General features: G+C 74.1%; 47 protein-coding genes, 2 pseudogenes and 1 riboswitch (2 of these 50 running past the window's edge). Of the genes and pseudogenes, 34 read left to right on the forward strand and 15 right to left on the reverse strand.

From position 1 onward, the window contains the following. On the reverse strand, window positions 1–269 hold the 5' end (the start) of the coding sequence (locus ACQP2H_RS07620) for a hypothetical protein (protein WP_433231808.1). The gene continues 712 nt to the left of window position 1, outside the view; the window shows 269 of its 981 coding nt (coding positions 1–269); its start codon is at window positions 267–269; its stop codon lies beyond the left edge, outside the window. A 179-nt stretch (window positions 270–448) separates the two neighbouring features. Beyond that, a complete protein-coding gene (locus ACQP2H_RS07625) occupies window positions 449–1333 on the reverse strand; it encodes a helix-turn-helix domain-containing protein (protein WP_219468503.1) in 885 nt (294 codons plus the stop codon). 185 nt (window positions 1334–1518) lie between these two features. On the opposite strand from ACQP2H_RS07625, the gene ACQP2H_RS07630 reads away from it, so the two are divergent. After that, the gene (locus ACQP2H_RS07630; RefSeq protein WP_219468506.1) at window positions 1519–2754 is read left to right on the forward strand and encodes a S1 family peptidase; all 1236 of its coding nucleotides are present in this window, start codon (window positions 1519–1521) and stop codon (window positions 2752–2754) included. 177 nt (window positions 2755–2931) lie between these two features. Here the strand turns inward: ACQP2H_RS07630 and ACQP2H_RS07635 are convergent, their stop codons facing one another. Both ACQP2H_RS07635 and ACQP2H_RS07640 read right to left on the reverse strand, forming a co-directional pair. Next, window positions 2932–4536: a YbjN domain-containing protein gene (locus ACQP2H_RS07635; RefSeq protein WP_433231812.1), complete on the reverse strand. Its 1605-nt coding sequence runs from the start codon at window positions 4534–4536 to the stop codon at window positions 2932–2934. Then, complete coding sequence (locus ACQP2H_RS07640; RefSeq protein ID WP_357534482.1) at window positions 4533–5009, reverse strand: YbjN domain-containing protein; 477 nt, start codon at window positions 5007–5009, stop codon at window positions 4533–4535. Before ACQP2H_RS07640 ends, ACQP2H_RS07635 begins: the two co-directional genes overlap by 4 nt. A gap of 113 nt (window positions 5010–5122) precedes the next feature. Between ACQP2H_RS07640 and ACQP2H_RS07645 the strand changes: the two genes are divergently transcribed. Further along, entirely contained in the window at window positions 5123–7594 is a 2472-nt protein-coding gene (locus tag ACQP2H_RS07645; RefSeq protein ID WP_433231815.1) for a DNA translocase FtsK 4TM domain-containing protein, read from the forward strand. A 171-nt stretch (window positions 7595–7765) separates the two neighbouring features. On the opposite strand, the gene ACQP2H_RS07650 is transcribed toward ACQP2H_RS07645, so the two are convergent. Then, window positions 7766–8011, reverse strand: a complete 246-nt coding sequence (locus tag ACQP2H_RS07650) for a hypothetical protein (RefSeq protein ID WP_208569332.1) — start codon at window positions 8009–8011, stop codon at window positions 7766–7768. A gap of 159 nt (window positions 8012–8170) precedes the next feature. On the opposite strand from ACQP2H_RS07650, the gene ACQP2H_RS07655 reads away from it, so the two are divergent. After that, on the forward strand, window positions 8171–8698 hold the full coding sequence (locus ACQP2H_RS07655; protein WP_219468516.1) for a DinB family protein: 528 nt from the start codon (window positions 8171–8173) through the stop codon (window positions 8696–8698). An 85-nt stretch (window positions 8699–8783) separates the two neighbouring features. Here ACQP2H_RS07655 and ACQP2H_RS07660 read toward each other — a convergent pair whose 3' ends face one another. Then, entirely contained in the window at window positions 8784–9098 is a 315-nt protein-coding gene (locus tag ACQP2H_RS07660; protein WP_219468518.1) for a DMT family transporter, read from the reverse strand. 54 nt (window positions 9099–9152) lie between these two features. Further along, a riboswitch (guanidine-III (ykkC-III) riboswitch) is annotated at window positions 9153–9216 on the reverse strand. A gap of 127 nt (window positions 9217–9343) precedes the next feature. On the opposite strand from ACQP2H_RS07660, the gene ACQP2H_RS07665 reads away from it, so the two are divergent. The 11 genes from ACQP2H_RS07665 (at window position 9344) to pspM (ending at window position 23270) form a co-directional block, all read left to right on the forward strand. After that, complete coding sequence (locus tag ACQP2H_RS07665) at window positions 9344–10267, forward strand: ornithine cyclodeaminase family protein (RefSeq protein ID WP_363820472.1); 924 nt, start codon at window positions 9344–9346, stop codon at window positions 10265–10267. Between the two features lie 182 nt (window positions 10268–10449). Next, entirely contained in the window at window positions 10450–11991 is a 1542-nt protein-coding gene (rimO, locus tag ACQP2H_RS07670; protein WP_255597929.1) for a 30S ribosomal protein S12 methylthiotransferase RimO, read from the forward strand. Window positions 11992–12068: 77 nt separating this feature from the next. Continuing rightward, the gene (gene pgsA, locus ACQP2H_RS07675; protein ID WP_219470779.1) at window positions 12069–12656 is read left to right on the forward strand and encodes a CDP-diacylglycerol--glycerol-3-phosphate 3-phosphatidyltransferase; all 588 of its coding nucleotides are present in this window, start codon (window positions 12069–12071) and stop codon (window positions 12654–12656) included. Between the two features lie 258 nt (window positions 12657–12914). Then, a complete protein-coding gene (locus tag ACQP2H_RS07680; protein WP_219468523.1) occupies window positions 12915–16106 on the forward strand; it encodes a hypothetical protein in 3192 nt (1063 codons plus the stop codon). 366 nt (window positions 16107–16472) lie between these two features. Then, window positions 16473–16934, forward strand: coding sequence for a hypothetical protein (locus ACQP2H_RS07685; protein WP_219468526.1), 462 nt, complete (start codon window positions 16473–16475; stop codon window positions 16932–16934). A 45-nt stretch (window positions 16935–16979) separates the two neighbouring features. Next, the gene (locus ACQP2H_RS07690; protein WP_433231822.1) at window positions 16980–19154 is read left to right on the forward strand and encodes a GAF domain-containing sensor histidine kinase; all 2175 of its coding nucleotides are present in this window, start codon (window positions 16980–16982) and stop codon (window positions 19152–19154) included. Continuing rightward, window positions 19151–19816 carry a response regulator gene (locus tag ACQP2H_RS07695; RefSeq protein ID WP_219468528.1) on the forward strand — a complete coding sequence of 222 codons (666 nt, stop codon included), beginning with the start codon at window positions 19151–19153 and terminating at the stop codon, window positions 19814–19816. The genes ACQP2H_RS07690 and ACQP2H_RS07695 overlap by 4 nt, the downstream gene beginning before the upstream one ends. A 409-nt stretch (window positions 19817–20225) precedes the next feature. After that, on the forward strand, window positions 20226–20801 hold the full coding sequence (locus tag ACQP2H_RS07700; protein WP_219468530.1) for a CinA family protein: 576 nt from the start codon (window positions 20226–20228) through the stop codon (window positions 20799–20801). A gap of 165 nt (window positions 20802–20966) precedes the next feature. Next, window positions 20967–21401, forward strand: coding sequence for a helix-turn-helix domain-containing protein (locus tag ACQP2H_RS07705; protein WP_208569339.1), 435 nt, complete (start codon window positions 20967–20969; stop codon window positions 21399–21401). 184 nt (window positions 21402–21585) lie between these two features. Continuing rightward, window positions 21586–22458, forward strand: a complete 873-nt coding sequence (locus ACQP2H_RS07710; protein WP_208569340.1) for a PspA/IM30 family protein — start codon at window positions 21586–21588, stop codon at window positions 22456–22458. 23 nt (window positions 22459–22481) lie between these two features. After that, window positions 22482–23270 carry a phage shock envelope stress response protein PspM gene (gene pspM, locus ACQP2H_RS07715; protein ID WP_219468538.1) on the forward strand — a complete coding sequence of 263 codons (789 nt, stop codon included), beginning with the start codon at window positions 22482–22484 and terminating at the stop codon, window positions 23268–23270. A 156-nt stretch (window positions 23271–23426) separates the two neighbouring features. Here the strand turns inward: pspM and ACQP2H_RS07720 are convergent, their stop codons facing one another. Then, window positions 23427–27023, reverse strand: coding sequence for a hypothetical protein (locus ACQP2H_RS07720; protein WP_363823485.1), 3597 nt, complete (start codon window positions 27021–27023; stop codon window positions 23427–23429). A gap of 189 nt (window positions 27024–27212) precedes the next feature. Further along, entirely contained in the window at window positions 27213–28034 is an 822-nt protein-coding gene (locus tag ACQP2H_RS07725; RefSeq protein ID WP_219468545.1) for a zinc finger domain-containing protein, read from the reverse strand. 109 nt (window positions 28035–28143) lie between these two features. On the opposite strand from ACQP2H_RS07725, the gene ACQP2H_RS07730 reads away from it, so the two are divergent. Beyond that, window positions 28144–29466, forward strand: a complete 1323-nt coding sequence (locus ACQP2H_RS07730) for a hypothetical protein (RefSeq protein WP_433231829.1) — start codon at window positions 28144–28146, stop codon at window positions 29464–29466. A gap of 56 nt (window positions 29467–29522) precedes the next feature. On the opposite strand, the gene ACQP2H_RS07735 is transcribed toward ACQP2H_RS07730, so the two are convergent. Beyond that, window positions 29523–29783 carry a CPCC family cysteine-rich protein gene (locus tag ACQP2H_RS07735; protein WP_307799628.1) on the reverse strand — a complete coding sequence of 87 codons (261 nt, stop codon included), beginning with the start codon at window positions 29781–29783 and terminating at the stop codon, window positions 29523–29525. A gap of 24 nt (window positions 29784–29807) precedes the next feature. Further along, a complete protein-coding gene (locus ACQP2H_RS07740) occupies window positions 29808–30602 on the reverse strand; it encodes an SAM hydrolase/SAM-dependent halogenase family protein (protein ID WP_433231832.1) in 795 nt (264 codons plus the stop codon). A 101-nt stretch (window positions 30603–30703) separates the two neighbouring features. Between ACQP2H_RS07740 and ACQP2H_RS07745 the strand changes: the two genes are divergently transcribed. Then, window positions 30704–31249, forward strand: a complete 546-nt coding sequence (locus ACQP2H_RS07745) for a hypothetical protein (protein WP_208569345.1) — start codon at window positions 30704–30706, stop codon at window positions 31247–31249. Between the two features lie 106 nt (window positions 31250–31355). Here ACQP2H_RS07745 and ACQP2H_RS07750 read toward each other — a convergent pair whose 3' ends face one another. Then, window positions 31356–36023, reverse strand: coding sequence for an ATP-dependent helicase (locus tag ACQP2H_RS07750; protein WP_433231834.1), 4668 nt, complete (start codon window positions 36021–36023; stop codon window positions 31356–31358). A 177-nt stretch (window positions 36024–36200) separates the two neighbouring features. Here ACQP2H_RS07750 and ACQP2H_RS07755 point away from each other — a divergent pair, with 177 nt between their 5' ends. From ACQP2H_RS07755 to ACQP2H_RS07800, 10 genes and pseudogenes are all read left to right on the forward strand, one after another. Next, window positions 36201–36578: a hypothetical protein gene (locus ACQP2H_RS07755; protein WP_208569346.1), complete on the forward strand. Its 378-nt coding sequence runs from the start codon at window positions 36201–36203 to the stop codon at window positions 36576–36578. A 105-nt stretch (window positions 36579–36683) separates the two neighbouring features. Next, a complete protein-coding gene (locus ACQP2H_RS07760; RefSeq protein ID WP_433231837.1) occupies window positions 36684–39518 on the forward strand; it encodes a Na+/H+ antiporter subunit A in 2835 nt (944 codons plus the stop codon). Between the two features lie 26 nt (window positions 39519–39544). Further along, complete coding sequence (locus ACQP2H_RS07765) at window positions 39545–39997, forward strand: Na(+)/H(+) antiporter subunit C (protein ID WP_374197594.1); 453 nt, start codon at window positions 39545–39547, stop codon at window positions 39995–39997. Beyond that, the gene (locus ACQP2H_RS07770) at window positions 39994–41499 is read left to right on the forward strand and encodes a Na+/H+ antiporter subunit D (RefSeq protein WP_219468559.1); all 1506 of its coding nucleotides are present in this window, start codon (window positions 39994–39996) and stop codon (window positions 41497–41499) included. The genes ACQP2H_RS07765 and ACQP2H_RS07770 overlap by 4 nt, the downstream gene beginning before the upstream one ends. After that, on the forward strand, window positions 41496–42059 hold the full coding sequence (locus ACQP2H_RS07775; protein ID WP_219468561.1) for a Na+/H+ antiporter subunit E: 564 nt from the start codon (window positions 41496–41498) through the stop codon (window positions 42057–42059). Before ACQP2H_RS07770 ends, ACQP2H_RS07775 begins: the two co-directional genes overlap by 4 nt. Beyond that, entirely contained in the window at window positions 42056–42319 is a 264-nt protein-coding gene (locus ACQP2H_RS07780; RefSeq protein ID WP_208569351.1) for a monovalent cation/H+ antiporter complex subunit F, read from the forward strand. Before ACQP2H_RS07775 ends, ACQP2H_RS07780 begins: the two co-directional genes overlap by 4 nt. Next, on the forward strand, window positions 42316–42804 hold the full coding sequence (gene mnhG / locus ACQP2H_RS07785) for a monovalent cation/H(+) antiporter subunit G (protein WP_357537805.1): 489 nt from the start codon (window positions 42316–42318) through the stop codon (window positions 42802–42804). Before ACQP2H_RS07780 ends, mnhG begins: the two co-directional genes overlap by 4 nt. A 174-nt stretch (window positions 42805–42978) precedes the next feature. Continuing rightward, window positions 42979–44316 (forward strand): annotated as a pseudogene (locus tag ACQP2H_RS07790) (hemolysin family protein); the annotation flags it as partial. Window positions 44317–44477: 161 nt separating this feature from the next. Next, the gene (locus ACQP2H_RS07795) at window positions 44478–45542 is read left to right on the forward strand and encodes a hemolysin family protein (protein WP_219468565.1); all 1065 of its coding nucleotides are present in this window, start codon (window positions 44478–44480) and stop codon (window positions 45540–45542) included. Window positions 45543–45845: 303 nt separating this feature from the next. Continuing rightward, window positions 45846–46775: a sporulation protein gene (locus tag ACQP2H_RS07800; RefSeq protein WP_219470788.1), complete on the forward strand. Its 930-nt coding sequence runs from the start codon at window positions 45846–45848 to the stop codon at window positions 46773–46775. A 121-nt stretch (window positions 46776–46896) separates the two neighbouring features. On the opposite strand, the gene leuE is transcribed toward ACQP2H_RS07800, so the two are convergent. Together leuE and ACQP2H_RS07810 are read right to left on the reverse strand one after the other, a co-directional pair. After that, on the reverse strand, window positions 46897–47562 hold the full coding sequence (gene leuE / locus ACQP2H_RS07805; RefSeq protein WP_219468570.1) for a leucine efflux protein LeuE: 666 nt from the start codon (window positions 47560–47562) through the stop codon (window positions 46897–46899). Next, window positions 47559–48878, reverse strand: coding sequence for a GNAT family N-acetyltransferase (locus tag ACQP2H_RS07810; RefSeq protein WP_433231844.1), 1320 nt, complete (start codon window positions 48876–48878; stop codon window positions 47559–47561). The genes leuE and ACQP2H_RS07810 overlap by 4 nt, the downstream gene beginning before the upstream one ends. Window positions 48879–48916: 38 nt before the next feature. Between ACQP2H_RS07810 and ACQP2H_RS07815 the strand changes: the two are divergent. Then, window positions 48917–50253: pseudogene (locus tag ACQP2H_RS07815) on the forward strand (aminotransferase class I/II-fold pyridoxal phosphate-dependent enzyme). On the opposite strand, the gene ACQP2H_RS07820 reads toward ACQP2H_RS07815, so the two are convergent. Together ACQP2H_RS07820 and ACQP2H_RS07825 are read right to left on the reverse strand one after the other, a co-directional pair. Then, window positions 50243–50503 (reverse strand): hypothetical protein, encoded by a 261-nt coding sequence (locus ACQP2H_RS07820; protein WP_433231846.1) that lies wholly within the window; start codon window positions 50501–50503, stop codon window positions 50243–50245. The pseudogene ACQP2H_RS07815 and the gene ACQP2H_RS07820 overlap by 11 nt on opposite strands. After that, the gene (locus ACQP2H_RS07825) at window positions 50500–50703 is read right to left on the reverse strand and encodes a hypothetical protein (protein WP_363823465.1); all 204 of its coding nucleotides are present in this window, start codon (window positions 50701–50703) and stop codon (window positions 50500–50502) included. Before ACQP2H_RS07825 ends, ACQP2H_RS07820 begins: the two co-directional genes overlap by 4 nt. 317 nt (window positions 50704–51020) lie before the next feature. On the opposite strand from ACQP2H_RS07825, the gene ACQP2H_RS07830 reads away from it, so the two are divergent. From ACQP2H_RS07830 to rny, 7 genes are all read left to right on the forward strand, one after another. Further along, on the forward strand, window positions 51021–51242 hold the full coding sequence (locus ACQP2H_RS07830) for a helix-turn-helix transcriptional regulator (protein WP_208569358.1): 222 nt from the start codon (window positions 51021–51023) through the stop codon (window positions 51240–51242). An 84-nt stretch (window positions 51243–51326) separates the two neighbouring features. Continuing rightward, entirely contained in the window at window positions 51327–52022 is a 696-nt protein-coding gene (locus tag ACQP2H_RS07835; protein WP_433231850.1) for a UdgX family uracil-DNA binding protein, read from the forward strand. A 120-nt stretch (window positions 52023–52142) separates the two neighbouring features. Next, entirely contained in the window at window positions 52143–53459 is a 1317-nt protein-coding gene (locus ACQP2H_RS07840; RefSeq protein WP_208569361.1) for an MFS transporter, read from the forward strand. A 4-nt stretch (window positions 53460–53463) separates the two neighbouring features. After that, the gene (locus ACQP2H_RS07845) at window positions 53464–53664 is read left to right on the forward strand and encodes a DUF3046 domain-containing protein (protein WP_091249479.1); all 201 of its coding nucleotides are present in this window, start codon (window positions 53464–53466) and stop codon (window positions 53662–53664) included. Between the two features lie 184 nt (window positions 53665–53848). Further along, the gene (gene recA, locus ACQP2H_RS07850; RefSeq protein ID WP_208569362.1) at window positions 53849–54895 is read left to right on the forward strand and encodes a recombinase RecA; all 1047 of its coding nucleotides are present in this window, start codon (window positions 53849–53851) and stop codon (window positions 54893–54895) included. A 14-nt stretch (window positions 54896–54909) separates the two neighbouring features. Then, window positions 54910–55587 (forward strand): regulatory protein RecX, encoded by a 678-nt coding sequence (locus ACQP2H_RS07855; protein ID WP_219468593.1) that lies wholly within the window; start codon window positions 54910–54912, stop codon window positions 55585–55587. A 1000-nt stretch (window positions 55588–56587) separates the two neighbouring features. Further along, window positions 56588–57216, forward strand: the 5' end (the start) of a protein-coding gene (rny, locus tag ACQP2H_RS07860) for a ribonuclease Y (protein WP_357537795.1). The gene runs 1138 nt beyond the window's last position; only the first 629 of its 1767 coding nucleotides appear in the window; the start codon lies at window positions 56588–56590; its stop codon lies off the right edge, out of view.

The raw sequence follows: 57216 nt of genomic DNA on the forward strand, positions 1-57216 counted from the left end.
ACCCGGGTCCGGCCGGCCGGGTCGACGGCGGCGACCTGCCGGGCCGCCGCGAACGTGAGGTAGGCCGTGCCGTCGGGGCCCAGGGTGATGTTCTCCGGCAGTTGCCCCCGCGTCAGGTCGAAGTGGACCGCGATCCGTGCCGCCGGGGCCGACCGGGCCGGGGTGACGGCGGAGGCCGGGACGCCCGCCGACGCCGGGGCCGCCGACGGTACGGCCAGGGCGCCGGCCGCCGCGGCGGCCACCGCGAGGGTGAGGATTCTTCTGCGCATGGTTCGTCCTTCTGGTGAGGGGCCCGGGAGTGGGCCCGGTTTCGGGCGCGGACGGTCCGGCACCTGGTCAGGTGCCCTCGTCTCGCGGTGTCGGCGCAGCGTCGACCGGCCGGCTCACGCCGGCCCGTCGGTGCGGGTGGGGCAGCAGAGCCGCTCTGCTGCCCGGGTGGGGCGCGGGGTCAGCCGGGCGCGGGCAACGGCTGCCGGTCGGCGGCCCGGCCGGTGACCGCCGTGTGCACGAGCAGCGTCATCGCCGCCTGGGACGGGGAACCCGGCGCGGTGGTGGCGACGACCAGCACCTGGTCGTCCTCGGTCCGCAGGGTCTGCTGGGTGACGGCCAGCACGCCCACCACCGGGTGTCGCATCTCGTAGCCGGCGTGGCCGCCGGCCTTGACCCGGTGGTCGGCCCACGCGGCGGCGAACTCGGGGCTGCGTACCGCCAGCTCGCCGACCAGCGCGGCGAGCAACGGGTCCGCCGGGTGCTGCCCGGAGGTCGCCCGCAGGGTCGCCACCACGGCTCGTGCCTTGGCCGGCCAGTCGACGTACAGGTCACGGGTGTGCGCGTCGAGGAAGATCAGCCGCGCCATGTTCGGCCGCCGGTCCGGCCGGTCCACCGCCGCCGGCTCCAGGTGCCCGGCGAAGAGGGCGTGCCCGGCGACGTTCCAGGCCAGCACGTCGAGGCGACGGCCGAGCACCAGCACGGGTACGTCGCCGAGTGCGGCGACCAGTTGCCGCACGGTCGGATCGACCCGCTCCGGCGGCGGCCGGCGGGTGACCGGGCGGCGGCCACCGGCGGCCAGCCCGGACAGGTGGCGGCGTTCGGCGTCGTCGAGGCGCAGGGCCCGGCTGAGCGCGTCCAGCACCTCGGGGGAGGCGTTGGTGGCCAGGCCTTGCTCCAACCGGGCGTAGTAGGAGGCGCTGACCCCGGCCAGCAGGGCGAGCTCCTCCCGGCGCAGCCCCGGGACCCGTCGCCGTCCGCCGTAGGTGACCACCCCGGCTTCCTCGGGGCTTAGCCGGGAGCGGCGCGAGCGGAGAAACTCGCCGAGCTGTCCTGATGCCTGCATGACTCCCAGTATTGGCGGCGGCCACCCGGCCAACCACACCCTGTCAGGGGTAGCCAGGACGCCCGACTGCGTGACGGGATGGACACGGTCCGTCGATAAGTGTGGATCGGCTCATCCGGGCGGTACCCGTTTCCGTACCCCATCGCGGCGGGCGTACCCCGCGTCGGCCGGGAGGAGCATGACGGATGGACCGCAGACGGATGACAGCGATCGGCGTCGTGCTGGCGGCAGCGGGACTGACGGCGGCGGTCACCCTGCCGTCGTTCGCCGGGGACCAGGGCACGCCGAACGCCGGTGGGACCGGCCCGAAGGCCACCGGCGGGGTGGCTCCGGAGGTGGTGGACGCGCTCAGCCGTGACCTGCGGATCAGCCGGGACCAGGCGGTCCGGCGGTTGACCGCCGAGCAGCAGGCCACCGGGCGGTTGGCCCGGCTGCGGGCCGCCCTCGGCAACGACTACGGCGGGGCGTGGCTCAGCGACGACGGCTCCACCCTCAACGTGGCGGTCGCCGACCCGGCGCAGGCGCAGCGGGTCCGGGCCGCCGGTGCGGTGCCCAAGCCGGTGGACCGCGCGGTCACCGAGCTGGACGCGGCCAAGAGCCGGCTCGACTCGGTGGGTCGGCAGGCGTCCCCGGCGATCACCGGCTGGTACGTCGACGTCGCCACCAACTCCGTGGTGGTGCTCGCCCAGCCGGGTGCCGAGTCGCGGGCCCGCCGGTGGGCGGCGGGCAGCGGGGCCCCGGCCGGGGCGGTCCGGATCACCACCTCACGGGAGCAGCCGCGTCCACTGTTCGACCTGGTCGGCGGGGACCCGTTCTTCATCAACGACGTGGGCCGATGCTCGATCGGTTTCTCGGTGGTGGGCGGCTTCGTCACCGCCGGGCACTGTGGGCGGGTCGGCGACCGGACGACCGGCTTCAACCAGGCCCAGCAGGGCGTCTTCGCGGCGTCGTCGTTCCCCGGGGACGACTGGGCGGTCGTGCGCACGAACGGCCAGTGGACCCCGCAGGGGGTGGTGAACGACTTCAACGGCGGCGTGGTGCCGGTCAACGGTTCCACCGAGATGCCGGCCGGCGCGTCGATCTGCCGTTCCGGCTCCACCACGGGGGCCCGCTGCGGTGTCGTCCAGGCCCGCAACGCCACCGTGAACTATCCGGAGGGGACGGTCACCGGGCTGACCCGCACCGACGTGTGCGCCGAACCGGGTGACTCCGGCGGTTCGTGGATCTCCGGCGACCAGGCGCAGGGCGTCACCTCCGGCGGTTCCGGTGACTGCACCGTCGGCGGGGTCACCTTCTTCCAGCCGGTCAACGAGATCCTGGAGCGCAACAACCTGACCCTGGTGACCGCCGACGGCCGGCAGGACGCGCAGCCGCAGACCACCACCCGGATGCGGGCGCGGACCGCCGGGTCGGCGCGCTGACCGCACCACCCGCCGCGCCCCGCCCCCTGCCGCTGTCGACAGGCTGCGCCGGGGCCTCCGGTACCGCGACCCCGACCCCCACCGCCCGGTGGTCGGGGTCGCGCCGCGTCCGGGCCGCCCGGGGCGGCGGCACGGCGCTGGGCTGTTCGGGGGCTGGGCTGTTCGGCGCCGGGCGGGTCAGGGCAGGGCGGCGACGGCCCTGGCGTACGCGACGCCGGTGCTCACCGCCGCGTCGACCAGGATGCCGAGCTGCGTCGGGGCCACCCCGTGCGCCAGGTCGGTGGTGACGTCGCCGGCCAGCACCAGCTCACCGCCGGGCAACTCGTGCACGTACGCCTTCGGCAGCAGCCGGTCGTGGTTCCAGGCGTTGCAGAACTCGTACGCCTCGGCGAGCCGTCCCGCCGCCAGCCGCCGGGCCGCCACCACCCGGGCGTGCAGGATCTCCCCGTGCCCGCCCAACAGGCGGAACTGCACCACCGCCTCGTCCCAGCGACCCACCACCACGCCTGCGGCGTCCACCGCGTACACGTCGCCCCGGACGTCCAGCACGGCGGTGAGCTGCGTCAGGCTCAGCGGGGCGGGCTCCTCGGCCGAGGGCAGGAACGGTTCGTCGTCGGGCTCGTCGACGCCGTCCGGCTCGGGCAGGGGCACCGGGTCACCGGTCGGTCGTCCGGCCAGCCAGGCGGCGATCCGGCCGGCGTGGTGGCCGGTGCCGTTGCGGGCGTCGAAGCTGCCCGCCAACCGGGTCGCCTCGGCGGACAGGTCGGTGCCGAGGGCCGCCACGTCCAGCTCGGCGGCGGGCCGGTCGCCGTGGCCGGGACGGCGTACCCGTCGACCGTCCCGGCCGGCCTCGACGGCGAGCGCGCAGACCAGCGCTCCGGCGGCGGCGAACTCCATCGCCGACAGGTCGTCGTAGGGGTGGTCCAGCCGGGGCAGCTGCTCGGCGAGGATGTCCAGGGCCCGGTCCGGGTGCCCGGCCAACGCGCAGAACCGCAACTGCGCGGCCAGGTACGGCAACGCCGCCCGCTCCCGCCGGTGCCGCCGGTACGCCCGCAGGTGCGCCGTCGCGGCCCGTGCGGTCGCCCCGGTGCGCAGCCACGGCAGCAGCCCCACCGCGAGGGCCCGTTCCGGCTGGTCGGTGCAGTCGACCCCACCGTCGAGCGCGGGGCGCAGCGTGTCCAGTGCGGCCCGGTCGTCGCCCCAACCGGCGAGCAGGTCGGCGCGGCGTACCAGCAGGCAGCCGGGGCAACCGGCCTCCGGGTCCGCCTCGGCGGCCGTCCACCGCTCGTACCACTGGCGGGCGGTCGGCTCGTCGCCGCGGTGGTCGGCGAGCCGGCAGCGCAGCTGGGCGACCACACCCGCGTCCTCGCCGACCCGCCGGGCCAGCGCGTCGAGGAACGACTGCGCCTGGTCCAGCCCGATCCGGGGGGTGCCGATCGCCGCCTCCACCGCCTGCCGCAGGTGCCGCCGCAGCAGCTCCGCGTCGCCGGGCCGGCCGTCGAGCAGGTCGGGGGAGCCGTCGACGGCGGCCAGCAGGCGGCGTACCGGCTCGATGATCCGCCACCGCCCGCCGTGCCGCAGGTAGGCCGCCACCAGCGCGAACCGGGCGTCCAGGGCGGAGTGCGGGTCGCCGAGCGCGTCGGCGCGGGCGGCGATCCGGTCGAGTTCGGCCAACCGGGCCTCGCCGTCGGGCAGATCCGCGGCCCCGGCGAGCGCGGACGCCAGGGTGGGATCGCGGCGGGCGGGTGGCCGGTCCGCCCCGGGGCGGAACCCGGCGGTCATCCGGGCGTCCCCCCGGGCAGCAGGCCGACGGCGGCGGCGAGCCGGCAGCCGGCGGTGATGCCGCAGTCGAGCAACTGGTCGAGCTGGTGCGGGGTGACCCCCCGTTCCAGGTCGGTGACCACCTCACCGCAGACCTGGGCCCGGCCGTCGTCGCCGACGTGCACGAACGCCTTGGGCCAGAGCTGGTCGTGGTTCCACGTGTTGCAGAACGTGTAGAGCGCCGGCACGTGGTCGATGCCGAAGGTAGGTGCCGTCACGGTGCGGATCTGGAGCAGTTCGTCGAGGGTGCCCCGGCGCAGGAACCAGATCAGGCTGTCGTCCCAGCGGCCCACCAGCTCCCCGTCGTCGTCGGTGACCACGGCGTACCCCCGGTGGGCCAGCACGGCGGCGACCAGGTCGGCGGTCAGCGGACGCAGGGCCTGCGGGTGACCCGCCAGCGGGTCCGGACGGTCCGCGAAAGCAGGCGACGCCATCGGGCATCCCTTCTGAGGCGAATAACACGTCTGCGGGCGTGGTACGCGCTGCGACGCGCGGACACGACCCGGAAAAGCGGCGGTCTGCCGGGTAACGCCGTTACGGTGACTCTATGGCGGGCCGTACCTCTCAGGCGAGTCGGCGACGCGGCGCGTCGCCGCGCGGTACCACGAACAGTCGTGCCCGTCAGCCGGCGAAGAAGACCACCCGGGCGACGGCGCGACGGCGCCCGGCCCCCCGGCCCGCTCCGGCGGCCTACCTGGGTCGTGCCGTCGGGGCACTGTGGATGGGTCTGGCGCACGGGGTCGGGTGGGGGTTCCGGGCCGCCGGTCGGCAGGCGGCCTCGGCCCGGGAGCTGGACCCGGAGCACCGCCGTGACGGTGCCGGGCTGCTGCTGTTCGGCCTGGCCATCCTCAGCGCGGTGGCGATCTGGTTCTCCGGCGCAGGCCCGTTCGGTGCGCGCCTGGCCGACACCGTGCGCCTGTTCCTGGGCGCGATCGCGGTGGTGGTGCCGGTGCTGCTGATGATCGGCGCGTGGCGGCTGATGCGTACCCCGGTGGACCCGGAGCACCGGGGGCGTGGCCTGATCGGCTGGGGTTCCATGCTGGTCGCCACGGCGGCGATGCTGCACATCGGACAGAATCCGGTCGACCCGGTGCAGCGCGACTACGCCGGTGGCCTGGTCGGCGCCGGGGTCGGCGACCTGCTGGAGCGGGGGGTCACCGCGTGGGTGGCCATGCCGCTGCTGATCCTGCTGCTCGTCTTCGGCCTGCTGGTGGTCACCGCCACCCCGATCAACAAGATCCCGGAGCGGCTCGGTCTGCTCGCCGGCACGCTGGTCGCCCCGCCCGACGCCCCGGCGGAGGACGAGGAGCAGGAGGTGGCGGTCGCCCCGAAGCCGGCCCGCCGCCGGCCGGCCCGCAAGGCCGCCCCACCGCCGGTAGACCCGGACGACTTCGCCGACGTCGGCCCGGAGGTGGACCTCCAGGAGACGATCGTGCTGCCCCGCCGGCCGGCGAGCCGGGTGCCGGCCAGCCGCAAGCCGGTGGAGCCGCCGGAGCACTCCGCCCCGCCCACCCGGGCCGAGCAGCTCGCGCTGACCGGGCTGGCCGGCGACTATGTGCTGCCGCCGGCCAACATGCTCACCGGTGGCGCGGCCCCGAAGACCCGCAGCAAGGCCAACGACGAGGTGATCGCCGCGCTGACCGGCGTCTTCGACCAGTTCGGGGTGGACGCCGAGGTCACCGGCTTCACCCGGGGCCCGACCGTCACCCGTTACGAGGTCGAGCTGGGCCACGGGGTCAAGGTCGAGCGGATCACCCAGCTTTCCCGCAACATCGCGTACGCGGTGAAGTCGCCCGACGTGCGGATCCTCAGCCCCATCCCGGGCAAGAGCGCGGTCGGGGTGGAGATCCCCAACACCGACCCGGAGAACGTCGCCCTCGGTGACGTGCTGCGCTCCCGGGCCGCCACCAGCGACCACCACCCGATGGTGGTCGCCCTCGGCAAGGACATCGAGGGTGGCTTCGTGGTGGCCAACCTCGCGAAGATGCCGCACATCCTGATCGCGGGGGCCACCGGAGCCGGGAAATCCAGTTGTCTTAATACATTGTTGGTGTCCATTCTGACCCGGGCCACGCCGGACGAGGTGCGGCTGCTGCTGATCGACCCGAAGCGGGTCGAGATGACCGGGTACGAGGGCATCCCGCACCTGGTCACCCCGATCGTGACCAACCCCAAGAAGGCTGCCGACTCGCTGGAGTGGGTCGTCCGCGAGATGGACATGCGCTACGACGACCTGGCCGCCAACGGGGTCCGGCACGTCGACGACTTCAACCGCAAGGTACGCAACGGCGAGATCAAGGCCCCGCCGGGCAGCGAGCGGGAGATGCGGCCGTACCCGTACCTGCTGGTGATCGTGGACGAGCTGGCCGACCTGATGATGGTCGCCCCGCGCGACGTGGAGGACTCGGTCGTCCGGATCACCCAGCTGGCCCGCGCCGCCGGCATCCACCTGGTGCTGGCCACCCAGCGGCCGAGCGTCGACGTGGTGACCGGTCTGATCAAGGCGAACGTGCCGTCCCGGCTGGCGTTCGCCACCTCGTCGCTTGCCGACTCCCGGGTCATCCTCGACCAGCCGGGCGCGGAGAAGCTGCTCGGCCGGGGCGACGGGCTGTTCCTGCCGATGGGCGCGTCCAAGCCGGTCCGCATCCAGGGCGCCTGGGTGACCGAGCGCGAGATCGCCGACGTGGTGAAGTTCTGCAAGGACCAGCGGGAGCCGGAGTTCCGCTCCGACGTGCTGGCCCCGGCGCAGGAGAGCAAGAAGAAGATCGACGAGGACATCGGCGACGACCTGGACCTGCTGGTGCAGGCGGTCGAGCTGGTGGTGACCTCGCAGTTCGGCTCGACCTCGATGCTCCAGCGCAAGCTGCGGGTGGGCTTCGCCAAGGCGGGTCGGCTGATGGACCTGATGGAGACCCGGGGGGTGGTCGGCCCGTCCGAGGGCTCCAAGGCCCGCGACGTGCTGGTCAAGCCGGACGAGTTGGAAGAGGTCCTCGACGGCCTGCGCGGCGACGTGGACTGACCTGCGCGGGGCCGGTCGGTGCGACGGTCCCACCGGTCGGGTCCGCAACGGACCGTGACCGTGAGCGTGCGACGGTTCGTGGGCGTGGACGGACCGTCGCCGTGCGATGGACCGTGGACGTGCGACGGGCCCGCCGGGATGCCGGCGGGCCCGTTCGCGGGAAGGCGTCAGTCAGCTGTTCATCATGGCGCTGACGATCACCAGGCTGAGGATGATGGCCACCACGTTAGCGGCGGCGGCGTACCAGCCCAGCGGCTTGTCGCCGAGCACCGCACCGACGATGCCGAGCACCAGGCCGATGACACCGAAGATGACCGGGGCGATCAGCAACGCGACGACGGCGAAGACGAACGCCAGGATGGTGCAGATGCGGGCGGCGTTGGTACGCGGGCGGGCGGGTGCGTGGGTGTCGGCCATGACGTCCTCCGTGGTCGGGAACATGAGTGCTGTGGTGATCGATCACTACCCACACCGGACGGAAACTACGCACCCGGCGGCGATATCCCACCCGGCCCGCTGTGGTGCCGGCGCGGAAATTCCGGTCGATCCGGCCGGCCGGTGTGGCAGCATCACCCGGTGCCGGCATCCCGTCGTGACCTGTTGCGGTCGCAGTTCGATCTGACCTGGTCCCTGTTCGAGTACCACCTGGAGCGCCTGGAGGCGGCGGACCTGCTCTGGGAACCCGTGCCGTACTGCTGGACGATGCGCCCGGATGCCGACGGCGGATGGACGCCGGACTGGGCGGACGTCGAGCCCGACCCGGTCCCGGTCCCGACGATCGGGTGGATCACCTGGCACATCGGCTGGTGGTGGACGGTCGCTGCCGACCATGCGCGGGGGCGCAGGCCGCGGGAACGTGACGAGATCGGTTGGCCCGGTGACCGGGACCGGACGGTGGCGTGGCTGGGTGACCTCCGTACCGCATGGTTGGCGGTGTTCGACCAGCTCAGCGACGTCGACCTCGATGCGACCGCGTCGTTCCCGTGGCGGGACGACCCCGCGTACACCGTGGCCCACATGATTGCCTGGGTGAACGCCGAGCTGATGAAGAACGTCGCCGAGGTCGGCCAACTCCGGTTGTTGCGGCACGCGAGCCGGCCCTGACCCGTCGGCCGGTCCCGGGGAGCGGGCTCGGCAGCCGGGACCGGCCGTCCACCGGCAGCCGGCCCGGCCGCGGGCGTGGGGCGGCTCAGTGGAAGAGCTTGAGGCCGACCACGCCGGCCACCACCAGCAGCAGGCTGAGCAGTCGGGGCAGGCTCGTCGACTCGCCGAGGGCCACCATGCCGACCAGTGCGGTGCCGACGGCCCCGATGCCGACCCAGACCGCGTAGCCGGTGCCGACGGGGATGTCGCGCAGCGCGTACGCCAGGCCGGCCATGCTGGCGACCAGGGTGACCGCGAAGACGGCCGAGGGCAGTGGCCGGGTGAATCCGGCGCTGCGGTCGAGGGAGACCGCCCACGCGGTCTCCAGGAGTCCGGAGAGCACCAGCACGATCCAGGCCATCGGGCATCACCTCGGGGGTGCGGGTCCCGGACCGGCCGGGACGAGTCGGTTGGTCACGGGGCGTCTTGGCCTGACCGGGTACGCCCACGACTCGTCCGGGGTGGCTGCGGGCCGGTAGGAGCCGCGGCACCGACCTGCCCACGCGGCCACCACGACCGACGCTAGCACCGCCGGCCGGCGGGGTGGGGTGATCCTCCCCACCACACCTTGAGTTGAAGTCAGCTTGAGGTTGCAGCATGGGGAACATGACGCTGCTCTTCGACGACCGGCAGGTCGCCGCCACCCTGGACGCGCCGACCACCGTCGCGGCGATGCGGGACGCCCTGCTGGCCGCCCACGCCGGCCGGCTCGTCGCCCCACCCCGGGCGTCCGCACCGCTGGCCGGCGGGCGGATGGTGCTCACCGCCGGGCAGCTCACCGACGAGTGGTACGGCTTCCGCTCCTACGACACCCTCGGCCACCCGGCCGGCGAGCAGCTGGTGGTGCTGCACGACGCCCGGACGGGGGCGGTCCGGGCCATCGCCGTCGGCGCGGAACTCGGCTCCCGGCGTACCGGCGGGCTGGGCGCGGTGGCGGTCGACGCCCTGGCCCGCCCGGACGCCACCACCCTGGGCGTGATCGGCTCCGGCGGGCAGGCGTGGACGCAGGTGTGGGCGACCGCCGCCGTCCGGCCCCTGCGCGAGGTGACCGTGCACAGCCGCTCGGCGGCCCGCCGCGAGGCGTTCGCCGCCCGGGTCCGCGCCGAACTGGGGATCCCCGCCCGCGCCGTCGGCTCGGCCGCCGAGGCGGTCCGCGACCGGGACGTGGTGGTGCTCGCCACCACCAGCGTCACCCCGGTGCTGGCGGCCACCGACCTCGCCCCGGGCACCCACGTCAACACCGTCGGCTTCAAGCAGGTGCACCGGCACGAGTTCGGCACCGACCTGCTCGACGCCGCCGAGGTGCTGGTCACCGACTCGCCGGCCCAGGCGGCGGCGTACGACCCGCCGATGTTGACCGCCGTCGGGCCGTACCCGGGACGGTTGCGTGACCTGGGGGCGGTGCTGGCCGGGGCGGTCCCCGGCCGGACCGGCGCGGACCAGGTGTCGGTGTTCTGCTCCACCGGCCTGGCCGGCACCGAGGTCGCCCTGCTGGACCGGCTGGTCCGGGTGGGCGCGACGACGGTCTGACCGCCGGTGTGTCGTCTGCGGCGGGCGGGTGCACCATGATCGGATTGCAATTTTGGCGAGTGTTCCCGGCGTGTCGTGCGCATTTTCGTCATTTGATCAACGATGGGCCGGGCGGCGGGGTGAACCGGCCTACACCGCACGCCGCCGTCGGTCGGGCCCGCTCCCGCGCCCGGTACCCTCGGATGGTGTCTGCCACCCCCACGCCTGACAACGCCGGCCCGACGCCCCGCCGCGACCTGGCGCAGCCGTCCGCCGACGGCCGACGGGTCGCCCTGCTGACCCTGGGCTGCGCCCGCAACGAGGTCGACTCGGAGGAGCTGGCCGCCCGGCTGCACGCCGACGGCTGGCAGGTCACCACCGACGGCGAGGGCGCCGACGTGGTGGTCGTCAACACCTGCGGGTTCGTGGAGAAGGCCAAGCAGGACTCGATCCAGACCCTGCTCGCCGCCGCCGACACCGGGGCCAAGGTGGTCGCCGCCGGCTGCATGGCCGAGCGGTACGGCCGGGAGCTGGCCGACAGCCTCCCCGAGGCGCAGGCGGTGCTCAGCTTCGACGACTACCCGGACATCGCCGCCCGGCTCGACTCGGTGCTCGCCGGCGAGGCGATCGGCGCGCACACCCCCCGGGACCGGCGCGAACTGCTGCCGCTCACCCCGGTCGCCCGGCGGGAGTCGGCGGTGTCGCTGCCCGGCCACGGCACCCCCACCCGGGTCGCGCCGGAGACCGACGCGCATACCCCCGCGCACCTGCGGCAGGTGCTGCGCCGCCGGCTCGACACCGGCCCGGTGGCCTCGCTGAAGCTGGCCAGCGGCTGCGACCGACGGTGCGCGTTCTGCGCGATCCCCGCGTTCCGGGGCGCGTTCGTCTCGCGTACCCCCGACGAGCTGCTCGCCGAGGCGGAGTGGCTGGCCAAGACCGGCGTCCGTGAGCTGGTGCTGGTCAGCGAGAACTCGACGTCGTACGGCAAGGACCTGGGTGACCCGCGGGCGCTGGAGAAGCTGCTGCCGCAGCTCGCCGCGATCGACGGCATCGTCCGGGTGCGGGCCAGCTACCTCCAGCCCGCCGAGACCCGTCCCGGCCTGGTCGAGGCGATCGCCACCACCCCCGGCGTGGCCCCCTACTTCGACCTGTCGTTCCAGCACTCCAGCGAGCCGGTGCTGCGCCGGATGCGCCGGTTCGGCTCCACCGACCGGTTCCTGGAGCTGCTGGCCGGCGCCCGTGCCCTCGCCCCCGAGGCGGGTGCGCGGAGCAACTTCATCGTCGGGTTCCCCGGCGAGACCAAGCAGGACGTGGCCGAGCTGGTCCGGTTCCTGACCGACGCGCGGCTCGACGCGATCGGCGTGTTCGACTACAGCGACGAGGACGGCACCGAGGCCGCCGGGCTGCCCGGCAAGCTCTCCGCCGCCACCGTCAAGCGCCGCTACGACCGGCTGGCCGCGCTCGCCGACGAGCTGTGCTCGCAGCGGGCCGAGGAGCGGCTCGGCAGCACGGTCGAGGTGCTTGTCGACACCGTCGACGACGGCGTGGTGGAGGGGCGGGCGGCGCACCAGGCCCCCGAGGTCGACGGCTCGACCACCCTGGTCGCCCCGGTCGGTGGCGGCGTCGACCTGGCCGCGTTGCGCCCCGGTGACCTGGTGCGGGCCACGGTCACCGCGACCGAGGGCGTCGACCTGGTGGCCGTACCGGATGAGATGATCTCGGCGGCGCCCGGCGCGGAACGGTGACGGTGGGCCCGGACGGAGCGGGGGAGCCAGGTGGGGCGGTGCCAGGTGGGCCTCGACGGCCGGAGCGGGGCGCGGCGGTGACCGGGGCGGCGGAGTCCGCGCCGCCGGTGGCCCGGGTGCCGGTGCTCAACGCGGCCAACGGGCTGACCCTGCTGCGGTTGGTGCTGGTGCCCGTCTTCGCCGCGTCGGTGGTCGCCGCCGGGATGACCCACACCGGGTGGCGGATCGCCGCCTGCCTGATCTTCGCGTTCGCCTCGATGACCGACCTGGTGGACGGCTGGATCGCCCGCCGGTTCGGTCTGGTCACCTCGGTCGGCAAGGTGGCCGATCCGATCGCCGACAAGGCGCTCACCGGCGCGGCCCTGGTGCTGCTGTCCGTCTACGACCGGTTGCCCTGGTGGGTGACGGTGCTGATCCTCGTCCGTGAGTTGGGCATCACCGGGCTGCGGTTCTGGGTGATCCGGCACGGCGTGATCGCCGCCAGCCGGGGCGGCAAGCTCAAGACGGCGCTGCAGATCCTGGCCATCGCCTGGTACCTGTGGCCGATGCCGGCCGCCCTGGTCGCCGTCGGCCCCTGGATCATGGCCGCCGCCGTGCTGGTCACCGTGGTCACCGGCTTCGACTACGTCGCCCAGGCCCTGCGCCTGCGCCGTCCCCGCCCCTGACCGGGACTTCCCGGCCCCGCAGCCCGCACCGCGCAGCCCGCGCGTAGCCGGCGTCGATCCCGGGCGGCCCTCCGCGTCGGCTCCCGGCCCCGCGCCGCAATCCCGGGGCGGCGGGACGGCTGTCCCTGCCGCCCGGGACGCCCCGCCCAGCAGAGTCGGCACCGCACCGGCCTCAGTGGCCCGGTGCGGCGTCGGCCCGACCGGGTCGACGCCCGGCGACGGCGGGCGGGGTTGCGCCCGGTGGCGGGAGGAGCAGCGGTGCGGACAGCGACGAGACATGCCCGGGGACGGTCCCCGGGCGGCGGGTGGCGCAGCCGCCGGCTGTGGGCGGCCGGCCTGACGGCGGTGCTGGCGGTCACCATGCACCAGAGTCCGGCCCGCGCCGCCGACCCGGTGCCGTTCGACGAGCAGGCGGTGCACGGGGCGCTGTTCGGGGCCGTCGTGCAACTACGCGACGCCGGGGCCGTCGGCCTGAAGGACGCGCTGCTCACCGCTGAGCTACTCGACTGGCGTACCGGCCAGCCGGGTGCCGATGCGACGCAGGTGGCCGGGCACGTGGCCGCCATTCGGGCGGTCGCCGACGCGGCGGTCAGCGACGCGCGGGCCGAGGACCGGTCCCGGTTCGCGGTGGCGATGGCGGTGCTGGCCCGGCTCGGCGAGTCCACCGGCGCGGTGACCACCGGCCCGGCGGTGCGGGCCTTCCTGGCCAGCACGGTCGGCGCGGAAGGCGCGAACGTGGTGCCGGACGCGTTGAACCTGGTCCGGGGCGGCTACCAGGACGCGGCGTGGAACGCCCGCTCCCGGGACCTGGTCCAGGACACCTGGCGGGAGCTGCACCGGCGGGCCGCCACCGACGACGCGCTGGCCACCGGCTGGGACAGCGCCTTCGCGGGACGGACCGGCACCGGGGTGCGTACCCCGGTCGACGGGTTGCTGGCCGCGCGGATCCACGAGCCGCGCGCCGACGGCAACACCGGCACCCTCGGCTACTACGTGCCGCTGTCCGCGATCCGCGACGTCCGCGGTGACCCGACCGCCTTCAAGGCGCTGGTGCAGGAGCGGGCGTACGCGACGCTGAAGGTGCTCGACGCCGACGGCAACAACCGGATCACCGAGGTGGTCGGCTACGCCAACACGTACCCGCTCAACCAGGACCCGAAGCCGAGCCAGGCGGTGGTCGACGCGGAGAAGGCGAAGACCGAGTCGAACCGCAAGATCTTCGAAGGGCTCGGGTCCACCGTCACGGTGCTGTCCACCCTGGTCGGCTTCGTCGACAAGAAGTTCGGCAAGCAGCTGGAGACCATCGGCAAGGCCGTGGTGACCTCGGTGACCGCGATCAACACGTACGTGACGACGGTGCTCGGGCAGGGGCTGACCATGGCCGCGACGGCGATGGGCACGGCGGTGCTGACCGGCAACCTGCTCGGCGCGGCGGTGAGCCTGATCGGCCTGTTCGCCGGGGGCGGTGACCCGAACGCCGCGATCCAGGCGGAGATCGGCAAGCTGCGCCAGCAGATCGACCGGCTCGCCAAGGGCATCGACAAGCGGTTCGACCGGATCGAGTCGGCGCTCAAGGAGATGTACGCCGGGCTGGTCGCCCAGCTCGACGCGCTCACCAAGGGCCTCGACGAGGTACGCGCCAACCTGGGCCGGATCGCCACCCAGTTGCAGACCATCGAACGCAAGGTCGACTCGATGGCGCTCGCCACCCACGTGGCCCTGGAGAACATCGCCAAGAGCCAGCTCAACCAGGTGATCACCACGTACGTGCACCACAAGGAGATCACCGGGCAGCCGATCCCGGACTACCTGGGCACCTACTACCCGAAGGCCGAGTCGCCGACCTTCACCTTCGCCACCGTCAACGCCTCCGACGAGGGCACCTTCACCGCGCCGGCCGGGACCAGCCTCGCCGACCCGGTCAGCGTGCTCGACACCCACCTGCCCGCCGGTTCGATCAACTACCTCGGCCAGTGGGCGCGTAACCGGGTCGGTGGCACCTGGACCGTCGGCCCGGTCGCCAACGCCGCCGCCTGGACCACCGCCGCCCGGGTCTACAACATCCTGCAACTGGAGAACCCGCAGTTCGCCGCCCAGGTGGCCGCCGGGCGGGGCGACGCCGTCGCCGAGACCGGCCGGACCATCAACGAGCGGGTGCGGCAGTTCAGCCAGCCGACCGCCGACGGCGGCACCAACCCGTTGTTCACCGCGCTGATGGCCGACTACCGCACCGCGGTCGCCGGCTGGAACGCCCAGGTGGAGAACGTGCGCAAGGCGGTGGTCTGGAACGGCAGCGACACCCTGCCGGTGCACGACATGTGGGGCAGCCCGGACCAGGAAATCCCGGCCGCGAACCGGATTCCCGAGGCCGAGTCGATCGGCGGGTGCAGCGCGAGCCGGGTCGGCCGGCCGATCCCGTCGACGGTACGCCGCAGCAACCTGCCCAACGCGTTCCACCTGGCCCGCCACGCCATGCCGCCGGGGCACGCCCCGGAGTTCTCCACCTGCTACGACGCGAACTTCGTCAACGTGGAGGAGCACGAGGGGCCCCGGTTCCAGACCACCACCGGCGACCTCCAGATCACCCTGCGGTCGCGGGTGAAGTGGGCCGGCGGGGACTGGCAGGAGGTGCAGACCGCCACCCGCGTGTTCCCCATCGGCACGTTCTGCTCGTGGGACGTCCGGTCCCCGATCCCGCAGGGCTACTGCTACGACGAGAACAAGTACCTCACCGACCGGTGGGCGGGGACGTACAAGCCGGCGTTCGAGTCGGCGGCGATCCCGGTCGTCGCCACCCAGGCGACGTCCGCCCGCAGCAAGGCCGCCGCGATGCTGTCCGGCCGACAGAAGTACTTCTACCGGGTGATGCGGGCCGGCACCGGGCCGAACCCGCCGAGCAGCGACACCTGGGAGGTGTCCCGGGTGCTCTGGCAGAAGGGCAAGGCGGTCGCGGACGCGCTGCGGCTGTTGCAGGCGTACACCGAGCTGGGCTGGGGCACCGCGCTGGAACTCGACGACAGCCTCGCCGGCTTGCTCTTCGGGGGCAACGGGTTGCCCGCCGACTACAGCCGTCCGCGTAGTGACGCCGACCAGTCGGCCCACCAGCACCTGCGCAACGCGATGGCGCAGGCGGTGGCCAACTACGCCGACTGCGTCCAGACGTTCGACTGGAACCCGTGCGACGGGGAGCGGTCGGGCTTCGACCCGCTGCGTGACCAGGGCCAGTACGGTGCCGGCTGCGTCCAGGCCAGCGTGCCGGACAAGCCGCGTGACCCGCTGAGCGCCTGCCTGGCCAGCGCGGCGTTCGTCCGGGTCGGCCAGCTCGGCCAGCGGTACGACCACTGGTCGTCCCGGGTGCGTTCCGGCGGGCACACCGAGGGGCTGCCGGAGGTGACCGCGGCGACCGACATGACCCGGGCGACCACGGTGAGCATGCATCCGGCGGGCTGACCGCCCACGGACGCCCGACCGGGGAGGGTCCCGCCGGGACCGGGACCCTCCCCGGTCGGGACACCGCCGTGGCCCGATCGCCTCCGCGTCCGCGGCCCACAGATCGTCGGCGACCTTCTGACGACGGGTCGCAGTGCCGGCCCGTCGGGTGCGACGTGGTCGGGTGCCGCCGATCGGTCCCGCCGGCCCGGGACATTCGTCCCGGGCCGGCGGGACGACCCCTGGATGACGATGGTTCGACCGTTCACCGACGACCGCCGGTCCACCCGGCGGTGCCACTGTGGACGGTCGACCACCTACGCTGCGGCGGGGCGGGTGCCGGGAGACCCGCCCCGCCGTCCACGCACCGGCATCCAAGGAGTGATCATGACGCTGAGCGCTGGCGACGACCGACGGATCCTGTTGATCGCCACCAACGACACGTTCTGCCACGTCTACCAGAACCTGGCCGACCTGCTGTCGACCGCCGACCTCGGCGAGAAGCTCGCCGGGGCGGTCGAGTTCTTCGACGTCACCGGCCGACGGCTGCACCCGGTCTTCTCCGCCGACTGGCGGCTGGAGGAGTTGCAGGCCGGCACTGGCCCGGCGGAGCCGGAGGCCGTCCGGAACCGGTTGGCCACGGTGGTCGCGCACGTGACGCAGTACGTCCACGACCACCCGGACGTGCTCGTCCGCTCCCGGATCTCGCTGGAGCGGGCGCTGTCCGAGCTGCCCCGCCTCGACGACCCGGACCTGTCCGAGATCATCGGGGCCCTGCCGGAACACCTCGAACACGACTCCGGCAACTGGCTGCACAACGCCATGCACGCCGCCGGTTGGGCCGACTGACCCACCCGATCCCACCACCGACGACCAACCCCCGGAGGGCCTGCCGTGCCGTCGCCGATCGCCGCGCTGTCCCCGTCCCGCCGGGTCCTGGCCGGGGCGGGCCTGGTCGTCGCCGGGCTCGTCCTGGCCGGGCAGTGGTGGTATCCGCAGCCGGCGGCGCTCGGGCCGGCGGCGCTGACCGGCACGATCGCGGTCGCGTTCACCGCGCTCGGCGGGTTGGTGCTCGCCGGGCTGCCCGGTCACCCGGTGGGCCGGCTGATGCTTGCCGCCGGACTCGTCGCCGGGGCGGCGGTGCTGGCGTTGAGCTGGCCCGCTGTCACCCCGCTGGCCTGGCTGGGGCAGTGGCTCTGGTGGCCGCCGTACGGCCTGATCTTCCTGGCCCTGCTGGTCTTCCCGGACGGCCGGCTGCCGGGCCGGGGATTCCGGCCGGTCGCGGTCGGGCTGGTGGTCACCACGGTGGTGGTGGCTGTGGCGCTGGCGGTGGCCGCCACCAGCGACCCCCGGGGCCTGCTGTTGTCCGCCACGACGGCCGCCGACCCGACCGCGCGGCTGCTGGTCCGGGTCGCCCTGCTGACCGTCGCGGTCGAGTTGCTGCTGGTGGCCGCCGTGCTGGTGGGGCTCGCCCGGCGCTGGCGGCGGGCCGTCGGCGAGGCCCGTCAGCAGTTGGCCTGCCTGCTGGCCGCCGGTGCGCTGTTCCTGCTCGGCTTCCTGCTGGACTGGCTCAACCTCTCCGGCGCGTGGGTGCTGATGGTGATCGCGATCCCGGGCGCGATGACCCTGGCGGTGCTGCGTCACCGGCTCTACGGGCTGGAACAGGTGATCAACCGGACCCTGGTCTGGCTGGTGATGAGCCTGCTGGTGATCGCCGCCTTCGTCGGGGTCGTCGCGCTGCTGCGGGACCTCGTGCTGCGCGGGGACACCTCGAACGCGTCCCTGGTGGCCACCGGCCTGATCGCGGTGACCTTCGAGCCGCTGCGGCACCGGGTGCAGCGTGGGGTGAACCGGCTGCTCTACGGCGACCGCGACGAGCCGTACGCGGTGCTGGCCCGCCTCGGTGACCTGCTGGAGCGGACGGTCCAGCCGGAGGCGGTGCTGCCGCTGCTGACCGGCACCATCGCCCGTTCGCTCCAGGTGCCGTACGTGGCGGTGGAACTCGGCGGGGAGCACGCCGACGACGGGCGGCCCGGCCGGGTGCACGCCGCGCACGGCCAGGCCACCACCGCCCTGGAACGCTTCGACATGGTGACCCACGGGGAGTGGGTGGGGCGGCTGGTGGTGGCCCGCCGGGCAGCCGGTACCCGGTTCACCCCGGTCGAGCGGCGGCTGCTCAGTGACGTCGCGATGCACGCCTCGGTGGCCGCCGCGACCGCCCGGCTGATCCGTGACCTGCGGGACTCCCGGGAGCGCCTGGTGACGGCCCGGGAGGAGGAACGCCGTCGGCTGCGTCGGGACCTGCACGACGGCCTCGGTCCGACCTTCGCCGGCATGTCCATGCAGGTACGCGCGGCCCGAAAACTCGCCACCGCCGACCAGGACCGGCTGACCCGCATCCTCGACGGGCTCGCCGACGACCTGCTCACCTGCACCAGCGAGGTACGCCAACTGGTCGACCAGCTCCGTCCGGCCGCCCTGGACCGGGGGTTGGAGTCGGCGCTGCGGGCCGAGTGCCAGCGCTTCGACGGTCCGACGCTGACGGTCCGGCTGAGTGTCGCCGACGCCCTGCACCGGTTGCCGGCCGCTGTCGAGGTGGCGGCGTACCGGATCGTCGGTGAGGCGCTGGCCAACACGGCCCGGCACGCCGGGGCGACCTGCTGCGACGTGGTGGTGCGCCGGGGCCGGGCGCTGGTCGTCGAGGTGTCCGACGACGGCACCGGCATCGTCGCCCGCCGCCCCGGCGGGGTGGGCCTGGACTCGATCCGGGAACGGGCCGCCGAACTGGGCGGCGACTGCGAGTTCGTCGACCGGTCCCCGCACGGCACCCTGGTCCGGGTCCGCCTCCCCCTCCCACCCCCCGCCCCACCCGCCCCCGCCCCCACCCCACCCGCCCCCGCCCCGCCCACCCCCACCCCGCCTGCCCCCGGTGATCAAGAGGTTTGCGTCAGAATTCGCCCGGAGGATGACGCGAACCTCTTGATCACCGCGAGCGGGCCGGATCCGGAGCGGGGCGGGGCGGGTGGGGGTCGGGGGGAGGAAGGCTCGGCGGGAGGGGGAGGGCAGTGACGGGAGACGGGGCTCGTGGCGGGGCGGTGCGGGTGCTGGTCGTGGACGACCACCCGGTGGTCCGCCGTGGCCTGCGCACCATGCTGGAGGGCGAGACCTGGGTCGACGGCGTCGTGGAGGCGGCCACCTGTGCCGAGGCGGTCAGCATCGCGCTGACCGAGCCGGTGGGGGTGGTCGCGATGGACGTGGCGCTGCCCGACGGCGACGGCGTGGAGGCGACCCGCCGGATCGTGCAGGCCCGACCGGAGACCCGGGTGCTGATGGTGACCATGTCCGACGACGAGGACGTGGTCAGCCGGTCGCTGCGGGCCGGTGCCCGGGGTTACGTGCTCAAGGACACCGACCCGGACGTGATCGTCGACGCGCTGCGTACGGTGGCCGGCGGCGGGCTCGTCCTCGGCCCCCGGATCGGCCCACAGGTGCTGACCAGCCTGCGCCGCCAGCCGGTCGAGCTGCCGCCCCCGTTCGACCGGCTCACCCCCCGGGAACGGGACATCCTGCGCCGGCTGGCCGCCGGTGACACCAACGCCCGGATCGCCCGGCACTTCGGGCTGAGCGAGAAGACGGTCCGCAACCAGCTCTCGGCGGTCTTCGCCAAGCTCGGCGTCGCCGACCGGGTCCAGGCCGCCCTGCTGGCCCGGGACGCCGGCCTCACCGGCTGACCTGCCCGGTCCCGGGTGGCCCGCCGGCCTCACCGGCTGACCTGCCCGGTCCCGGGTGGCCCGCCGGCCTCACCGGCTGACCTGCCCGGTCCCGGGTGGCCCGCCGGCCTCACCGGGTGGCCCGCCGGCCTCACCGGGTGACCCGCCAGGTTCCGGCTGACCCGCCGGCCTCACCGGGTGACCCGCCAGGTTCCGGCTGACCCGCCGGCCCCGGCTGGCCTGCCCACCCCGGCGGACCTGCCCACCCCGGCGGACCCGCCAGCCTCGGCGGACCTGCCCGTCCGGCTGCCCCGCCAGCCCCGGCCGACCCGCCCACCCAGGCGGGCCGTCGGCACCGGCACCGGCACCGGCAGCGATGATCAGGCGGGAGAGCATGAGTAGCGGGATGACCTCGGGGAAGGAGGACGGCATGGGGACCGATGCGAAGCACGAGCAACCGGTGGGCAGCCCTGCGGCGGGTGTGGTGCACAGCCTGCGTGAGCGGCAGCAGACCCTGGCCACCGTCGAGTCCCTGACCGGCGGGCTGCTGGCCGCCGCGATCGTGGACGTCGCCGGAGCCAGCGCCGTCTACCGGGGTGGACTGGTGACGTACGCCACGCAGTTGAAGGCGGAGTTGGCCGACGTACCCGAGGAGTTGCTGGCCGAACGCGGGCCGGTCGATCCGGACGTGGCCATCGCCCTGGCCGAGGGGGGTCGGCGGCGCTGCGCCACCGACTGGGGGTTGGCCACCACCGGGGTGGCCGGTCCCGAGCCGCAGGACGGCAGACCGGTCGGCCTGGTCTATGTCGCGGTGGCCGGCCCGGGTGGCCCGGTGGTCCGTCGGCTGGACCTCGACGGGGGGCGGGAGCACATCCGGGCGGCCACGGTGATCGAGGCGTTACGCCTGGTGGCGGCGCGGATCCACCGGGCCTTCCCGGAAGCCGGGCCGGGCCCGCGCACCGGGCCGACGGCCACCGTCCCCCCGGCCGGCGCGGGTCGTCGCTGACCAGCCTTGTCCAGATCCGACAGCCGGGGTGGGATGTCGCCGGGCCCACCAACGGGTACGGTTGCGGGAAGGCTCCGGCGTACGGCGTCGGCGGCGGCGCGGTCCACCGCGTCCGGCGCGGGCGACCATCCGCCCGGAGAGTGAATCCCGTCAGGGGGAGGTGCGATGGTCCTGCTACGCCGGGTGATCGGTGACGCACTTCGGGCGCGCCGCCAGGGTCAGCACCGCACCCTGCGCGAGGTCTCCACCGCCGCCAACGTCAGCCTCGGTTACCTGTCCGAGATCGAGCGCGGCCAGAAGGAACCCTCAAGCGAGCTGCTCGCCGCCATCTGTGACGCGCTCGGTGCCCGCCTGTCCGAGTTGTTGCGCGAGGTGAGCGACACCGTCGCGCTCGCCGAGCAGTTGCCGGGCGTGCTCATGCCGGTGCAGGACGACCCGGCCGCCGCCGGGAGTGTGCGCAAGGCCACCGGCCGGGGCGTGCGTCAGGTGACCACCGACGGCGCGGTCGCCGTCTCGGTCCGCCAGGACTCCCCGCTGAAGGCCACCCTGCGTAGCTCCCGGGTCCGTCCCAGCGACCGTGACGTGGTCTGCGCCGCCTGACCCCCGTCCGGTCCCGTGGCCGGGGTGGCCGACGCCGCGTAGTGTTGATCGCAGGTCGCCGGAGCACTCCCGCAGCCCGAACGACCCTGTTGGCGTCGGGCTGCGACGATGGGGCGCTCCGTGCGGCCCGTCCGGCCCCGGTGTGGCCGGGGCGCAGCGACGCTACTGAGGGGATACCGCGGAGATGGCGAACCCGTTCGTCAAGGGCTGGAAGTACCTGATGGCGCTCTTCGGTGCCAAGATCGACGAGCACGCCGATCCCAAGGTGCAGATCCAGCAGGCCATCGAGGACGCGCAGCGTCAACACCAGGCGCTGGTCCAGCAGGCGGCGGCGGTGATCGGCAACCAGCGGCAGCTGGAGATGAAGCTCTCCCGGCAGATGACCGAGGTCGAGCGGCTCCAGGGCAACGCCCGGCAGGCACTGGTCCTCGCCGACCAGTCCCGGGCCAAGGGCGACGAGGTCGAGGCCGGTCGCTACGAGCAGTCCGCCCAGGTGCTCGCCACCCAGCTGGTCTCGGCCGAGCAGGCCACCGAGGACCTCAAGACCCTGCACGACCAGGCGCTCGGTGCCGCCGCCCAGGCCCGGCGCGCGGTCGAGAACAACTCCATGATCCTCCAGCAGAAGCTCGCCGAACGGACCAAGCTGCTCAGCCAGCTCGAACAGGCCAAGATGCAGGAGAGCGTGGCCCGTTCGCTGGAGTCGATGTCCTCGATGACCGCGCCGACCAACACCCCCTCGCTGGACGAGGTGCGCGACCGCATCGAGCGCCGCTACGCCAACGCGATGGGCCGTGCCGAGCTGGCCGGCAACTCCGTCGAGGGGCGGATGTTGGAGATCCAGAAGTCGACCCTGGACAGCGCCGGTTCTTCCCGGCTGGAGCAGATCCGGGCCAGCATGGCCGGTGACCAGCTCGGTGGCCGGCAGGAGCAGCCGGCGGTGCAGCAGCAGGCCCAGCCGGCCGCCCCGACGGCCGACCCGGCCGCCGCTGCCCGGCTGGACGAGATCCGGGCCAGCATGGGCCGCGACCGCGGCGTGGGGGACACCACCGCCGGCTGAGCGGCCGGCACGAGGAGGTACGGGTGGCCGACGAGCGAACGCGACACTTCCGTCGACTGGGCCGGCTGCGGCGCTCCGCCCGCCGGTGGAGCGTCCTGGCCGGTGGGCTCACCGGCACGGCGGCGGTGCTGACCCCGTACGCCGGACTGGGGTTGCCCGATGCGGCCTGGGCTGGTGCCGCGGGTAGCGCCGTCGCGCTGGCCGCCTGGCGCTGGATCGACCTGCGGGCGTTCGCCGCCCGCCCGGTCCCACCCGCCCTCGACCCGGCCGAGGCCGCCGCCCGGTCCCGGGCCCGACTGGTCGCCGCCGTCGAACGCCTCCCGGTCGGCCCCGGTGTGCTGGCCGAGGCCCGCCGGTTCCGCTCCCGGTTCGCGTTGCGCGGCACCTCCGCCGCCGAGTCCTGGGCGCGGCTGGACCGGGCCGCGCTCGCCCTGGCCGGGATCGCGCCCCGGCTCACCGGCCTGGCGGAGCCGGCGGTGCTGGAGGCGGCAGCCGCCGACCGGTCGCTGCGGGACCTGGCCGACCGGACGGCCGGCGTGGAACGCGCCCTGCGGCTGGCCCCGCCCGAGGCCCGGCCCCGGCTCGCCGAGGCCCACCGGGCCCTGCGGGACCAGTTGGTCGACGGGGTGACCGCCTACGAGGGGCTGGTCGCCGCCGCCGCCGGTTACGTCGCCGAGGACGCCCAACCGGAGGTCGTCGCCGACCCGGCCGCCGCCCGGCTGATGGAGGCGACCGATCTGTTGCACGGCGTCGCCGCCGCCCTGGCCGAACTACGCACCGTCGGCGAACCCCTGCGCACCCCCACCCGCTGAACCGACCACCGGCTGGGCCGGGGCGTCCGCTGGCCGACCACCGGCTGGGCCCGGCTGCCCGCCCGGGCGGGCAGCCGACCGCAGCGTCCGACCGGCTGGGTCGCCCTGCCCACCCGGCCGGTCCCTCGGGTGGCCCGCCGGAGTCGGCGGTCGTTCTCAGCGGGGGGTGTGGACGGACACCGGGCCGGTCCACGGGGAGTTGCCCACCACGGTGAACGAGCGGACCCGGTAGTGGTAGGTGACGCCCCGGGCCAGACCGGTGTTGGTGAAGCTCCGGCCGGTGACGGTGAAGCTGGCCACCTCCCGGGCGAACTGCGGATCCACCGCGCGCTGCACCACGAACCCCGCCCCCGGCCCCGTCGGCAGGCTCGCCGACCAGGTCAACGACACCGTCGCCGTGTCCGGCGCGGGGACGCCGACCGTCGCGGCGACCCTGGTCGGGGTCTCCGGCACCGCCGGGGTGGTCACCGTCGCCACCGTCGACCACGGTGACGCCGCACCGAGGTAGGTGGTCCGGACCCGGTAGTAGTAGGTGGTGTCCGGGGCGACCGCCGGATCGAGGTGCCGGTCGGTCACCGGCACGGCGGTGGTGCCCGGACCGCTGGTGAAGGTCGGGTTGGTGGCCCGCTGCACGTCGAGGCCGGTGGCGAAGGAACGGTTCACCCACCGCAGCGCCACCCGCAGGGGCGCGGCCGGCGGCACCGTCGCGGCCAGTCCGCTCGGGGCGGGCAGGCGTACCGACGCGGGGCTGCTGTTCGACCAGGCCGAGCAGCCGGCGGCGTTCTCGGCCCGGATCCGGTAGTGGTACGTGACCCCCGGGGTGATGGTGGCGTCGGTGTAGCGGGTCGCCGTACCCGCCACGGTGATGGTGGTCAGCCCGGTGCCGAAGGTGGCGTCGGTGGCCCGTTGCAGCAGGTGGCTGGTGGCGGCCGGCCGGCTGCCGTTGCCCGTCCAGGCCAGCGCGATCGCCGGGAGCGCGGTCGCCGAACCGGGCAACGGCGTCGCGGTCAACCCGGTCGGCGCACGGGGCGAGACCCGCAGCACCAGGGGCCGGCTCATGCCCAGGTCCCGCAACCCCGCTGCGGCGCTGGCCCAGCGGAACTCCCACCCCAGGTCCACCGGATGGTTGACCACCGTCGCCGGACGACCGTCGAACGGGCTGACACCGACGGCGTCGAGGCGTACCCCGGTCGGTCGGGTCGGGTCGAGCAGCCGCCGGCTGTCGGCGACCTTGAACGGCAGCGGCGGCACCTCGGGCCGGAGGGCCACCACCAGGTCCTCGGCCGGGTTGATCCGGACGATCTGTTTCCAGCCCAGCTCACCGCCGTCCGGGGCGCGGACCGTGCCGTCGCCGCCGATGCGGTGGACCACCTGCACGTCGCAGCCGTCGAAGCGGACCGGATGGGTCTGCCGGCCGGTGCCGCTGATCCGCCACAGCTGGATGCCGTCGGCGGGTTCGTCCGCGCCGGCCGTCGGGTCGGCCGCGACGAGGATCTCGGTGGCCGGTTCGGTCGGGCCGAGCGGGAGGGTCACCGGGCCGAGCGGGCTGGCTTTCGGGTGGGGCACCCCGAGCCGGCCGGCGCGTCGGCCGTACTCCGACTCGAAGACCGTCCCGACGGTCTTCATCTGGATCGGCAGGGTGACCGCTGCGGCGGCGCCGGGTGGGGTGAAGGTGGCCGAGGTGGCGTGTGCGGGGGCGACGACCCCTGGGGTCGTGGTGGTGCCGAACGCCCGGTCGTACTCCCGTTGCGGCACGATCGGGGGGCGCTGGCTGGCCGCGTACGCGGCGGGCAGCCGGGCGGCGAGCCGGTCCAGGTCGTACCGGCGGGTCGGGGTGCCGGTCACCCGGAACTGGAGCACGGTACGGGTGTTCGGGCCGTACCCGGGCAGGGTGGTGGGGCCGCCGCCCTCGGCGCGGTGGTCCCCGGCGGCGGTGTGCCGGTCGTAGCGGGGGTCGGCGTCGGGTAGCGGGGCCGGGCAGTCGTTGTAGAGCAGCACCGTCGCCCCGGGCGGCAGGGTGGAGAAGTCGACCAGCACGTCGGCCCGTTCACCGGGGGCGAGCAGCAGCGCGGCCGAGTCCACGTTGAGCACCGTCGGGTCGCGGCGGTCGTAGCGGTAGCCGACCGGGCGGTTGGGCACCACCACCGGGGCGGGGAGCAGCCCGCACTCGTTGCCGATCTGGATCATCGGTGGGCCGGCGGCAGCCGGGTCGGGCACCCCGCCGTCGCGGCCGTCGGTGGGCCAGTCCGCCGGCCGGCCGGGGGTACGCACGGCGTCCACCATCGGCACCTCACCGGCGTCGGCGTCGGCCAGGCTCCCGTCGGCCCGCCACATCGGCCCGTCGGAGCGGGCCCGGTAGAGCTGGAGGTTGAGGGCCCGGTCGGCGCAGCCGTTGACGATCCGGAACCGGTACGCCGTCGGCCGTACCCGCAGGTAGGGGTAGGCGACGCCGTTGACCAGCATGGTGTCCCCGTAGGCCGCGGGCACGGCGCTGGGGTGCGGCACCCCGGGGGCCTGCGGGGGTTCCTGCGGGGCGGCCACCGGATCGTGGTGCGGGTTGTCCACCGGGCCGACCCGGGGCGCGTCCCGGTCGTCGGCGCCGGGCAGCCACGGGCCGTAGTCCCAGCGCCCGGTGGGGTTGCGCCCGCAGTCCCGGTACGGGTCCTGCCGGGGCTGGTAGACGTGCGGGTGCCACAGGTTACCCCGGGTACCCCAGCGGTCCCGGTCCCAGGTGGGGTCCTCGGCGGCGAGCTGGGCGTCGTCGGGGACGAAGGTGCGGTCCTGGATCACCAGGGGGAGCTGGTCGGCGGGGAGCACCCCGTCGGCGACCAGCTCGTCCTCGACCGGGTCGGTGAGCAGATAGAGGGCGAACTGGCCGGACAGGACGGTCAACCGGGACAACCCGAGGGTGTTGTCCTGCAGGCACATCAGCCGGCCGCTCTGCGCGTTCGGGTAGTAGAGCGTGGTGGCCCCCGCCCCGGGGGGCGGCATGTCCGGCACGTGGGTCAGGCCCGGCCCGGTCGGGTACGGGGTGATCTCCCCGGCCGGGGTCACCCACTGCCACGGGTTGCCGGCGCTGATCCAGCCGGTGTGCGCGCCGGACAACTGCAACACGGCCCGGTTCTGCGGGTAGGGCGCCGGCCCCTCCAGCGGCCCCGCCCCGGCCCCCGGGAGGCTGGTGTCCACCGGCAGGAACAGGTCCCCGGCCGGGCCGGTGGGGAGTTGGTTGATGAACTTGATCCGTACCGGGCGGTCCCGCCGCGCCATGATCAACGGCCCGAGGTGGTAGGGCCGCTCCGGCGGGGCGACGGTGTTGTGCCCGTCCGGGTCGGTGCCCAGGTTGAGCTGCCGGTAGCCGCGCAGCCGGGTGGTGGGCAGGTCCCGGTGCAACCGTTGGGTGTACTCGGACAGCCCGATCTCGTAGTAGTCGCAGCCCGGCCAGCTGACCGTGTCCGGGGTGGCGACGGGCAGGTGACCACCCAGCTCGGTGCGTCCGGCGGGGCCGGGCACCGGGAGTGCGTCGACGAACTTGCGCAGCCCGGTGCCGGTGACCGCCCGGCCCTGCGGGTCGGGTACCGGCAGCGGGCTGCCGGCGAAGTTCGGCACCGGCCCGAAGCAGTGCGGCACGGCGGCCGGGTCGAGGCTCGCCGGGGTGGGACCGGCTGCGCCGGTGCGGGCCGCCGGCACGGTGGGCCGGTCGGTGTGGACGACCCGGGTCGTCCAGTGTGGTCGCAGTCTGCGAAACAGGGCCATGGCTCTCCCCGGGCACGGGGACCCGCCGCCCCACACCCCGGCGTGGTGGGCGGTCGCGTCCGGTGGTTACGAACGGTGAGCACTCCACCGCAGCATGCGACGTCGGCGGCCGGATAGGAATTACCCATTCGTCCGTGTCTGCGGGTCGTCCCGCCAGGCGGGAGGTGACCCGGCGTCGGTCGCGCCCGCTCAGCCGGCCGCCGGGGTCGGTGCGGGTGGCGGCTGGCAGGTCGGGCACCAGTAGGTGACCCGTTCGCCCAGCTCCTCCTTGGCGATGGCGGTGCCGCAGCGGCGGCACGGCTGGGCCCGCCGGCCATAGACGTAGCTGGTCTGCCCCCGGCGCAGCGAGCCGGTGGTGCTCTGGGTCCACCGGCCCCGGTTGGCGGCGAGCAACCGCTGGGCCAGGGTCACCGTGCCGGCCAGGTCGGGCACCGCGCCGACCGGCGTCCAGGGGGAGATCCCGCGCAGGAACAGCAGCTCACACTTGTAGAGGTTGCCCACCCCGGCCAGGTTGCGTTGGTCCAGCAGCGCCTCCCCGATGGTCACCTCCGGCGCGGCGGCGAGCCGACGGGCCGCCTCGGCCGGGTCCCAGTCGTCGCCGAGCAGATCGGGGCCGAGGTGCCCGAGCAGGCGCTCCTCGTCGGCGGTGGGCAGCAGGGCCAGCTCGTGCAGGTGGTAACCGACCGCTACCGCCTTCGGGCTGTGCAGCACCACCCGGATCAGGTGCGCAGGCCGGCCCGTCCACCGTTCCCCCGGGGCGTACGCCCGCCAGGCGCCGTCCATCCGCAGGTGGGAGTGGAGCGTCCAGGCGGTGGTCGGGGCCGCCTGTGGGGGTGCGGTCAGCCGGAGCAGCAGGTGTTTGCCCCGGCTGGCCGACTCGCGCACCGTCCAGCCGGACAGGTTGGTGGTGGCGAGCGTCGGCACCCGGAAGTCGCTGCTGGTGAGCCGGGTGTCGGCGAGCGCCCGGTGCAGGACGCGGGCGGTGTTCCAGACGGTGTCTCCTTCGGGCACCCCAGCATTCTCCCTCGTCCGAGCAGAATTCGCATGTATCGCTATTTGTAGCGTGCTTCCTATCGATCTACGAAAAAATGCACTATTGGAGAGTTCTGAGGAGAATATTATGGCTTTCGGCCCTCGTGGTGCCTCATCGTCCCTGTTGGTCGGTCTGCTGACCGTGACCCTGGTCGGCGCGCTCGCCCCGGCCACCGCGTACGCCGCACCACACGTCCCCGGCCGCTCCGCGCCTGACCGGTCGGGTCTGGACCGGTCCGCGCCCGATCCGTCGCGGTCCGGGCGGCAGAGCGGCACGACGACCACCGGTGAGCGATGGTCCGTCGACCTCGCCGTCGTCGGCGGCGACGACGTGAACGTCCGGTTCGGTGCCGGCCGGCTGCGCCTGGCCGACCCCCGCCCGAGCCGACACAACCGGCCCGCCGCCCTCGGTGCGCCGGTCGCCGAGGGGGTGCTGCTCGCCCCCGCGTATACCCTCGCCGGCCCGGCCAACCGGGTCCACGCCGCGCTCACCGCCGAGGCCCCCACCGGCACCGCCGTCGGTGTCCAGGTGCGCGGCTGGCAGCCCACCGGCTGGACCGAGTGGCGGGAGGCCGGCACCGCCCCCGCCACCTTCGACCGGCCGGTCAGTCGGGTCCAGGCCCGGGTGCTGCTCACCACCCGCGACGCGAAGGCCGCCGCCTCGGTACGCGCGGTCCAGCTCACCGCCGACACCGCCGCCGTCCAGAAACCCGCCCCCACCGCCGTACGCAGCTACCGGGTCTTCGCCACCCGGGAGGGCGAGGTCGGCGGGGTGACCGCCAACGGTCGCACCATCCAACCCCGGGACCACTTCGTCGCCCTGCCGTCCCGGCGCGGGCTCTCCCCGCTCGACACCGGCGACTACACCGTGCGGGTCTGCACCACCAGCGGCAGCCGCTGCGAGTACGCGCCGGTGTGGGACGTCGGCCCGTGGAACACCCGGGACGACTACTGGAACCCCGCCGCCGTCCGGGAGAACTGGAAGGACCTGCCGCAGGGCCGCCCCGAGGCACAGGCCGCCTACCAGTACGGCTACCACGGCGGCAAGGACCAGTTCGGCCGTACCGTGCTCAACCCGGCCGGCATCGACCTCGCCGACGGCACCTTCTGGGACGGCCTGCTGCTCACCGACAACGCCTGGGTGGACGTCACCTACCTGTGGACCGGCTCCGGCCCGCGCGGCGTGATCGGCTCCGGGCCGCTGAACGTCCGTACCGGCCCCGGCACCTCGTACCCGACCCGGGGGCTGGCCGCCACGCACGCCAACGTGCCGATCCAGTGCTACGTCAAGGGGCAGACGGTCGCCGGGACGTACCGGACCACCAACCGGTGGAACCGGCTGGCCGGCGGTCAGTACGTCAGCCACGCCTACGTGTCCACCGTGTACGGCGGCACCGTGTCACCCTGCTGACCGGTGCACCGCTGACGGGACCCTCCCCGACCCGGCGGGTCAGGGGGCGGGTCGGCTCAGGGCCGCTCGTCCGGGCGGGGCGGGCGGACCATGTCCTGGTAACGGGGGTGACTCGCGCCGTACACCGCGAAGTTCAGCCGGGCGTGGGTGAGACTCAGCTCACCGTTCGCCCCGCCCCGCACCACGTCGGCATCGGCGTCACCCTGGCCGTCATCGGTCCAGAAACAGACCGGACAGGTGCCCCCACCCGTCCGGGACGCACAACAGGGACAGCCCACCGGAACCCACACTTCACCCACCGCAGCAGCATTCCACACCGGACGTCGGCCAGGGAGCGCAGCTCACCCCCTGATACGCCCCCGCACCGTGACCGTGGCACCCGGGGCCACCCCGAGCAGGTCCACCGCCCGACCCCCGTTGCGGGCCACCGCCACCAGGCCGGCGGAGTCGACGAGCACGACCAGCGAACCGGGTGCCACGTCCCCGAACGTCCGCCCCCGGACCGCCGGTCGACCGTCGACCTGCACCGCTGCGGGCAACGACGCCAGCAGGTCCGCCCCGGCGGCGAGCTGCACGTTGCCGAAGTGGTCCACGCTGAGCACCTCGGCGGTGAACCCGTCGGCCTCCCGGCGCAGCACCGGCGGGGGCAGGATCACCAGGGACGCCGGGTCGACCTGCGGCCCGGCGTCGGCCGGCGGGTCACCGAGAGCCAACCGGGCCGCCACCGGGGCGAAGACGTCCCGGCCGTGGAAGGTGTCCGACACCTCCGCCGCCAGCCACCCCGGCGCGGTCAACTCCACCGCCGAGGTGATCCCACCCAACGCCTGCGCCGCCGCCGGCAGCACCCCGTTGTCCGGCCCGACCAGCAACCCGCCCGGTGTGGCCAGGGCCACCGCCCGCCGGGACGTCCCGACCCCCGGGTCCACCACCGCCACGTGCACCCCGTACGGCAGGTGCGGCACGGCCTGGGCGAGCACCGCGGCACCCCGCCGGACGTCCCCCGGCGGCACCAGGTGGGTCACGTCGATCACCCGGGCGGTCGGGGCGATCCGGCCGATCACCCCGTGGCAGACGGCCACGAACCCGTCGGTGAGCCCGTAGTCGGTGGTCAGTGAGATCCAGGGGGACGGGGCCATGCCCGGCAGGCTAGTGCGGCGGGCCGACTATCACTGACCGGACACCCCGATCGGCCGACCGGCCGGTGCCGTCCCCGCAGCGGGTTCGGCAGACTGCCGGGGTGACGAAACGCCTTCGTATCCTGTCCACGACCGCCACCGTCCTCGTCGCCCTGGCCCTGGCCGGCTGCGGCGACGACCCCGCCGACGAGCGGGACGGCGGGGCGTGGGCCGACGGCCGGTCGAAAGCCCCGGCCACCACCGAGGCCGCCCCGGCGGATGGACCGCCGAAGACCGCGAAGCCGGGCACCACCCCCCGGGAGAGCCCCTCCACCCCGCCGTTCGTGCTGCCGACGAAGAAGACCAGCGCCCCTGCCGCCCGCAAGGTGGTCGACGCGTTCACGGCCGCCGGCCTGAAGGCGCCCGACCCGCGCGACCGGTCCAAGGACTGCGGACCCAACGGTGCGGGGGTCGGCTGCGCCCAGCTGCTCGTCACCGACGCCGTCTCCGTCTACGTCTTCCCCGACGAGGCGAGCGCCACCAACCAGACCGACGTGTGGGGGACCAAGGCGTACCGGTCGGGTGCGGTGGTGCTCAACTACCTGGGCACCCGGACCAGCGCCGCCGAGCAGAAGCGCTACAACGACGTACTGGCCAAACTCGGCTGACTGCCGCAGCCCGGGCCGGTCGACGCCGGTGGGGTCACCCCGACCGGTGTCGCCCGGCCCGGACGACTGCGGCGGGGGCGGCGCGGGCGCGGGGTGACCTGCCCGGTCAGCCGCGCAGGCGCAGGCCACGGGGGGTGGCCCGGAAACCGGCTGCGGCGAGCGCGTCGCGCAGCGGGGACGAATGCACCGCCCCACCGTCGGCCCGCTCCACCGACATCGCCCCCAACGCCCCGGAGTGCACCGCGTCGGCGAGCGCCTTGCCGGCGGCGGCCAACGCGTCGGGCTCGGCGGTGAACGAGAGGATGGTCCGCCCACCCCGTTCGACGTAGAGGGCCAGGTCACCGCCGACCAGCACCACCACCGACCCGGCCTTGCGGCCGGCCCGGTGCCCGGTGCCCGGTGCGGCGTCGTCGCCCGAGTCGACGGCCCGTTCCGGCCAGGGCAGCGCCGCGCCGTACGGGTTGGCCGGGTCGGTGGCGGCGAGCACCACGGTCGGCCCGTCGCCGCGCCCCCGGCCCCGGTCGGTCGGCTCGGCGAGCGCCCGCAGCCGGTCCACCGCACCGGGCACCGCGAACTGCGCCGCGCCCAGCCCCTCGACGAAGTAGCCCCGCCGGGCAGCGCCGCGCTCCTCCAACGCGGCGAGCACCGGATAGACGGCGGCGAACCCGCCGACGACCTGCTCGGCCACCACCGCGCCCCGGGTCACCACCCCGTGCCGGTCGAGCAGCAGATCGGCCAGGGCGGCGGCCCGTCGGGTCGGATCGGTGTCCCGCTCCGGCAGCCGCGACCAGCGCCCGGCCACCGTGGGCGGGCCACCCCGGCTGGGCAGCGCCACCCGACCCGGGCGACGGTAGCGGGTACGCGGGGCGGCCGGGCGGGACCGGTGCGCGCCGCCCGCGCCGAGCGCCGCCCGCAGCGGGGCGAGGGTGTCGTTGGTGAGCTGCCCCGCCCAGACCAGATCCCAGATCACCGCGGTCAGGGCGGTGTCGTCGTCGGAGCCCACCCGGTCGGACAGCGGGCGGAAGAACAACGCCTGCCCGTCGGCGAGCGCGTCCAGCACGGCGGCGTGCAACGGGGTGCCGGCGAAGGTGTCGTCCGGCGGGGGGAGCAGCAGCGGTGCGACGTCCGCGTACGCCAGGGTGATCCAACCGTCGCCGCCGGAGATCGCCCCCGAGCCGGCCCAGACCACCTCACCCCCGGCGCACAGCTCGTCGAGCTGGGCGGGGGAGTAGTCGGCGACCCGGGCGGGCAGCACCAGCCGCTCCCACGCCGACGCCGGCACCGCCGTGCCCTGCAACTGCTCGATCGTGGCGGCCACCGCCTCCACCCCGCGCGCCGACGAGCCGATCTGCTGCCAGCGGGGCAGGAAGCCGGCCAGCACCCGGGGCGGCACCGGTTCGATCTCCCGGCGCAGCGCGGCGAGCGACCGGCGGCGCAGCAGCCGCAGCACCTCGGCGTCGCACCACTGGGTGCCCACGCTGTCCGGGGCGAACTCGCCGGAGACCACCCGCCCGGTCGCGGCGAGCCGACGCAACGTCTGCTCCACCACGAAAACCCCGAGCCCGAAGCGGGCGGCGCAGGTCGCGGCGGCGAACGGCCCGTGGGTGCGGGCGTACCGGGCGACCAGGTCGCCGAGCGGGTCGGCCACCGGCGTCAGGTACGCCTCGGCCACCCCCACCGGCAGTGCCACCCCGAGCGCGTCGCGCAGCCGGGCCGCGTCCTCGATGCCCACCCAGCGGTCCTCGCCGGCGATCCGGACCCGCAGCGCCCGGCGGGCCGCCGCCAACTCCACCGGCCACTCCACCGGCACGCCCCGCTCGGCCAGCTCCGCCTCGGTCAGGTCGCCGAGGACCCGCAGCAGCTCGGCGACGTCCTCGGCGTCGCGGGGTCGACGCTGGTCGGTGCGCCAGCGCAACTGCCGTTCGGTCTCGGCGAGCACCGCCGGGTCGAGCAGCTCGCGCAGGTCCACCCGGCCGAGCAGCTCCCCGAGCAGGGCCGAGTCCAGCGCCAACGCGGCGGCCCGCCGCTCGGCCAGCGGCGCGTCCCCCTCATAGAGGAACGCGCCGACATAGCCGAAGAGCAGCGACCGGGCGAACGGCGAGGGGCGTTCGCTCTCCACCTCGACCAGGCGGACCTTGCGGCTGGCCAGGTCGCGCATCAGCCCGGCCAGGGCGGGCTGGTCGAAGACGTCCTGGAGGCACTCCCGGGCGGCCTCCAGGGTGACCGGGAAGTCGGCGTACTCGCGGGCCACGTCGAGCAGTTGGGCGGCGCGCTGGCGTTGCTGCCACAGCGGCTGCCGGCGGCGCGGGTCACGCCGGGGCAGCAGCAGCGACCGGGCGGCGCACTCGCGGAACCGGGCGGCGAACAGCGCGGAGGTGCCCACCGACTCCTCGACCAGTTGGGCGATCTCGTCGGGCTCGAACACCACCACGTCGGCGCCGGGCGGCTCGTCGGCGGTGTCCGGCAGCCGCACCACGATCCCGTCGTCGGAGGGCATCGCCTGGGCGTCCACGCCGTAGCGTTCGGCCAGCCGGCGGCCGATCGCCAGCGCCCACGGCCCGTTGACCCGGGCCCCGAGCACGCTGTGCACGGCGAGCCGCCAGTCACCCAGCTCGTCGCGGAACCGTTCGACCAGCACCGTGCGGTCGTCGGGCAGCGAGCGGGTGGCGGCCTGCTGCTCACGCAGGTAGGCCATCAGGTTGCCGGCCGCCCAGTCGTCGAGGCCACCGGCCCGCAGGGCGGTCAGGGCGGTGGCGTCGTCCTGGCGCAGCAACGCCCGGATCCGGCTGCCGATGGCCCGGCCCAGCTCGACCGGCCGGCCCAGCTGGTCGCCCTTCCAGAACGGCATCCGGGCCGCCTGGCCGGGTGCGGGGGAGACGAGCACCCGGTCGGGGGTGATCTCCTCGATCCGCCAGGACGAGGAGCCGAGCAGGAAGACGTCGCCGACCCGGGACTCGTAGACCATCTCCTCGTCCAGCTCACCGACCCGGGCGGCGCGCTGCGCACCGGCCAGGAACACCCCGAACAGGCCCCGGTCGGGGATGGTGCCGCCGCTGGTGACGGCGAGGCGCTGGGCCCCCGGCCGCCCGGTGAGCACGTCGGTGGCCCGGTCCCAGACCAGTCGGGGCCGCAGCTCCGCGAAGGCGGTCGACGGGTAGCGGCCGGAGAGCATGTCGAGCACCGCGTGCAGCGCCGAGTCGGGCAGCTCGGCGAAGGGCGCGGCCCGGCGGACCAGCACCGCCAGGTCGCCGAGCGACCAGGGTTCGAGGGCGACCATGGCCACGATCTGCTGGGCGAGCACGTCGAGCGGGTTGCGCAGGTAGTGCAGCTCCTCGATGGCGCCGGTCGCCATCCGCTCCGCGACCACCGTGCACGAGAGCAGGTCGCCCCGGTGTTTGGGGAAGACCACCCCCCGGGACACCGCCCCCACCTGGTGTCCGGCCCGGCCGACCCGTTGCAGGCCGGCCGCGACGCTCGGTGGGGCCTCGATCTGCACCACCAGGTCGACCGCGCCCATGTCGATGCCCAGTTCCAGGCTGGAGGTGGCCACCACGGCGGGCAGCCGGCCGGACTTGAGGGCCTCCTCGATCTGCTTGCGTTCCTCCCGGGAGACGCTGCCGTGGTGGGCCCGGGCGATCACCGCATCGGCCCCGGTCGCCGTGCCCGACTGGGCCATCACCTCGGCCGGCGGTCCGGCGGCGGCGTCGGCCGGCTTCCCGGCGGCCCGGTCATCGGCGGCCGGCGCTCCGACGGTCTGTTCCTCGGCGGCCAGCTCGTTGAGTCGGGCGCAGAGCCGTTCGGCGCTGCGCCGGGAGTTGGTGAACACGATGGTCGAGCGGTGTGCCCGGATCAACGCGAGGACCCGTTCCTCCACGGCGGGCCAGATCGACGCCCGGCGCGGGCCGGGCCCACCCAGGTCGTCCTGGAGGGGTTGCTCGGTCTCGTCGAGCCGGGTCATGTCCTCCACCGGGACCTGGACGCTCACCTCGATCGTCTTGGGGGTGGCCGGCTGCACCACGTCCACCGGGTGGGCACCGCCGAGGAACCGGGCGCACCCGTCGATCGGCCGGACGGTGGCGGACAGGCCGATCCGCTGGGCGGGTCTTTCCAGCAACCCGTCGAGACGTTCCAGGGAGAGCGCCAGGTGGGCGCCGCGTTTGGTGCCGGCGACGGCGTGCACCTCGTCGAGGATGACGGTCTCGACGCCGCGCAACGAATCCCGGGCCGCCGAGGTGAGCAGCAGGAACAGCGACTCGGGGGTGGTGATGAGGATGTCCGGCGGGGTGCGGGCGAAGGCCCGGCGTTCGTCGGCGGGAGTGTCGCCGGTGCGCATCCCGACGGTGATGTCCGGCGGGGTCACACCGAGCCGGGTGGCCGCCTGCCGGATGCCGGCGAGCGGAGCGCGCAGATTGCGCTCGACGTCGACGGCGAGCGCCTTGAGCGGGCTGACGTAGAGCACCCGGCAGCGTCGCCGGGCGTCGGCCGGCGGCGGTGCGTCGGCCAGCCGGTCGAGCGACCAGAGGAACGCCGCGAGCGTCTTACCCGAGCCGGTGGGTGCCACCACCAGGGCGTTGCGGCCGGCGGCCACCGAGGTCCAGGCACCGAGCTGGGCGGCGGTGGGGGCGGCGAAGGCGGCGCTGAACCACTCCCGGGTGGCCGGGGCGAAGCCGGCCGGCACTTCCCGGCCGTCGCCCGCGCCGGCCGGGCCCGCCGGGTTCGCCCTGCCCGCCGTGCCGTCCGGGTCCGCCGTGCCCTCCCTGCCCCGCCTCGTCACGTCCCCATCCTGCCTCGGCGGTGTGACATCTGGCCGGCGCGGATGCTGGACTGTCCGACGCCGCGAGAGAATAGCGAATTAGCCGATTAGTACGTTAAGTCTTACTTAACTGCTTGCTTGCGACCCACAACATAAAGTAACTTCACTCGGACTGCCGCAACGGGTGAGAGGAATCGGATGTTCGTCGAGGAGCGTGGCCCGACGCCCGGCACCGACGTGCTCATCCGCAAGGTCGAAGGGCATCTCACCGCCCTGCGGACCAGCCTGCGCGGCCCCGAGCTGGAGCTGGCCGAGCGCCTCGCCGACAGCCTGCGGGAGCTGGTCGTCTCCACCGCCCAGGCCAGCGCGGCCGACCGGGGTCAGGTGCGCGTCGCCGTGCACTACTTCGTGCTCCGCCGGGAGAGCCGCGGCAAGCTGCTCCCGGTGCGTTCGCTCGCCGTCGCCCAGCGGGTGGTCGACAAGGTCGCCCTCCAGCTCGGTCGCCCCGACCTGCTGGTCGAGCCCCGGCGGGCGCTGACGCCCGCGCTCCCCGGCGGCGAGACTCCGCCCGGCTGACGGGCGATTTCCCGAAAAGCCCCCACCGGGGGCTGAACTGGCGTGTGATCGGTGCGGAACGGGACAATTCGCCCGGTATGCGCCGCCAGTTCGACGGGAGGACGCGTGCTCGTACTGCTGCTCCTGCACCTGGTGGCGGCGCTCCTCGCGCCACTGCTGGTCCGGTGGTGGGGTCCGCGCGCCTGCTATCCGCTCGCGCTGGTGCCCGCCGCCGCGTTCGGCTGGGCGCTGACCCGCACCTCGACGGTCCGCGACGGGGGCGCGGTCGTCGAGACGTACCAGTGGATCGGGCAGCTGGACCTCGACGTGGCGTTGCGGATGACGACGCTGTCCTGGCTGATGACCCTGCTGGTCGGCGCGATCGGCGCGCTGGTGCTGGTCTACTGCGGCCGGTACTTCGCGCCCGGCGCGGTGGGCCTGCCCCGGTTCGTCGCGGTGCTGGTCGCCTTCGCCGGCGCGATGCTCGGCTTGGTCCTCGCCGACGACCTGCTGCTGCTCTACGTCTTCTGGGAACTCACCACCGTCTTCTCCTACCTGCTCATCGGGCACAGCACCGAGCGACGCTCCAGCCGCTGGGCGGCGGCCCAGGCGCTGACCGTCACCACGCTGGGCGGGCTGGCCATGCTGCTCGGCTTCCTGATCCTCGGCGGGCACGCCGGCACCTACCGCTGGTCGGAGATCGCCGCCGCCCCCCTGCCCGGCGGTGCGACGCTGGTCGCCGCCGTGCTGCTGATCCTGACCGGCGCGCTGGCCAAATCGGCGATCGTGCCGTTCAACGGCTGGCTGCCGGTGGCGATGGCCGCGCCCACCCCGGTCAGCGCCTACCTGCACGCGGCGGCGATGGTCAAAGCCGGCGTCTACCTGATCGGCCTGCTTGCCCCCGTGCTCGCCGACACCGGCCCGTGGCGGCCGGTGCTGCTCACCCTCGGCCTGGTCACCATGCTCGCCGGCGGCTGGGCGGCGCTGCGCCAGTGCGACCTGAAACTGCTGCTGGCCTACGGCACGGTCAGCCAACTCGGCCTGCTGACCGTGACGATCGGCACGGGCAGCGCCGACGCCGCGCTCGCCGGGGTGGCGATGCTGCTCGCCCACGCCCTGTTCAAGGCCGCCCTGTTCCTCGTCGTCGGCATCATCGACCACGACGTCGGCACCCGCGACCTGCGGGAACTCTCCGGCCTCGGCCGTCGGGCCCCGGCGCTGGCGGTGGTCGCCACGCTCGCCGCCGCCTCGATGGCGGGCGTGCCGCCGCTGCTCGGCTTCGTCGCCAAGGAGGCGGTCTTCACCGCGCTGGCCACCCGCCCGGTGGTGCTCGCCGGGCTGGTCCTGGGCACCGTGCTCACCGTCGCCTACAGCATCCGCTTCCTCTGGGGTGCCTTCGCCACCCGCCCCGGCACCGCCGAGGCCGCACCGGAACCGATCCCGCTGCCGATGCTCGTCCCACCCGCCCTGCTCGCGGTCGCCGGGCTGGTCGCCGGCCCGACCGCCGCCGCGCTCGACGGCCTGCTCGGCCCGTACGCGGAACTCTTCGGCCCGCCGCACGACACGCTCGCCCTCTGGCACGGCCTGACCCCCGCCCTCGGCCTGTCCGCGCTGGCGCTGGCCGGCGGGGCCGTGCTGCACGCGGTACGCGGCCCGCTCGCCCCGGCGCTGGCCCGCTGGAAGCTGCCGTTCACCGGCAACCAGGGGTACGAATGGGCCACCCACCACTTCGACCGGCTGGCCATCGAGGTCACCGGCGCCACCCAGCGCGGCTCACTGCCGCTGTATCTCGGCACCGTCCTGCTGGCCCTGGTGCTGGTGCCCGGCACCGCCCTGGTCAGCACGAGCCCGTGGCACACCCGGATCGCGCTCTGGGACAGCCCGCTGCAACTGGTGGTCGGGCTGGTGATCGGGGTCGCGGCGGTCTTCGCGGTGAACGCCCGACGACGGCTGACCGCGATGCTGCTGGTCGGGGTGACCGGCTACGGCACCGCGATGCTGTTCGTGCTGCACGGGGCACCCGACCTGGCGCTGACCCAGTTCCTGGTGGAGACCTCCACCATCGCCGTCTTCGTGCTGGTGCTGCGGCGGCTGCCGGAGCGGTTCTCCGCCCGGCCGCTGCGCCGCAGCCGGTGGGCCCGCCGGGTGCTCGGCGTCGCGGTGGGCGTGGTGCTGGCCGGGCTGGCGCTGATCGCCTCCGGGGCCCGCACCGCGGTGCCCATCTCCACCGCGTTCCCGGCGCTCTCCGTCGCCGAGGGGTACGGGCGCAACGTGGTCAACGTGACCCTGGTGGACATCCGGGCCTGGGACACCATGGGTGAGATCTCGGTGCTGGTGGTGACCGCCACCGGGGTGGCCAGCCTGATCTTCGAGCGGTCCCGCACCGGACCGCGCCCCCGCCGGGTCGAACCCGCCTCGCCCCGACACGACGACCGGCCGGTCTGGTTACGTGGCGGGGCGACCCTGCACGCGCGACGCCGGTCCATCGTCTTCGAGGTGGTGACCCGGCTGCTGTTCCACACCATCGTGCTCTTCTCGCTGTTCCTGCTCTTCTCCGGCCACAACGCACCCGGCGGCGGCTTCGCCGGTGGCCTGGTGGCGAGCCTGGCGCTGGCCGTGCGCTACCTGGCCGGCGGCCGGTACGAACTGGCCGAGGCCGCCCCGATCGGGGCGGGCACGGTACTCGGGGCCGGCCTGGCGATCTCCGTCGGTGGTGGCGTGCTGTCCCTGCTGACCACCGGGACCGTGCTGGAGAGCGCCAAGGTCGACCTGCCGCTGCCCGGCCTCGGTGGGCCGTACCTGGTCACCTCGCTCTTCTTCGACATCGGCGTCTATCTGATCGTGGTGGGGCTGATGCTGGACATCCTGCGCAGCCTCGGAGCGGAGATCGACCGGCACGTCGAGGCGGCCGGCAAGTCCGACCGGGGGCTCGTCGTCGACCACGAGGGGGACCGACGGTGAGGGGCGGCGGGGCGGGACCCACGCTGGTGCTGGTGATCGCCGTGGGCCTGCTCACCGCCACCGGGGTGACGCTGCTGCTGGAGCGCAGCCTGACCCGGATCTTGCTCGGGGTGATCCTGTTCGGCAACGGGGTGAACCTGCTCATCCTGGTCGGTGGCCGTTCCGGGGTGGCTCCGGTGGTCGGCACCGGCCCGGAGGACGAGATGAGCGACCCGCTGCCGCAGGCGATGGTGCTCACCGCCATCGTGATCACCTTCGGGCTGACCGCCTTCCTCGCCGCCGTGGCGTACCGCAGCTGGTATCTCGGCGGCAACGACGAGGTGCAGGACGACGTGGAGGACCAGCAGATCGTCGCGCTCGCCGCCCGCAACGAGGTGGCCAACGCCGATCTCGGCGGCGAGGGACCCGGCGACGACCCGGAACAGGTCGACCCCGAGCCGCCCCAGCGGGGGCCACGCCGACCCGGGGGTACGCGATGACCGCGCTCCTACCGTTCCCGGTGGTGGTGCCGCTGCTCGGTGCCGCCCTCACCCTGATCCTGGTCAACCGACCCCGGTTGCAGCGCACCGTCAGCGTGGTCGCGCTCGGCACCAACCTGGTCGTCGCGGTGCTGCTGCTGGTGCGGGCCCACCGGGACGGGCCGGTGGTGACCGAGGTGGGGGGCTGGCCCGCCCCGGTCGGCATCGTGCTGGTCGCCGACCAGCTCGCCGCGCTGATGCTGGTGGTCTCCTCGGCGGTCACGCTCTGCGTGCTGCTCTACTCCATCGGCCAGGGCCGCGCCGAGACCAGCGAGTCGGCGCCGGTGAGCATCTACCACCCGACGTACCTGGTGCTGACCGCCGGGATCACCAACGCGTTCCTCGCCGGTGACCTGTTCAACCTCTTCGTCGGGTTCGAGATCCTGCTCGCGGCGAGCTTCGTGCTGATCACCCTGGGTGGCACCGAGGCCCGGATCCGCACCGGCTCGACGTACGTGGTGGTCAGCATCCTCTCCTCGATGATCTTCCTGGCCGCGGTGGGCCTGGTGTACGCGGCCACCGGCACCCTCAACCTGGCGCAGCTCGCCGGTCGACTCGACGCGCTGCCCGACGGCGTACGGCTGGCGTTGCAGTTGATGCTGCTGCTCGCGTTCGGCATCAAGGCGGCGATGTTCCCGCTCTCCGCGTGGCTGCCGGACAGCTACCCGACCGCCCCGGCACCGGTCACCGCCGTCTTCGCCGGCCTGCTCACCAAGGTCGGCGTCTATGCGATCATCCGGACCGAGACGCTGCTCTTCCCCGGCGGTCAGGTGGCCAACGTGCTGATGGTGGGGGCCGGGCTGACCATGGTGGTCGGCGTGCTCGGCGCGGTGGCCCAGTCGGACATGAAGCGGCTCTTCTCGTTCACGCTGGTCAGCCACATCGGCTACATGATCTTCGGGGTGGCGCTGAGCACCACCGCCGCGCTCTCCGGCGCGATCTTCTACGTGGTGCACCACATCACCATCCAGACCACCCTGTTCCTGGTCGCCGGCCTGGTCGAGGAGCGGGCCGGCAGCACCGACCTGCGCCGGCTCGGCGGCCTGGCCCGGGTCACCCCGCTGCTGGCGGTGCTCTTCTTCGTCCCCGCGATGAATCTGGCCGGCATCCCACCGTTCTCCGGTTTCCTCGGCAAGGTCGGTCTGCTCCAGGCCGGGGTGGCCCAGGGCGGCCCACTGCCCTGGGTGCTGGTCGTCGCCGGCACGGTGACCAGCCTGCTCACCCTCTACGCCACCTCCCGGGTGTGGAACATCGCGTTCTGGCGGGCCCCGCAACTGGCCACCGCCGAGCCGGTCGTCCGGCTCCCCGGGTTGATGGTCGGGGCCACCACCGCCCTGGTGGTGCTGGGGCTGGCCCTGACCGTCGCCGCCGGCCCGCTGTTCCAGGTCACCGCCGACGCCGCCGTCGACCTGCGGCTGCGCACCCCGTACGTGCGGGCCGTCCTGCCCGGCGGTCCACCGTGAGCGGCGCGTCGTCACGACCCACCGGACGACGTCGGGACCAGCTCATCGCCCTCGGTTGGCTGGTCGTGGTCTGGAACCTGCTCTGGGGCCACTTCTCCCCGGCGAACGTCCTCACCGGTCTGCTGGTCGGCGGGTCGGTGCTGCTGTTCTTCCCGCTCCCGCCGGTCTCCTTCGGCGGCCGGTTGCGACCCCGGGCGCTGCTGGTGCTGGCCGGCACCTTCGTCGTGGAACTGGTCAGCGCCAGCATCCACGTCGCCGCCATCGCCGTGCGTCCCGGCTTCCGCCCGCGCGGCGCGATCATCGGGGTGCCGCTGCGGGTACGCACCGACCTGAACCTGGCGCTCACCGCCGAACTGCTCTCCCTGGTGCCGGGCACCCTGATCGTCGAGGTGGACCGGGAGTCCGGCGTCCTCTACGTGCACGTGCTCGACGTGCGCTCACCGGCCGACATCAGCGGCAGCCGGGAGCGGATCCTCGCCGTCGAGGAACGCATCGTCCGTGCCGTCGGCTCCGAGGCGGAGTTGCGACAGCTCCTCACCGAACCCACGGAGGCACCGTGACCGTCGTCCTCGCCGTCGTCCTGACCGTGCTGCTGTCGACCACCGCGCTGCTGGCGTTGGCCCGGATCTACCGGGGGCCGTCGCTGCTGGACCGGGTCATCGCCGCGGACCTGCTGCTCGCCGCGATGCTCAGCGCGGTCGGCGCGGAGGCGGCGGTGAACCGGCACGCCACCACGTTGCCGGTGCTGGTGGTGCTCTCCCTGCTCGGTTTCGTCGGCTCGGTCGCCCTGGTCCGCTTCGCCGCCCGGGAGGAGTCGTGAGCGTGGGTACGGTGGTCGACTGGTTGGCCGCCGTCGCCCTGGTGTCCGGGGCACTGCTCAGTCTCGCCGCCGGGATCGGTGTGCTGCGCTTCCCGGACGTGCTGGACCGGATGCACGCCGCCACCAAACCCCAGGTGCTCGGGGTGCTGCTGTTGCTGGTCGGGCTGGCGCTGCGGCTGCGTACCGCCGCCGACCTGGGCATGATCATGCTGGTCGGGGTCTTCCAGTTGGCCACCGCCCCGGTCGCCGCCCAGATGATCGGCCGGGCCGCCTACCGGTCGGGTCGGGTGGACCGCAGCCTGCTCGACGTCGACGAGCTGGCCGGACACCAGCCCGAGCCGGCTGGCCCCCGGCCGGAGCGTGCCGACTTCCGGTCCGGGGACGACGGTTCCCGTTCCGGGGACGGTGGTTCCCGGTCCGGGGACGGTGACTCCCAGGCCGAAGGCGGTGACCCCCGGTCCGGGCCCGGTGGACAGCGGGAGTGACGCCGCGGACAACGGGGAGGAGCAGGCACTTTGTGCCCACCCTCAGCGGGCTTCCAGCGAGCGCCGATAGAATTGCCGGATGATCGACTCTTCTGCCCAGGAGGGCAGCAGTAGCCAGCCGGGTCGTGCCCGGCAATCCCCCGCCCCGACGTCCACGGGAGCCCTGAGCGACCCGTGTTGATCGTCGTCGGCCTCGCACTCATCATCGTTCTCACCGCCGCCACCGGCTACTTCGTGGCCCAGGAGTTCGGCTACGTCGCCGTGGACCGGGGCAAACTCAAGCAACTCGCCGACGACGGCGACGCCAAGGCCGCCCGCGCCCTGGAGGTCACCGGGCGGCTGTCGTTCATGCTCTCCGGGGCACAGCTCGGCATCACCGTGACCGCCCTGCTGGTCGGCTACGCCGCCGAGCCCTACCTCGGTGCCGGGCTGGCCGAACTGTTCGGCGGCGTCGGCGTCTCCACCGGGGTCAGCCTGCCGCTGTCGGTGGCGTTGGCGCTGGTCATCGCCACCGTCGTGCAGATGGTCCTGGGTGAGCTGGCCCCGAAGAACCTGGCCATCGCCCGGCCCGAGACGCTGGCGCGGGCGCTGAGCCGGTCCACCCTGATCTACCTGAAGATCGCCGGGCCGCTGATCACGCTCTTCGACCGGGCCGCCGTCCGGTTGCTGCGCCGCCTCGGCATCGAGCCGATCGAGGAGCTGCCCAGCGGCGCCACCCCGGCCGACCTGGAGCAGATCATCGCCGAGTCCCGGGAGGAGGGGCACCTCGACGCCGAGATGTCCGACCTGCTCGACCGGGGCCTCGACTTCCGGGAGCTGACCGCCGGGGAGGCCATGGTCCCCCGGGTCGACGTGCACACCATCCGGGCACACGAGCCGGTCAGCCGGGTGGTCGAGCTGCTCGACACCGGTCACTCCCGTTTCCCGGTACGTGGTGCCGAAGGCGTCGACGACCTGGTGGGCGTGGTCGGCATCGCCGACGTGCTCGGGGTGCCGCCGGCCGAGCGCGCCACCACCCCGGTCAGCGCGGTGGCCGTACCGCCGCTGCTGGTGCCGGAGACGTTGCCGCTGCCCACGGTGCTGGACCGGCTGCGGTCCGGGCACCGGCAGCTCGCCTGCGTGGTCGACGAGTACGGCGGCTTCGCCGGCGTGATCACCCTGGAGGACATCGCCGAGGAACTGGTCGGGCCGATCCGCGACGAGGACGACCCGCCCGACCGGGCCCCGGCCCGGCAGGAGGACGGTTCCTGGGTGGTGCCGGCCCGCTGGCGCATCGACGAGGTCGCCGACAGCACCGGCATCTCGCTGCCCGAGGCCCCCGAGTACGACACCCTCTCCGGGCTGGTCATGCGGGAGTTGGGCCGGGTGCCCGAGGTCGGTGACCGACTGGAGGTCGTCCTGCCGGCCGACGGCGACGAGCCCACGGAACGCCCGAAAGCCCTGATCGAGGTGCTCGCGGTGGACCGGCACGTGGCCGACTCGGTGCGGCTCACGATGGCCGCCGACCCGGGTACGGGCACGCAGCCCCGGACCGCCCGCAGCGGAAGCGACCGACGCCGTGGTGCGAACGTCCGCGCCACCGGCGGCGGGGGCGACCGTGCCGGGGGCACGAATGCCCGCGCCACCGGCAACGGCCCGGACGTGCACGTCGCCCGGGGTCGGGAGGAGCGCTCATGAGCCCCGTTGTCGCACTGCTGGTCTCGGTGCTGCTGCTCGCCCTCAACGGCTTCTTCGTGGCCGCCGAGTTCGCCCTGGTGGCGGCCAAGCGCTACCGGCTGGAACAGACCGCCGCCGGTGGCGGCCGGGCGGCCCGCGCCGCCCTGGACGGGGTACGTGAGCTGTCCCTGATGCTGGCCGGCGCGCAGCTCGGCATCACGCTGTGCACGCTGGGCCTGGGCGCGTTGGCCGAGCCGGCGATCGAGCACCTGCTCAGCCCGTTGCTGCACGCCGTCGGGCTACCGGCGGCAGCCAGCCACATCATCGCGTTGATCTTCGCGCTGGGGCTGGTGACGTTCCTGCACCTGGTGGTCGGCGAGATGGCCCCGAAGTCGTGGGCGATCACCGACGCGGAGCGCTCGGCGACGCTGCTGGCGCTGCCGTTCCGGGCCTTCGCCCGGGTCGCCCGGCCGGTGCTGTCCCTGCTCAACGCCCTGGCCAACGCGATGCTGCGACTGGTCGGGGTGCAGCAGCAGGACCAGCTCGCCCAGGTACACGGCCCGGACGAGCTGCGCATCCTGCTGGAGCAGTCCCGCGAGCACGGGCTGCTCGGTGCCGAGCAGCACCAGATGCTGACCAGCATGCTGGAATTGCAGGGCACCACCGTCGCCCAGGTGATGGAACCCTTCGACCAGATCGTCACGGTCCACCGGGACGACACCGCCGAGCGGATCGAACAGGTCAGCCGGGACAGCGGCCGGTCCCGGCTCGCCGTCCTCGACGGCGGCGGCGAGGTGTGCGGGCTGGTGCACGTCCGGGAGGCGGTCCGGGCGGTCACCACCGGCCGGGCGGCCACCGCCGCCGAGCTGATGAGCCGCTCGTTCACCCTGCCGGCCACCTCCTCGGTCACCGAGGCGGTCGCCGCGATGCGCGCCGACCAGGCCCAGTTGGCGCTGGTCCGTAACGGCGGCGGGCCGACCCGGCCGATCGGATTCGTGGCTCTGGAGGACCTGCTCGAAGAGGTCATCGGCGAGTTCGACGACGAGACCGACCCGATCCCCCGGGGCCGCCGCCTGCGCTGACTGTCGGCCCGGCCGGGCCGACGCGGTTGAGGCTCCGGCGAGCAGTGGTGGTGCACCGGCTGCCCCCGAGGTGGCGGCATCGAGGTGCGGTGGACCCGTTACCTCGGCCCAACGGAGTCGATCAACGACCCCGCCCCGCCCCGGGGCGGGGTCGTTCCGTCGGGGTGGTCGAGGAGTGCCCGGCCGATCAGGGGGAAACCGCCACCCGCCGGGTAGGTCAGGGCCGGCTCCTGCCTGGTCGGTCGGGGGACACCTCGACTGCCGGGTCGGGGGCGGCGGGCGGAGGACGGGGGAGTGGCGGGGATGCGGTTGACCGGGGTGTCCCACGAGTCCGGTGCGACCGGGTTGGCGGTGAGCACCACCCTGACCAACCCGAGCACCCGCCCGGGGCTGCGGCTGCCGGGGCAGGTGATGCTCAGCGCCGGGGCGCAGGACGTGCCGGTGCGGCACGTACGGCTCGGGTTGGTGGCGACTGCCGAACCTGACGACCCCCGCTCACCCCGTCACCTCGTGCAGTACCACCAGGTGACGGTGGGGGGTCGGTTCGTCGTACCGGCCGGGCGGCGGCGGGCCATCGACTTCGCCGTACCCCTGCCGTGGGAGACGCCGGTGACGATCTTCGGTGGGGTGCCGTTGATGAGCCTACGCACCGGGCTGCGTACCGAGGTGTCGGTGGACCCGGAGCTGGAGCAGGGCGCGATGGTGCCGATCTTCGTCCACCCGTTGCCCACCCAGCAGCACGTGCTGGCGGCCCTGGACACGCTCGGCTTCGTCCTGCGGCAGGCGGGCCTGGTGTCGAGCCGACTGCCGGGGGTCGAGCAGAGCCTGCCGGTGCACGAACGCCTCGGTTACTGGGTCGCCCCGCTGTACGCCGGGCCGATCACCGAGCTGGAGCTGATCTTCGTGACCAATTCCGCCGGCCTGGAGGTGCTGCTCTGGATGGACCGGCGGCTCTCGCTGACCGGAATCAGCCATCAGAGCATCAGCCGGTTCCGGACCTGGCACACCGGTGCCGATCAACGCGACTGGGTCTCCGTCGTGGACGGCTGGTTGCGGGCGGCGATCAACCGGCACGCGGCAGCGGCCTCGAACGCGCACTGGTCGGCCCGGATCACCGAGTCGGCGCACGTCAGCCGCCGACCTGACACGCCGGTGCGACCCGGTTACGGGTTGGGCGGCACCGGCGGTGGAGGTGGCATCGGTGGTGGCGGTGGTGGCGGTGACGGCACCTGAATCCGCCCGCGCCCCCGGCGGTGGTGGTGGCACCTGAATCCGCCCGCGCCCACCGCATCGCCCCCGGTGGTGGTGGCTGAATCCGTCGGGGGTCGCCGCCCGGTCGTGCGTCCGGGGAGGGTCAGACCGAGGCGGTGGCGAGCTTGATGCCGAAGCCCAGGAAGAGCATCGCGACACCGGTGGTGGCCCCGGCGGCCAGCCGGCGGCGCTGCCGGAACTGGGCGGCCAGGAAGGTGCCCGCGAAGATCAGCGCGGTCAGGTAGAGCACGCTGGTCACCTGGGCGATCAGCCCGAGCAGCAGGAACGACAGGGCCGGCCAGGCATAGCCGGGGTCGACGAACTGGATGAAGAACGAGATGAAGAAGAGGATGGCCTTGGGGTTGAGCAGGCTGATCACCAGTGCCTTGCGGAACGGGCTGCGCAGCGCCGCCGGCTCGGCCGCGTCGATCAGCCGGGGCGCCGCCGGATCGTGGCGGTCGCGCCACCGCTGCCAGGCCGCGCGCAGCATGGTCAGCCCCACGTACCCGAGGTAGGCCGCGCCCGCGTACTTGATCACGAGGAAGAGCGGCGGGTACGCCTTGAGCAGCGACGCCACCCCGGCGGCCGACAGGAACATCAGCACCGCGTCGCCGAGGAACACCCCACCAGCCGCCCGGTAGCCGACGGCCACGCCCCGCTTGGCGGCGGTGGAGAGCACGAAGAGGGAGTTGGGCCCCGGCAGCAGGACGATCGCCACGGTGCCCAACACGTAAGTCCAGATGTCGGTGATGCCCAGCACGCCCGTCATCCTCGCCCCACCGGGGTGGTGCCGCGAAGTCTTTCCCGCAGCCTGGCCTGTGCGTTCGGCCACTCATCGACGGTCATCGCGTACTGGACGGTGTCGCGCCAGGAGCCGTCCGGACGCTGCCGGTGCATGCGCAGCACGCCCTCCCGGGTCGCGCCGAGCCGGGCGATCGCCGCCTGCGACCGGGTGTTGCGGATGTCGGTGTGCCAGACCACGCGCACCGCCCCCAGCGTGTCGAACGCCCGCCCGAGCAGCAGCAGTTTGGCCTCGGTGTTGATGCCGCTGCGCCACCAGGGGCGGCCGAGCCAGGTGTAACCGATCGCGACGCTGTGCCGCTGCGGGTCGATCTCGTAGAAGGAGGTGGTGCCCACGACCGCTCCCGTCCGGGCGCAGCGCTGCACCCAGGGCACCCGGTCGCCGTCCTGTCGGGCGGCCAACGCGGCGGCGACGACCGCCCGCATCGCGGCCGGGTCGGCGGGCAGCGGGTGGCCCAGGTGGGCCCAGACCTCCGGCTCGGCGGTGGCGGCGAACAACTCGTCGGCGTGCGCGGGGGTCAACGGCTCCAGCAGCACGTGCGCGCCGTGCAGCGGCACCGGCTCCCACCACGGTGCAGCGCCGGAATCCGGCCCCGGCAGGCTGACGACAGGTGTCGGTGACCCGGTGGAGCCCGGCGTCGGCGAGCCGGTGGCGGGCAGGTAGCCCGGGACCGGCGCGACCACCCCGGCGTCCGGCTCGGGCGGGCCGGCGGTCAGCCGGAGCGGCACCACCCCGGCCCAGTGCGGCAGGTCGAGGTCGGCCGGTTCGTCGCGGACCCCGCCGGTGCGGGCCCGCACCGACACCTCGCGCAGCGGCAGGGCCAGGACCGCCGTCTCGGCCAGCTCCCGACGGGTCGGTGGACGACTGTCGGCGGCCCGCCCCGCCCCGACCTTTTCCACCAGGGCGGTCATCGCGGCCCGCTTGTCGTCTTCGCTGGTGACCAGGTGGGCGGTGCCGTGCGCGACGACCGACCGGTAGTTGGCGCTGTGGTGGAACTGCGAGCGGGCGTAGATCAGCCCGTCGAGCAGGGTCACCGTGACGCAGACGGGCAGCCCGGCCTCGCCCCGGGCGGCGAGCAGCGGCCGGCTGCCGGTGGACCCGTGCAGGTAGAGGGTGTCACCGACCCGGACGTGCAGGGTGGGCAGCAGACGCGGCTCACCGTCGACCACGAACCCCAGCACGCAGTGGTAGGCCTCGTCGAGCACGGCGTGGGCGGCGGCCCGGTCGTAGCTCATCCTGTCCCGGGTGCGGCTGGCGGTGGTGCGTGCGGTCGGCGCGTACATGTGACATCCAGACGTTGTTCTAGTACGATCCTGAAACTGTGGCAGCACATTATCAGATCCTCGGGTCCACGTCCGCCGCGATTTCGGCGAGTGTGGAAACGGGCATCCGCACCGGGGTGCTCGCGGCGGGCGACGCGTTGCCGCCGGTCCGCTCCCTGGCCACGACGCTGGCGGTCAGCCCGGCCACCGTCGCCCGCGCCTACCAGGAGCTACGCCAGCGGGGTCTGGTCGTCACGGCCGGCCGGCACGGCACCCGGGTCCGGCCCCGGCCGCCGGTCGCCCCCCCCGGGCCGCCCGGCACCCGGCCCCCGCCCCCGGCACCCGCGACCTGTCCCAGGGCCAACCCGACCCCCGGCTGCTGCCGCCGCTCGGCCCGCACCTGGCCGCGCTCGCCACCGGGATCGGTCCCCCCGTGGGGTACGCCACGACCGGCGTGCACCCCGCCCTGGCCGAGGCGGCCCGCTCCCGGCTCGCCGCCGACGGGGTGCCCGCCGACGAGTTGACCGTCACCGGGGGAGCGCTCGACGGCATCGAGCGGCTGCTCGCCTCCCACCTGCGCCCGGGTGACGCGGTCGCGGTGGAGGACCCCGGCTGGGCCAACCTGCTCGACCTGGTCGCCGCGCTCGGCCTGCGGCCGGTCGGCGTGCCGGTCGACGACGAGGGGCCCACCGTCACCGGGGTGCGCGACGCGTTGACCCTCGGGGCGCGGGCGCTGGTGGTCACCAGCCGGGCGCAGAACCCGACCGGTGCCGCCGTCTCCGCCGGCCGGGCCGAGGCCCTGCGGGCGCTGCTCGCCGGGGCCGACCTGCTGCTGATCGAGGACGACCACGCCGCCGAGCTGTCCCGGCTGCCGCTGCACCCGCTGGCGGGGGCCACGGCGACCTGGGCGTTCGTCCGTTCGGTCAGCAAGCCCTACGGGCCCGACCTGCGGCTGGCGGTGCTGGCCGGTGACGAGGTGACGGTGTCCCGGGTGGCCGGCCGGGCCCGGGTGGGCGCGGGATGGGTCTCCACCGTCCTGCAACGACTCGTCCTGTCGCTCTGGCGCGACCCGGCCACCACCACCCTGATCCACCGGGCCGCCGACGCCTACGAACGCCGCCGGTCCGGCCTGCTCGCCGCGCTCGCCGACCGGGGCGTGGTGGCGCACGGCCGCAGCGGCATCAACGTCTGGCTGCCGGTGCCCGACGAGACCATCACGGTCACCGCCCTGCGGGACGCCGGCTGGTCGGTTGCGCCCGGTGGCCTCTCCCGGCTCGGTGCCCCGCCCGCCGTGCGGATCACGGTCAGTTCGCTCGACGACGCCGACCTCACGCCGCTGGCCGACGCGGTCGCGGCGGCGGTCCGCCCCGCCGACCCGATCGGCTTCACCGCCTGACCCGTGTCGTCGGTCTGCTCCTGCGGGGCTGCGCGGGGGCGGGGGCGGGTGGCGCGGTCAGCCCCGCCGGCTGGACGAAGATCCGCCGCCGGGAGACCGCGTCCCCGGCCGCGTCCAGCTGGTATCCCTCCAGCCAGACCCAGCCGTCGTACGTCGGCCAGTCGAGCACCCGGATGACCCGGAACCGGATGGGGCGGAGAAACTGCACGCTGGCGGCCCTGGTCACGTACACCAGGTCACCGGCCTTCATCGGCGCTCCTGGTCCCGCGCGCGCAACGCCCGCTGCACGCGTCGCTCGCGCCAGACGCGCAGCGTCTCGCCCGCGTCGGCCAGGCGGTCGCAGGAGCCGTCCGGCTGGCAGCGGGAGCAGGCGTTGCGATGGTGGAAGTCGACGACGTAGCCGGCCATGACCACGACGAACGGCGGCTCGGCGGGTCGCTGCTCATACATGCGGCCAGGCCCCCCGGTTGAGCCTGCGTGGGTGGCGCGTGCCCCACCCGGCCTCGGGGCCCGGTCGTCGGGGCGCGGCTCGCCGGTCGGCGGTGGCGTCCCGCTCGGATGTCGCCGCCGGGGGGAGCGACCTGGCCTGCTGTACGACATCGACAGGTTCAGCAGGCCGGTGGAACCACTTGCAACGAGTCATGCCGGACGCTCCTCGACCAGGGTTAAGGGTTGACAGTAGTCCAACTATAACCAGAGCCTATTTAGCTTGTCTAAGTAGTAGAGTACTACTCATAACAATGCAAATCGGACCTACGCTCACCGCTATGGCACTGCTCAAAGGCACGCGGCTGGAGGTGTGGGGAGCTGCCGAGATCCAGGAACGTCTGGGGATCTCACGGCAGCGCACCTACATCCTGATCAGCCGTCGGGATTTCCCGGCTCCGGCAGCTGTCCTCAAGATGGGTCAGATCTGGTTGAAGTCCGATGTGGAGGCGTGGATCGCCGAGAAACGTCCTCACCTGCTCGAAAGCGACGAGGAAGCTTAGGCGAGTCCTCGCCTGACGGGTTGCCTCCGAGGAGCCCGGCGGGTCCTTCGTGGACCTTCCGTGCGACCGGGTAGAACAGTCGCCATGGCCGAGCAGACCGCCCCACCCGGTGCCCGACAGTTCATCCCGCCGCAGGCCGGCACACTGGCCGAGTTGCGTACCGCCGCTGCCGGCTGCCGGGGCTGCGAGCTGCACCGGGACGCCACCCAGACCGTCTTCGGCCGGGGCGACGAGAGCGCCCGGGTGGTCTTCGTCGGGGAACAGCCCGGCGACCTGGAGGACCAGCACGGGCTGCCCTTCGTCGGTCCCGCCGGCCGGCTGCTGCGCCGGGCGGTCGACGACGCCGGCCTCGACCCGGCCCACCTCTACATCACCAACGCGGTGAAGCACTTCCGACACGAGCTTCGTGGCCGGCGGCGCATCCACCAGACCCCGGACCAGGTGCACATCGTCGCCTGCCGACCGTGGCTGGTCGCCGAGTTCGCCCGGCTCCGCCCCGAACTGGTGGTGGTGCTCGGCGCGACGGCGGCGAAGGCCCTGCTCGGTCCGGCGTTCCGGGTCACCCGGCAGCGCGGCGCGTTGCTGCCCTGGCCGGCCGCCGCCGAGCACCCGGACGACTTCACCCGGGCGCCGGTGGACGACACCGGTACGGATGCGCCCGCCGCCCGTCTGCTGGCCACCATCCACCCGTCGGCGGTGCTGCGCGCCGACAGCCAGGAGATCGCCTACCGGGGGCTGGTCGACGACCTCACCGTGGCCGCCCGCGCCCTGACCGGTTGACCGGGTACGACGGCACCGGGCACCGGGCCCCGTCCCGCGCCGCCGCGCGTCGACCGGTAACCCCGGTGCGGGCGGCGGGCCGGCTGCGCGACGATGGGCTCCCCGAACCAGGAGCGTGTGATGACCGCCGACCTGCGCGCACCCACCCGGCCCGACGTCGCCCCGATCCAGCGGCGCACGCTGCGGCTGCTCTTCGTCACGCAGATCATCGGTGGGGTCGGGGTGGCCATCGGGATCTCGGTCGGGGCGCTGCTGGCGGCCCGGGTCGCCGGCACCGCCGTGGCCGGGCTGGCGCAGAGCTGCGGGGTGGTCGGCGCGGCGCTGCTCGCCGTACCGGTCACCCGGATCATGAACGGGCACGGGCGTCGCCCGGGACTGGTGGTGGCGTACCTGGTCGGGGCGGTCGGGGCGCTGCTGGTGGTGCTCGCCACGGCCACCGGTGCGGTGCCGCTGCTCTTCCTGGGGATGCTGCTGTTCGGCGGGGGCACGGCGGCCAACCTCCAGGCCCGCTACACGGCCGTGGACCTCGCCGAGCCGGCCCGCCGGGGCCGGCAACTCTCCCTGGTCGTCTGGGCCACCACCATCGGCTCGGTGGCGGCACCCAACTTCGCCGCGCTCGCCGACGGGGTCACCCGGGGATGGGGCCTGCCGTCGCTGTCCGGCCCGTTCGCGTTCAGCGCCGTCGCGTTCGGCGTGGCTGCGGTCGTACTGCTGCTGCTGTTGCGGCCCGATCCGCTGTTGACCGCGCGGCGGCTCGCGGCGGCCGACGCCGGGACAACGGCCGGGGCCGCCCCACCGGCGGCGACCACCGCGCCGGGCGCGCGGCGGGCCGGTATGCGGGTGGCCTGGCGGGTGGTGCGCGGCCGGCCGGCGGCCCGGCTGGGCATCGCCGCCGTCGCCATCGGCCACCTGGTGATGGTCGCGGTGATGGCGATGACCCCGGTACGTCTCGGCGAGTCGCACTCCGACGCGGATGTGCTGCGTGTCGTCGGCATCGTGCTGAGCGTGCACATCGCCGGCATGTACGCCCTCTCCCCGGTGGTGGGCTGGCTCACCGACCGGTTGGGTCGGCGTGCGGTGATCCTCGGTGGGGTCGGCACGCTGCTGGCCGCGTGCGCGGTGGCCGGCACCGCCGGGCACCACACGCCGCGTCTCTCGGTCGGCCTGGCCCTGCTCGGGCTGGGCTGGTCGGCGACGATGGTGGCCGGTTCGACGCTGCTGTCCGAGGCGGTGCCGTCCGGGGTACGCCCCAGCGTGCAGGGGCTGTCCGACCTGACGATGGGGCTGGCGGGGGCGGGCGCGGCGGCGGCCAGCGGGTTTGTCATGCGGGTGGCGGGTTATCCGACCCTGACCCTGCTGGCGGCGATCGCGGTGGTGCCGTTGGTGGCGCTAGCGTTGCGTCGGGTGCCGCCGACGGCACCCGACGAGGAGGAGTGATCACGTGCGGCTGACCGACTTCTGGACCCGGCTGGACGAGGCCTTCGGGCCGGGTTACGCGGCCAGCATCGCCAGCGACCAGGTGCTATCCCAGCTCGACGGGCGGACCATCACCCAGGCCCTCGCCGCTGGTGAGCAGACCCACGTCGTGTGGCGGGCGGTGGTCGCCGCATACCCCGACCGGGTGCCCGCACGGCTACGTTGAGCTGCCGTTCCGCCACTTCCGCGTGTCACTTGCCGGCTCGTACACCTGTTCGGCTATTGTCCACAGCGGGGTGCTCGTCCACAGCTCACGGCCCGTCGGCTGGTTTTCTGTCGGACCCAGCGCCTAGCGTGTCCGCGTGACGCGAAGCTCAGGAAAGACGCCGGCGAAGGCAGGAGTGGCAAACATGGCCGCAGGGCCCGACCGGGAGAAGGCACTCGACCTTGCTCTCGCTCAGATCGACAAGCAGTTCGGTAAGGGGTCGGTGATGCGGCTGGGCGAGCGCCCGGTCGTCCAGACCTCGGTCATCCCGACCGGCTCCATCGCGCTCGACGTGGCGCTCGGCGTCGGTGGTCTGCCCCGGGGCCGGGTCGTCGAGGTCTACGGTCCCGAGTCCAGCGGCAAGACCACGGTCGCCCTGCACGCGGTGGCCAACGCCCAGCGGGCCGGCGGCATCGCCGCGTTCGTCGACGCCGAGCACGCGCTCGACCCCGACTACGCCAAGGCGCTCGGCGTCGACACCGACGCCCTGCTGGTCTCCCAGCCGGACACCGGCGAGCAGGCGCTGGAGATCGTCGACATGCTGGTGCGCTCCGGTGCGATCGACATCATCGTGATCGACTCGGTGGCGGCCCTGGTGCCGCGCGCCGAGATCGAGGGCGAGATGGGCGACAGCCACGTCGGTCTCCAGGCCCGGCTGATGAGCCAGGCGCTCCGGAAGATCACCGGCGTGCTCAACAACACCGGCACCACGGCGATCTTCATCAACCAGCTCCGCGAGAAGATCGGCGTCATGTTCGGCTCGCCCGAGACGACCACCGGTGGTCGGGCGCTGAAGTTCTACGCCTCGGTCCGGCTCGACGTGCGCCGCATCGAGAGCCTCAAGGACGGCACCGACGTGGTCGGCAACCGCACCCGGGTCAAGGTCGTCAAGAACAAGGTCGCCGCGCCGTTCAAGCAGGCCGAGTTCGACATCATGTACGGCAAGGGCATCTCCCGCGAGGGCTCGCTGATCGACGTCGGCGTGGAGCAGGCGATCATCCGTAAGTCCGGTGCCTGGTACACCTACGACGGCGACCAGCTCGGGCAGGGTAAGGAAAAGGCCCGGGAGTTCCTCAAGGAGAACCCGGACGTGGCGGCCGAGATCGAGAAGAAGATCCTGGAGAAGCTCGGCGTCGGGGTCGGCGCGGGTGACGCCGCCGGTGGCCCTGAGCTGCCGCCTGTCGACTTCTGACCGGTCGCGGTCGAATGGCAGGACGACGCGCCCGCACGGGGCGGGGCTGGGATGCCGCCCCTCCCCGTGCAGGAGCTGACGACGCGACGCCCCGCCCCCGGCGGGGTCGCCGGGGGGCGGCCGACGGGACCGAGCCGACCCCCGGTGAGTCGACGCCCCGCGACGAGGCCGAGGTGGCCCGGGAGATCTGCCTACGGCAGCTCGCGGTGCGGCCGCGTACCCGGGCCGAGCTGGCCGGGGCACTGGCGAAGAAGGGCATCTCCGACGAGGTGTCCGCTCAGGTCCTCGACCGCTACGACGAGGTCGGCATCATCGACGACGCGGCGTTCGCGCGGGCCTGGGTCTCCAGCCGGCACAACGGTCGTGGGTTGGCCCGCCGGGCACTCGCCAACGAGCTGCGTCAGCGTGGCGTGGACGGTGAGGTGGCCAGCGAGGCCCTCGGTGAGCTGGACGAGGAGACCGAGGCGGAGACCGCCCGTGCCCTGGTCGACCGCAAGCTGCGCAGCGCCCGGGGTGAGCCCGACGCGGTGTTCCGCCGGCTGGTCGGCATGCTCGCCCGCAAGGGCTACCCACCCGGGGTGGCGATCCGGGCGGTGAAGGATGCCCTCGCCGCCCAGAGCGCCGAGGCCGCCGAGTTCGCCGACCAGATCGACGCCGACGCCCTGGCCGATGCCGAGGGCGAGCGGGGCTGACCGGTGCAGATCGACGCCGGTGCCGGGGGCGAGCGGGGCTGACCGGCGCAGATCGACGCCGACGTGCTGGCCGGTACCTCCCGGACGGTGCGCCCGCCGTCCGACACTGCCACCCTGGCGTCACACGCCCGTGCCCTGGGGCGTCACCTGGCCCCTGCGTACCGCCACCCGTCTGGACCTGCGCCCTGGGCGTCACCTGACTGACCCCGCGCGCATCCTCACCCGCGTAGCCTCCCTGGCCGGTGCCACCGGTTCCGCCTACTCCCACACCCCGCAAGATCGTGCTCGAACCTGGTTGTAGTGGTATCCGTCGTTTCGGAGGCCACTACAACCAGGAAACAGTGCGATCTTGCGGAGCGGGGTGTGGGCGCTGGTCCGGAGGCCGGCCCCGGTCCGGACGGCAAGCGGAGTGGAGAGACGCCCGGGTGCGGAGGGCCGCCAGGTGCCGAAGGGGAATAGCGGCCGGAGGACGACCGATGGGCGCATGAAACGGGAATTTTACGGCTTGGTGTCCGGATTTGGATCACCAGTGGGTGACGTTGCCAACTCTCTCCGTTCGGGGGGTTTGATCATGAGTTCTTGACCGATCGGCCTTCCGAGACCTAGCCTCGCCATACAGGCTCACTTTGCCCGACCAGCGCAGGCTAAGCGCACAACATAGATCTCGTAACAGAACAGCATCACTTTGGCCAGCTCCACCGGCCTTGACGGTCGTTCCGGACAGCCGGTCCGGAGCCGACCCGACAACTGCACCCGGCTGTCGGCGATGCCGCATGGGCACCGCCGACGGAGAGCTATCCCCACGGCCAGCCGCTCGGTCGGGCGTCCAGAGCCGCAGAGGTGCGTGCCCGTCGGCACGGTTCCCCTGCGGCGTAGACGTTTGGGGAGGCACGACCATGGCGGGTCGGCACAGGGACCGGGGGTCCCCAGCAGGCGGTGGCGAGCGCGGGTGCGCCGACGCGGTGTGGCGGCCCACCGGCCCCGGTGACGGGACGCCGGCATGAACACCTTCGACGTGGTGCTCCTGATCGTCGTCGGGGTCCTCACCCTGGTCGTGGTCGGCGCCGTCCTGATCGGCGTACGGGCGCTGCGTCGCATCGGTGCCGCTCCCGCCCCGGAGGACCCCGCCTTCATCGCCGAGAAGGACCGCCAGGAACAGTCCCTGGCCGCCCTGCGGACCGCCGCCGACGAGGTGAACAGCACCATCGACGTGGCGAAGTCCGCCGCCTCCGCAGCCCGTGCCGAGGCGGCCGGGGCCAAGGCGGAGGCGAAGTCGGCCCGGGCGGAGGCCCGCCGGGTCCTCGACGACGCCCGTGCCGAGGCGGACACCGTCCTGGAGCGCGCCCACAAACAGGCCGAGGCGGACGCGGAGCAGCTGCGGGCCAGCGCCCGGCGCAGCGGTGAGCGTGAGGTGGCGGTGCTCGCCGCGACGACACGGGAGCAGGCGGCCGAGGTGGAACGCCGGGCCGCCCGGATGGACGAGCGGGAGCGGCTGCACACCGAGGAGGTGGAGCGGCTGGCCGAACGCGAGCGGCAGCTCACCGCCGCCAGCGCCGCGCTGGCCGAGCGGGAGGCGGCGATCAGTGCCCGGGAGGCCGCGCTGACCGTGGCCGAGGAACAGCGCCGGCG

Origin of the sequence: Micromonospora sp. CA-248260, assembly GCF_050942205.1 — a bacterium.
Taxonomy (GTDB): Bacteria; Actinomycetota; Actinomycetes; order Mycobacteriales; family Micromonosporaceae; genus Micromonospora; species Micromonospora antibiotica.

Excerpts from the sequence above, each read along its gene's own strand:
- ACQP2H_RS07625 (WP_219468503.1), bottom strand. The coding sequence starts at position 1,333 with ATGCAGGCATCAGGACAGCTCGGCGAGTTTCTCCGCTCGCGCCGCTCC.
- ACQP2H_RS07630 (WP_219468506.1), top strand. The coding sequence starts at position 1,519 with ATGGACCGCAGACGGATGACAGCGATCGGCGTCGTGCTGGCGGCAGCG.
- ACQP2H_RS07635 (WP_433231812.1), bottom strand. The coding sequence starts at position 4,536 with ATGACCGCCGGGTTCCGCCCCGGGGCGGACCGGCCACCCGCCCGCCGC.
- ACQP2H_RS07640 (WP_357534482.1), bottom strand. The coding sequence starts at position 5,009 with ATGGCGTCGCCTGCTTTCGCGGACCGTCCGGACCCGCTGGCGGGTCAC.
- ACQP2H_RS07645 (WP_433231815.1), top strand. The coding sequence starts at position 5,123 with ATGGCGGGCCGTACCTCTCAGGCGAGTCGGCGACGCGGCGCGTCGCCG.
- ACQP2H_RS07650 (WP_208569332.1), bottom strand. The coding sequence starts at position 8,011 with ATGGCCGACACCCACGCACCCGCCCGCCCGCGTACCAACGCCGCCCGC.
- ACQP2H_RS07660 (WP_219468518.1), bottom strand. The coding sequence starts at position 9,098 with ATGGCCTGGATCGTGCTGGTGCTCTCCGGACTCCTGGAGACCGCGTGG.
- ACQP2H_RS07665 (WP_363820472.1), top strand. The coding sequence starts at position 9,344 with ATGACGCTGCTCTTCGACGACCGGCAGGTCGCCGCCACCCTGGACGCG.
- rimO (WP_255597929.1), top strand. The coding sequence starts at position 10,450 with ATGGTGTCTGCCACCCCCACGCCTGACAACGCCGGCCCGACGCCCCGC.
- ACQP2H_RS07685 (WP_219468526.1), top strand. The coding sequence starts at position 16,473 with ATGACGCTGAGCGCTGGCGACGACCGACGGATCCTGTTGATCGCCACC.
- ACQP2H_RS07700 (WP_219468530.1), top strand. The coding sequence starts at position 20,226 with ATGGGGACCGATGCGAAGCACGAGCAACCGGTGGGCAGCCCTGCGGCG.
- ACQP2H_RS07705 (WP_208569339.1), top strand. The coding sequence starts at position 20,967 with ATGGTCCTGCTACGCCGGGTGATCGGTGACGCACTTCGGGCGCGCCGC.
- ACQP2H_RS07710 (WP_208569340.1), top strand. The coding sequence starts at position 21,586 with ATGGCGAACCCGTTCGTCAAGGGCTGGAAGTACCTGATGGCGCTCTTC.
- ACQP2H_RS07720 (WP_363823485.1), bottom strand. The coding sequence starts at position 27,023 with ATGGCCCTGTTTCGCAGACTGCGACCACACTGGACGACCCGGGTCGTC.
- ACQP2H_RS07730 (WP_433231829.1), top strand. The coding sequence starts at position 28,144 with ATGGCTTTCGGCCCTCGTGGTGCCTCATCGTCCCTGTTGGTCGGTCTG.
- ACQP2H_RS07740 (WP_433231832.1), bottom strand. The coding sequence starts at position 30,602 with ATGGCCCCGTCCCCCTGGATCTCACTGACCACCGACTACGGGCTCACC.
- ACQP2H_RS07755 (WP_208569346.1), top strand. The coding sequence starts at position 36,201 with ATGTTCGTCGAGGAGCGTGGCCCGACGCCCGGCACCGACGTGCTCATC.
- ACQP2H_RS07770 (WP_219468559.1), top strand. The coding sequence starts at position 39,994 with ATGACCGCGCTCCTACCGTTCCCGGTGGTGGTGCCGCTGCTCGGTGCC.
- ACQP2H_RS07795 (WP_219468565.1), top strand. The coding sequence starts at position 44,478 with ATGAGCCCCGTTGTCGCACTGCTGGTCTCGGTGCTGCTGCTCGCCCTC.
- ACQP2H_RS07800 (WP_219470788.1), top strand. The coding sequence starts at position 45,846 with ATGCGGTTGACCGGGGTGTCCCACGAGTCCGGTGCGACCGGGTTGGCG.
- leuE (WP_219468570.1), bottom strand. The coding sequence starts at position 47,562 with ATGACGGGCGTGCTGGGCATCACCGACATCTGGACTTACGTGTTGGGC.
- ACQP2H_RS07810 (WP_433231844.1), bottom strand. The coding sequence starts at position 48,878 with ATGTACGCGCCGACCGCACGCACCACCGCCAGCCGCACCCGGGACAGG.
- ACQP2H_RS07820 (WP_433231846.1), bottom strand. The coding sequence starts at position 50,503 with ATGAAGGCCGGTGACCTGGTGTACGTGACCAGGGCCGCCAGCGTGCAG.
- ACQP2H_RS07825 (WP_363823465.1), bottom strand. The coding sequence starts at position 50,703 with ATGTATGAGCAGCGACCCGCCGAGCCGCCGTTCGTCGTGGTCATGGCC.
- ACQP2H_RS07830 (WP_208569358.1), top strand. The coding sequence starts at position 51,021 with ATGGCACTGCTCAAAGGCACGCGGCTGGAGGTGTGGGGAGCTGCCGAG.
- ACQP2H_RS07835 (WP_433231850.1), top strand. The coding sequence starts at position 51,327 with ATGGCCGAGCAGACCGCCCCACCCGGTGCCCGACAGTTCATCCCGCCG.
- ACQP2H_RS07840 (WP_208569361.1), top strand. The coding sequence starts at position 52,143 with ATGACCGCCGACCTGCGCGCACCCACCCGGCCCGACGTCGCCCCGATC.
- recA (WP_208569362.1), top strand. The coding sequence starts at position 53,849 with ATGGCCGCAGGGCCCGACCGGGAGAAGGCACTCGACCTTGCTCTCGCT.
- ACQP2H_RS07855 (WP_219468593.1), top strand. The coding sequence starts at position 54,910 with ATGGCAGGACGACGCGCCCGCACGGGGCGGGGCTGGGATGCCGCCCCT.